This is a genomic window from Variovorax sp. MPBD4-3 (assembly GCF_058809745.1).
The window spans coordinates 1-49,714 of the sequence record NZ_JBXASW010000047.1 but is presented as its reverse complement, the minus strand read 5'-3'; the positions used below and the strand labels follow the sequence as shown (position 1 = coordinate 49,714).

The 49,714-nt window shown below is 69.1% G+C and carries 46 protein-coding genes; 22 read left to right on the top strand and 24 right to left on the bottom strand.

Translation table 11 applies throughout. The features are described 5' to 3' along the window. The coding region (locus tag AC1RVW_RS23015) for an ESPR domain-containing protein (RefSeq protein WP_493202719.1) at nt 1-525 on the bottom strand (525 nt) is incomplete at its 3' end. Between the two features lie 187 nt (nt 526-712). On the opposite strand from AC1RVW_RS23015, the gene AC1RVW_RS23010 reads away from it, so the two are divergent. Further along, nucleotides 713-1,300 (top strand): GbsR/MarR family transcriptional regulator, encoded by a 588-nt coding sequence (locus AC1RVW_RS23010; protein WP_106934007.1) that lies wholly within the window; start codon nt 713-715, stop codon nt 1,298-1,300. Nucleotides 1,301-1,354: 54 nt separating this feature from the next. Here AC1RVW_RS23010 and cydX read toward each other — a convergent pair whose 3' ends face one another. The 10 genes from cydX to AC1RVW_RS22960 form a co-directional block, all read right to left on the bottom strand. Beyond that, nucleotides 1,355-1,504, bottom strand: a complete 150-nt coding sequence (gene cydX / locus AC1RVW_RS23005; RefSeq protein ID WP_081267010.1) for a cytochrome bd-I oxidase subunit CydX — start codon at nt 1,502-1,504, stop codon at nt 1,355-1,357. 18 nt (nt 1,505-1,522) lie between these two features. Further along, nucleotides 1,523-2,677, bottom strand: a complete 1,155-nt coding sequence (cydB, locus tag AC1RVW_RS23000) for a cytochrome d ubiquinol oxidase subunit II (RefSeq protein WP_493202717.1) — start codon at nt 2,675-2,677, stop codon at nt 1,523-1,525. Beyond that, nucleotides 2,674-4,293 (bottom strand): cytochrome ubiquinol oxidase subunit I, encoded by a 1,620-nt coding sequence (locus AC1RVW_RS22995; protein ID WP_493202715.1) that lies wholly within the window; start codon nt 4,291-4,293, stop codon nt 2,674-2,676. The genes cydB and AC1RVW_RS22995 overlap by 4 nt, the downstream gene beginning before the upstream one ends. A 42-nt stretch (nt 4,294-4,335) precedes the next feature. Next, nucleotides 4,336-6,069, bottom strand: a complete 1,734-nt coding sequence (gene cydC / locus AC1RVW_RS22990; protein WP_493202712.1) for a thiol reductant ABC exporter subunit CydC — start codon at nt 6,067-6,069, stop codon at nt 4,336-4,338. Continuing rightward, nucleotides 6,066-7,754, bottom strand: a complete 1,689-nt coding sequence (gene cydD, locus AC1RVW_RS22985) for a thiol reductant ABC exporter subunit CydD (protein WP_493202710.1) — start codon at nt 7,752-7,754, stop codon at nt 6,066-6,068. The genes cydC and cydD overlap by 4 nt, the downstream gene beginning before the upstream one ends. 155 nt (nt 7,755-7,909) lie before the next feature. Further along, nucleotides 7,910-9,022, bottom strand: coding sequence for an acyltransferase family protein (locus AC1RVW_RS22980; protein WP_493202721.1), 1,113 nt, complete (start codon nt 9,020-9,022; stop codon nt 7,910-7,912). A gap of 59 nt (nt 9,023-9,081) precedes the next feature. Then, nucleotides 9,082-10,044 (bottom strand): NAD(P)H-dependent flavin oxidoreductase, encoded by a 963-nt coding sequence (locus AC1RVW_RS22975; protein WP_081267004.1) that lies wholly within the window; start codon nt 10,042-10,044, stop codon nt 9,082-9,084. An 81-nt stretch (nt 10,045-10,125) separates the two neighbouring features. Then, the gene (locus AC1RVW_RS22970; RefSeq protein WP_493202708.1) at nt 10,126-11,916 is read right to left on the bottom strand and encodes an acyl-CoA dehydrogenase; all 1,791 of its coding nucleotides are present in this window, start codon (nt 11,914-11,916) and stop codon (nt 10,126-10,128) included. 74 nt (nt 11,917-11,990) lie between these two features. After that, nucleotides 11,991-12,923: an electron transfer flavoprotein subunit alpha/FixB family protein gene (locus tag AC1RVW_RS22965; RefSeq protein ID WP_106934000.1), complete on the bottom strand. Its 933-nt coding sequence runs from the start codon at nt 12,921-12,923 to the stop codon at nt 11,991-11,993. Nucleotides 12,924-12,925: 2 nt separating this feature from the next. After that, nucleotides 12,926-13,675, bottom strand: coding sequence for an electron transfer flavoprotein subunit beta/FixA family protein (locus tag AC1RVW_RS22960; RefSeq protein ID WP_493202706.1), 750 nt, complete (start codon nt 13,673-13,675; stop codon nt 12,926-12,928). A 418-nt stretch (nt 13,676-14,093) separates the two neighbouring features. Here AC1RVW_RS22960 and AC1RVW_RS22955 point away from each other — a divergent pair, with 418 nt between their 5' ends. From AC1RVW_RS22955 to AC1RVW_RS22890, 14 genes are all read left to right on the top strand, one after another. Further along, nucleotides 14,094-14,852, top strand: a complete 759-nt coding sequence (locus AC1RVW_RS22955; protein WP_285409799.1) for a class II aldolase/adducin family protein — start codon at nt 14,094-14,096, stop codon at nt 14,850-14,852. A 48-nt stretch (nt 14,853-14,900) separates the two neighbouring features. Then, nucleotides 14,901-16,463: an ABC transporter substrate-binding protein gene (locus AC1RVW_RS22950; RefSeq protein ID WP_106933997.1), complete on the top strand. Its 1,563-nt coding sequence runs from the start codon at nt 14,901-14,903 to the stop codon at nt 16,461-16,463. A 34-nt stretch (nt 16,464-16,497) separates the two neighbouring features. After that, nucleotides 16,498-17,472, top strand: a complete 975-nt coding sequence (locus tag AC1RVW_RS22945; RefSeq protein WP_106933996.1) for an ABC transporter permease — start codon at nt 16,498-16,500, stop codon at nt 17,470-17,472. A gap of 10 nt (nt 17,473-17,482) precedes the next feature. Beyond that, on the top strand, nt 17,483-18,325 hold the full coding sequence (locus AC1RVW_RS22940; protein WP_081267134.1) for an ABC transporter permease: 843 nt from the start codon (nt 17,483-17,485) through the stop codon (nt 18,323-18,325). Next, nucleotides 18,322-19,974 carry an ABC transporter ATP-binding protein gene (locus AC1RVW_RS22935; RefSeq protein ID WP_493202703.1) on the top strand — a complete coding sequence of 551 codons (1,653 nt, stop codon included), beginning with the start codon at nt 18,322-18,324 and terminating at the stop codon, nt 19,972-19,974. Before AC1RVW_RS22940 ends, AC1RVW_RS22935 begins: the two co-directional genes overlap by 4 nt. Beyond that, complete coding sequence (locus tag AC1RVW_RS22930; RefSeq protein ID WP_106933994.1) at nt 19,971-20,873, top strand: 2-hydroxyacid dehydrogenase; 903 nt, start codon at nt 19,971-19,973, stop codon at nt 20,871-20,873. The genes AC1RVW_RS22935 and AC1RVW_RS22930 overlap by 4 nt, the downstream gene beginning before the upstream one ends. A gap of 37 nt (nt 20,874-20,910) precedes the next feature. Next, the gene (locus AC1RVW_RS22925; protein ID WP_106933993.1) at nt 20,911-22,290 is read left to right on the top strand and encodes an aminotransferase; all 1,380 of its coding nucleotides are present in this window, start codon (nt 20,911-20,913) and stop codon (nt 22,288-22,290) included. Nucleotides 22,291-22,295: 5 nt separating this feature from the next. After that, nucleotides 22,296-23,333 (top strand): histone deacetylase family protein, encoded by a 1,038-nt coding sequence (locus AC1RVW_RS22920; RefSeq protein ID WP_493202701.1) that lies wholly within the window; start codon nt 22,296-22,298, stop codon nt 23,331-23,333. A 67-nt stretch (nt 23,334-23,400) separates the two neighbouring features. Then, nucleotides 23,401-24,318, top strand: a complete 918-nt coding sequence (locus AC1RVW_RS22915; RefSeq protein WP_409195797.1) for a DMT family transporter — start codon at nt 23,401-23,403, stop codon at nt 24,316-24,318. Then, nucleotides 24,315-25,007, top strand: a complete 693-nt coding sequence (locus tag AC1RVW_RS22910; protein ID WP_106933990.1) for a GntR family transcriptional regulator — start codon at nt 24,315-24,317, stop codon at nt 25,005-25,007. The genes AC1RVW_RS22915 and AC1RVW_RS22910 overlap by 4 nt, the downstream gene beginning before the upstream one ends. A gap of 1 nt (nt 25,008) precedes the next feature. Then, the gene (locus AC1RVW_RS22905) at nt 25,009-25,713 is read left to right on the top strand and encodes an SDR family NAD(P)-dependent oxidoreductase (protein WP_493202698.1); all 705 of its coding nucleotides are present in this window, start codon (nt 25,009-25,011) and stop codon (nt 25,711-25,713) included. Between the two features lie 9 nt (nt 25,714-25,722). Beyond that, nucleotides 25,723-26,751, top strand: a complete 1,029-nt coding sequence (locus AC1RVW_RS22900) for a histone deacetylase family protein (RefSeq protein WP_081267142.1) — start codon at nt 25,723-25,725, stop codon at nt 26,749-26,751. Further along, nucleotides 26,751-27,863, top strand: coding sequence for a phosphotransferase (locus AC1RVW_RS22895; RefSeq protein WP_493202696.1), 1,113 nt, complete (start codon nt 26,751-26,753; stop codon nt 27,861-27,863). Before AC1RVW_RS22900 ends, AC1RVW_RS22895 begins: the two co-directional genes overlap by 1 nt. Beyond that, nucleotides 27,856-29,127, top strand: coding sequence for an aspartate aminotransferase family protein (locus AC1RVW_RS22890; protein WP_493202694.1), 1,272 nt, complete (start codon nt 27,856-27,858; stop codon nt 29,125-29,127). Before AC1RVW_RS22895 ends, AC1RVW_RS22890 begins: the two co-directional genes overlap by 8 nt. Nucleotides 29,128-29,138: 11 nt before the next feature. Here AC1RVW_RS22890 and AC1RVW_RS22885 read toward each other — a convergent pair whose 3' ends face one another. Beyond that, nucleotides 29,139-30,422, bottom strand: a complete 1,284-nt coding sequence (locus tag AC1RVW_RS22885; RefSeq protein WP_081267145.1) for a mechanosensitive ion channel family protein — start codon at nt 30,420-30,422, stop codon at nt 29,139-29,141. 39 nt (nt 30,423-30,461) lie between these two features. Continuing rightward, the gene (locus AC1RVW_RS22880; RefSeq protein WP_106933986.1) at nt 30,462-31,415 is read right to left on the bottom strand and encodes a histone deacetylase family protein; all 954 of its coding nucleotides are present in this window, start codon (nt 31,413-31,415) and stop codon (nt 30,462-30,464) included. 73 nt (nt 31,416-31,488) lie between these two features. On the opposite strand from AC1RVW_RS22880, the gene AC1RVW_RS22875 reads away from it, so the two are divergent. Genes AC1RVW_RS22875 through AC1RVW_RS22855 form a run of 5 tightly spaced genes read left to right on the top strand, consistent with a single transcriptional unit; the run spans nt 31,489 to nt 37,191 of the window. Continuing rightward, the gene (locus AC1RVW_RS22875; protein WP_493202691.1) at nt 31,489-32,409 is read left to right on the top strand and encodes an AAA family ATPase; all 921 of its coding nucleotides are present in this window, start codon (nt 31,489-31,491) and stop codon (nt 32,407-32,409) included. Next, the gene (locus AC1RVW_RS22870; RefSeq protein WP_493202689.1) at nt 32,406-33,371 is read left to right on the top strand and encodes a DUF58 domain-containing protein; all 966 of its coding nucleotides are present in this window, start codon (nt 32,406-32,408) and stop codon (nt 33,369-33,371) included. The genes AC1RVW_RS22875 and AC1RVW_RS22870 overlap by 4 nt, the downstream gene beginning before the upstream one ends. A gap of 15 nt (nt 33,372-33,386) precedes the next feature. Further along, a complete protein-coding gene (locus AC1RVW_RS22865; protein ID WP_493202687.1) occupies nt 33,387-35,408 on the top strand; it encodes a transglutaminase TgpA family protein in 2,022 nt (673 codons plus the stop codon). Between the two features lie 53 nt (nt 35,409-35,461). Then, nucleotides 35,462-36,565 carry a lytic murein transglycosylase B gene (mltB, locus tag AC1RVW_RS22860; protein WP_493202685.1) on the top strand — a complete coding sequence of 368 codons (1,104 nt, stop codon included), beginning with the start codon at nt 35,462-35,464 and terminating at the stop codon, nt 36,563-36,565. A 5-nt stretch (nt 36,566-36,570) separates the two neighbouring features. Then, a complete protein-coding gene (locus AC1RVW_RS22855) occupies nt 36,571-37,191 on the top strand; it encodes an HD domain-containing protein (protein WP_493202683.1) in 621 nt (206 codons plus the stop codon). A gap of 9 nt (nt 37,192-37,200) precedes the next feature. Here the strand turns inward: AC1RVW_RS22855 and AC1RVW_RS22850 are convergent, their stop codons facing one another. The 10 genes from AC1RVW_RS22850 to glpD form a co-directional block, all read right to left on the bottom strand. Continuing rightward, nucleotides 37,201-37,689 carry a hypothetical protein gene (locus AC1RVW_RS22850; RefSeq protein WP_493202681.1) on the bottom strand — a complete coding sequence of 163 codons (489 nt, stop codon included), beginning with the start codon at nt 37,687-37,689 and terminating at the stop codon, nt 37,201-37,203. Continuing rightward, nucleotides 37,686-38,756 carry a beta-ketoacyl synthase N-terminal-like domain-containing protein gene (locus AC1RVW_RS22845; protein ID WP_493202679.1) on the bottom strand — a complete coding sequence of 357 codons (1,071 nt, stop codon included), beginning with the start codon at nt 38,754-38,756 and terminating at the stop codon, nt 37,686-37,688. Before AC1RVW_RS22845 ends, AC1RVW_RS22850 begins: the two co-directional genes overlap by 4 nt. Then, entirely contained in the window at nt 38,753-39,034 is a 282-nt protein-coding gene (locus AC1RVW_RS22840) for an acyl carrier protein (protein WP_493202678.1), read from the bottom strand. The genes AC1RVW_RS22845 and AC1RVW_RS22840 overlap by 4 nt, the downstream gene beginning before the upstream one ends. Next, complete coding sequence (locus AC1RVW_RS22835) at nt 39,031-40,188, bottom strand: ABC transporter permease (RefSeq protein WP_493202676.1); 1,158 nt, start codon at nt 40,186-40,188, stop codon at nt 39,031-39,033. Before AC1RVW_RS22835 ends, AC1RVW_RS22840 begins: the two co-directional genes overlap by 4 nt. 11 nt (nt 40,189-40,199) lie before the next feature. Continuing rightward, nucleotides 40,200-41,108 (bottom strand): ABC transporter ATP-binding protein, encoded by a 909-nt coding sequence (locus AC1RVW_RS22830; RefSeq protein ID WP_493202674.1) that lies wholly within the window; start codon nt 41,106-41,108, stop codon nt 40,200-40,202. Nucleotides 41,109-41,406: 298 nt separating this feature from the next. After that, a complete protein-coding gene (gene darH, locus AC1RVW_RS22825) occupies nt 41,407-42,387 on the bottom strand; it encodes a BtrH-related acyltransferase DarH (RefSeq protein ID WP_409195804.1) in 981 nt (326 codons plus the stop codon). Next, complete coding sequence (locus AC1RVW_RS22820) at nt 42,384-42,779, bottom strand: DarG family dialkylresorcinol biosynthesis protein (protein WP_493202672.1); 396 nt, start codon at nt 42,777-42,779, stop codon at nt 42,384-42,386. Before AC1RVW_RS22820 ends, darH begins: the two co-directional genes overlap by 4 nt. Before the next feature lie 2 nt (nt 42,780-42,781). Next, on the bottom strand, nt 42,782-43,918 hold the full coding sequence (locus AC1RVW_RS22815; RefSeq protein ID WP_081267158.1) for a beta-ketoacyl-ACP synthase III: 1,137 nt from the start codon (nt 43,916-43,918) through the stop codon (nt 42,782-42,784). After that, nucleotides 43,908-44,912, bottom strand: coding sequence for a dialkylresorcinol condensing enzyme (locus tag AC1RVW_RS22810; RefSeq protein ID WP_493202670.1), 1,005 nt, complete (start codon nt 44,910-44,912; stop codon nt 43,908-43,910). Before AC1RVW_RS22810 ends, AC1RVW_RS22815 begins: the two co-directional genes overlap by 11 nt. A gap of 125 nt (nt 44,913-45,037) precedes the next feature. Further along, the gene (gene glpD, locus AC1RVW_RS22805) at nt 45,038-46,618 is read right to left on the bottom strand and encodes a glycerol-3-phosphate dehydrogenase (RefSeq protein ID WP_493202668.1); all 1,581 of its coding nucleotides are present in this window, start codon (nt 46,616-46,618) and stop codon (nt 45,038-45,040) included. Nucleotides 46,619-46,809: 191 nt separating this feature from the next. On the opposite strand from glpD, the gene AC1RVW_RS22800 reads away from it, so the two are divergent. Further along, nucleotides 46,810-47,580, top strand: a complete 771-nt coding sequence (locus AC1RVW_RS22800) for a DeoR/GlpR family DNA-binding transcription regulator (protein WP_081267160.1) — start codon at nt 46,810-46,812, stop codon at nt 47,578-47,580. 24 nt (nt 47,581-47,604) lie between these two features. Then, nucleotides 47,605-49,101 (top strand): glycerol kinase GlpK, encoded by a 1,497-nt coding sequence (gene glpK / locus AC1RVW_RS22795; RefSeq protein WP_493202666.1) that lies wholly within the window; start codon nt 47,605-47,607, stop codon nt 49,099-49,101. A gap of 25 nt (nt 49,102-49,126) precedes the next feature. Here glpK and AC1RVW_RS22790 read toward each other — a convergent pair whose 3' ends face one another. Then, nucleotides 49,127-49,594 carry an SH3 domain-containing protein gene (locus tag AC1RVW_RS22790; protein WP_493202664.1) on the bottom strand — a complete coding sequence of 156 codons (468 nt, stop codon included), beginning with the start codon at nt 49,592-49,594 and terminating at the stop codon, nt 49,127-49,129. Nucleotides 49,595-49,714: the final 120 nt, after the last annotated feature.

Here is a 49,714-nt window from a genome sequence, read left to right as displayed (position 1 = left end):
CGACTGGGTGGCGAGCACGCTGCCGCCGCCACCACCGCCGCCACCGCCGCCCGGGTTCGAGCGGTTGTATCCGCCGGTGCCGCCGTTACCGCCGTTGCCGGCCGTGATCGTGGCGGTGACAGGAACGAAGCCGGTCCGGGCGGAACCGCCGCCGCCGCCGCCGCTGCCGTCCAGCCTGTCCGGGGTGAAGCCGCCCGCCGCCGAAGTACCGTTGGCTCCATTGGTGCCGAGGGCGCCGCCGACGGCGCCTGCGGCCGACTGATCGCCCTGCCCTCCATGGCCGCCCAGCCCGGTCGTGCTGCTGCCCACCGTTTGCCCCGCGCCGGAACTGCCGTTGACGAGGAAGCCACCGCCACCGCCGTCACCACCTGCGAACGATGGCCCCGCCAGCATCAGCAGAGATGCAGCACCCGCCGCCAGCGCCACCGCGCGTTGGCTCTTCTTGCCGCGGGCATGGGTGTTCTCCGAAACAGCCACCCAGGCGCCGAGCGCCGAGTTCCAGATGCTGCGATGAGCTTTGTTCATTGTTCTTTAACCTTTGAAAGGGGTTGCTGATGCACCAACGAAGTGCAAGTGGTCAGTGATTGTTTATTTTTGTTAACTAACTGCTTCCTGGATATAACCAATATTGGTTATTTGTTAACCTTTCGTGCTTCCGAAGTTTTCGGAAACTTCCGGAAATACAGCACGGCCCGGCGCGACAATCCGGCCCATGGCCACCTCTTCAGACCTCCCGCCCCTCAACCGCCAGTTCGTCGCCCACTTCGGCGAAATGGGCAGCAAATGGGGCATCAACCGCACCGTGGGGCAGATCTACGCGCTGATCTTTCTGTCCGAGCGCGCGCTCAACGCCGACGAAATTGCCGAGCTGCTCGAGTTCTCGCGCTCGAACGTCAGCATGGGCCTGAAGGAACTGCAGGCCTGGCGGCTGGTGCACCTGCGCCACCACCCGGGCGACCGACGCGAATACTTCGAGGCGCCTTCGGACGTGTGGGAAATCTTCCGCGTGCTGGCCGAGGAACGGCGCCGCCGCGAGATCGAGCCCACGCTGTCGATGCTGCGCAACGCCCTGCTGGAATCACCCACGAGCGATGCCGAGCGCCACGCGCAGGAGCGCATGCGCGAGATGCACGACCTGATCGACAGGCTGATGAAGTGGTTCGACGACGTTCAGCGGCTCGCGCCCGAGACCGCCATGAAACTCATGGGCATGGGCGCAACGGTGACCAAGGTGCTGACGCTCAAGGACCGCATCACGGGCGGCGGCGCGTCGAAAAAGAAAAATCCCGCGGCCGACTGAAGCCGTCGGGACCGCGGGATCCGCTGCGGATGGGCGGCACTGCCGCCCCGGAGGCTAGAGCCGCTCCTGTCCTTGCGACGATTCAGGCGTCTCAAGCTTGGCCTTGCGAACGGCATCGTCGTCCATGAGTTCGTACCACATGGCGTTGAGCACGGCGAAAGCGGCTGCCAGCGGCAGGCCGAGGATCCAGGCGAAGTACCACATACTTTTTCCTCCGTTCGTTCAGTAGGCGTGTCCGCTCTCGTCGCGGATGGCTTGTTCGTCGACCTTGCCCCAGAGCACGTGATAGACCCAGCTGGTGTAGGCCACGATGATGGGAATGAAGAAGGCCGTGACCACCAGCATGATGAACAGCGTGAGATGGCTCGACGACGAATCCCACACCGTGAGGCTCGCGCGCGGGTCGATCGACGACGGCAGGATGAACGGGAACATCGACGCGCCCACGCTCAGGATGATGCCGGCGATGCCGAGCGCCGCCGTCAGCAGCGCGAGCACCGGGCGGCGCAGCGCGAGGCCGAGCAAAGCGCCCAGCGCGCCGACGAAGCCGGCCGCCGGAGCCGCCAGCGTCCACGGATGCGCCGCGTAGTTGGCGGTCCATGCGCCGGCATGCAGCTCGACCGTCTTGAGCATCGGGTTGGACGGCCCCACCGCATCGATCACGCTGCTGATGCGATAGCCGCCGATGCTCGTGGCCAGCAGCACGCCGCCCAGCGCATACAGCGCGACGGTGAGCACGGCGGCAACCATGCCGTAGCTGCGCGCCCGCTCGGCCACCGGCCCCGCCGTCTTCAGCAGCAGCCACGCCGCGCCGTGCATCACCAGCATGGCCACCGACACCAGCCCGCACAAGATGGCGAACGGATTCAGCAGGCCGAAGAAGCCGCCGTCGTAGAAGATGTGCATGTCGTTGTCGAAGCGGAACGGCACGCCCTGCAGCACATTGCCCACGGCCACGCCGCAGATCAGCGCGGGCACGAAGCCGCTGAAGAACAGCACCCCGTCCCAGCGCGCGCGCCACTGCGGCGACTCGCGCTTGCTGCGGAACTTGAAGGCCACCGGCCGCAGGATCAGCGCCGTGAGAATCACGAACATCGCCAGGTAGAAGCCCGAGAACGACACGGCGTACAGCTGAGGCCATGCCGCGAAGACCGCGCCGCCGCCGAGGATCAGCCACACCTGGTTGCCTTCCCACACCGGACCCACGCTGTTGATCACGACGCGCCGCTCGATGTCGTTGCGCGCCGCAAAAGGCAGCAGCATGCCGCTGCCCAGGTCGAAGCCGTCGGTCACGGCAAAGCCCACCAGCAGCACGCCGATCAGCAGCCACCAGATGAAGCGCAGGGTGTCGTAGTCGAGGAGTGTGTGGAGTGTCATGCTGCGCTCCCTGCGGAAGGAGAAGGAATGGCCGCGCCCGCGTGGGCCGGCGGAATGTGCGAGAGCGTGTCGCCCTCGTCGGGCGCATGCTCGGCATCGGGCCCCTTGCGGATGGCCTTGAGCATCAGCTTCATCTCGATGATGAGCAGCGTGGTGTAGATCGCGATGAAGCCCGCCAGCGTGAGCAGCAGCGTCTTCACGCCGAGGTTCGACACGGCCACCGCGGTCGGCAGCACGCCTTCGATCACCCACGGCTGGCGCCCGAACTCCGCCACCAGCCAGCCCGACTCGATGGCGATCCACGGCAGCGGAATCGCGAACACCGCGAGCTTCAGCAGCCAGCGGTGGCTGTCGAGCTTACGGCACGCCGAGAGCACGAAGAAGGTGCCCGTCAGCAGGATCAGCAGCATGCCGATGCCCACCATCACGCGGAACAGCCAGAACAGCGGCGCCACCTGCGGCACGGTGTCCCACGCCGCCTTGGTGATCTGCTCGTCGGTGGCCTGGCGCGGGTCGTCCACGTAGCGCTTGAGCAGCAGCGCATAGCCCATGTTGATGCCGTTGTCCTCGAAGTCCCCGCGCACGCCCTGCGTCACCTTGCCGGTGCCGCCCGCCTCGCGGATCTTCTGCAGCGCGTCGTAGGCCTTCAGGCCCTCACGGATGCGGACCTCGGCGCGCTTCACCAACTCGTCGATGCCGGGCATCACCGTGTCGAGCGAGCGTGTGCCGATCAGTCCCATCACCCCGGGGATGTGGATGGCGTAGTGCGTCTCGCGCGCCTCCTGGTCGGGGAAGCCGATGACCGTGAAGGCGGCAGGCGCGGGTTGCGTTTCCCACATGGCCTCGATGGCGGCGAGCTTCATCTTCTGGTGTTCGCCCGAGAGGTAGCCGCTCTCGTCTCCGAGCACCGCCACCGACAGCGCGGCGGCCAGGCCGAAAGAGGCCGCAACCGTCATCGAGCGCTTGGCCAGTTCAAGGTGACGGCCCTTGAGCACGTACCAAGCCGACACGCCCAGCACGAACACCGCCGCGCACACATACCCCGCCGACACGGTGTGCACGAACTTGGCCTGCGCCACGGGGTTGGTCAGCACGGCGGCGAAGTCGGTCACTTCCATGCGCATGGTCTGCGGGTTGAAGGCCGCGCCCACCGGGTTCTGCATCCAGCCGTTGGCGATGAGAATCCACAGCGCCGAGAAGTTGGAGCCGATGGCCACGGCCCAGGTGGCGACCAGGTGGCCCACCTTCGAGAGCTTGTCCCAGCCGAAGAAGAACAGCCCGACGAAGGTCGCCTCCATGAAGAAGGCCATGAGCCCTTCGATGGCCAGCGGCGCGCCGAAGATGTCGCCGACGTAGTGGCTGTAGTAGCTCCAGTTCATGCCGAACTGGAACTCCATCACGATGCCGGTGGCCACGCCCATCGCGAAGTTGATGCCGAACAGCACGCCCCAGAATTTGGTCATGTCGCGCCAGATCACGCGCCCGGTCATCACGTAGACCGTCTCCATGATGGCGATGATGATCGAAAGCCCGAGCGTCAGCGGCACGAACAGGAAGTGATACAGCGCCGTGACGGCGAACTGCAGGCGCGATAGCGCAACGATGTCGAGGTCCATGAGATCTTCCTTTGTGTTCCCTGTTTTCTGTTTTTCTTCGGTTCAATCCGGGCGCAGGCCGCGCAGCACCGCATCGAAGGCATCGCTTCCGCGGCGCAGGTCGGCAACGATGCGGCCGTGCCGCATGCACACGAGCCGGTCGGCCAGCGCGGCCTCGCGGCGCAGGTGCGTGGCGATCAGCAGGGTGCGCGCTCCGGCGTGTTGCGCAAGGCGCTGCAGCACGTCGTGCGCGACGGCTGCGTCGAGCGCCTCGGTCGGTTCGTCGAGCAGCCACAGCGGCACGGGGCGCAGCAACAGGCGCGCCAGCGCGAGCCGGCGCGACTGGCCGCCGGAAAGGCCCAGGCCGCATTCGCCGAGACGGGTGTCGAGGCCGGTCGAGAGGGCACGCACATCGGCGTCGAGGCCGGCGGCTTGCAGCACGGCCCACAGGCGCTCGTCGCTTGCGGCGGGGTCGGCCAGGCGGAGGTTGTCGCGCAGGCTGTCCTGGAAGAGTTCGGTGCGCTGGGTCAGCAGGCAGGCCGGCTGTGCGCTCACATGGCCGGCTTGCGGCGTGAGTTCGGCGGCGACGGCGGCCAGCAACGTCGACTTGCCGGCACCGCTGGCGCCCACCAGTGCGACGCGCTCGCCGGCGCGCAAGGTCAGCGACACATCGCTCAAGACCTCCGTGCGGCTGCCGGGGTGCGTGACACTGACGTTCTTCAACTGCAGCGCGAAAGGCGCATCGCCTTCGGGCTTCGCCGTCGCCGTCGCCGTCGCCGTCGCCGCATCGTATTCTGAAGACGCCATGCGCGGTGCGAGGCGCCGCACCGCAAGCCAGGTGCGCGCGGCATCGAGCGCGCCACGGCGCAGCGCCGCGAAAGGCTCGGTCGCCGTGAGCGCCACCAGCAATGCCAGCGCAGCCGCCGGTGCGCCGATCAGGCCCTCGCTGACGAGCGTTCCAACGATGAGCAGCACGCCCACGAGGGTCAGCGTGCCCGCACTGCCGTAGGCGAAGCCGGAAGCGGCCTCCAGCCGGTTCAATGCGAGATCGGCCTTGGCGAGTTGCGCATCGGCGCGCATCAGCGCCTCGCGCTGCGCGTCGATGCGGCCTGCCATCACCAGGTCGGTCTGGCCCGCGACGAGATCGACCGCTTGAGCGCGCAAGGCTTCGATGGCGTGCGCGCGCCGAATGGCAGGCCGACGAGCGCGCCTCGCCACGAGCAAGGCAATGCCCCAGCCGCTGATCACCAGCCACAGCGCCAGCGCCGCGCCCAGCGCCGCATTCATGAAGCCGAGCACCACGCCCGCGAGCAACGCCGCGCCCAACGCCGCGGCAGCGGGCACCAGCAGGCGCAGGTAAAGCGATTCGAGCGCATCGATGTCCGACGTCAGGCGGAACAGCAGGCGCGCCGGACGCATCAGCAATGCGCGCGCCGCATCGGGCCCGGCCCAGCCACGGAACAGGCGCACGCGCAGCGCCGCAAGCACGCCGAAGGTCGCGTCGTGCGTGACGAGCCGCTCGCCGTAGCGCGAAGCCGTGCGGCCCAGTGCGAGCAGCCGGATCCCGGCCGAGGGCATGAACACGTCGAAGGTGAAAGCCGTGGCCGCATGCAGGCCGGCCAGTGCTGTGGCCGTGATGAACCAGCCGGAGAGGCCGAGCAGCGCCATGCCCGCAAGCACGGTGACGGCAGCAAGCAGGCCACCCAGCAGCAGCGCGCGGGGCTGTTCGGCGAAGAAGGGGCGCAGCACCAGACGCAGTTCGCGCCATTGCGCAGTGTTGGTTCTGCGGGCGCTCATGCGGCCTTCTCCATGACTTCGGCGCCGAGGCTCACCACGCGGTCCATGCGCGCCGCGAGCGCGGGGTCGTGCGTGGCGACGATCAGCGTCTTGCCGCGTGCCAGTTCGACCAGGGCGTCTGCCGCGCGGGCGGCGGTCTCGGAATCGAGGTGCGCGGTCGGCTCGTCGACCAGCAGAAGGTCGGCGTGCGGATGCACCGCGATGCGGGCTAGCGCGAGCCGCACGGCCTCACCCCCGGAAAGGCCGCGCCCGCCCTCGCCCAGCGCCGTGCCGGGATGCGCCTGCGCCACGGCGTCGAGCGAGGCGAAGCGCATGGCCTCGGCCACGCGGCGCGTGCCGACGTCCTCGCGGCCCAAGGCTACGTTGGCCTCTACCGATCCGGCAAAGACATGCGGCGCCTGTCCCATCCACGCCATGCGCTGGCGCAGCGCGGCGACCGTGTGATCGGTGAGCGGCACGCCGCCGATTGAGATCTCGCCGCGCGCCGCCGGCACGAGGCCCGCGAGCAGCGACAGCAAAGCCGTCTTGCCTGAGCCGCTGGGCCCGGCCAGCGCGATGTGTTCACCGGCTGCGACGCGAAGCTCCAGGCCGTCGAAGACCGGATTCGTTTCTCCCGGCCAGGAGAAATGCAGGCCGTGGACGGCGACGGCGGGTGCGGCGCCGGCGGCGCCCGTGGCCGCACGCTTGAGCGACGCGCTCGCGCCGGGCAGCGGCAGCGTGTTCTGCTGCAGCCCATCGAGCGCCTGCAGTGCCGCCTCGCCCGCCGCCCGGTCGTGCCACACCGCCGACAACTCGCGCAGCGGCTCGAAGAACGCCGGCGCCAGCAGCAGGACGAACAGCCCCTCGCCGAGGCTCAGCGTTCGCCCCCACGTGCCGAAGCCGAGCGAGCCCAGCAGGTGGAAGCCGACATATGCCGCCACCATCGCCACGCCCAGGGCCGAGAAAAGCTCCATCACGGCCGACGAGAGAAATGCGATGCGCAGCACCGACATCGTCCGCACGCGCAGCGACTGCGCGGCATCGCCGAGCCGGTGCGCCGTGGCGTCGACGGCATCGAGCGCGCGCAGGGTCGCCAGGCCGCGCAGGCGGTCGAGCAGGAAGGCGTTCATGCTGCCCATCTCGACCATCTGCGCCTCGCTCGCGGCCTTGGCGCGCCAGCCGACGATGGCCATGAAGATCGGGATCAGCGGCGCCGCGACCAGCAGCACCAGCGCAGCCACCCACGAGAAGCAGGCCACCGCGCCAAGAATGAAGACCGGCACGACCGTCGCGCGCCAACGCGCCGGCTGGTAGCGCACGAGGTAAGGCACCAGCGCCTCCGCCTGTTCCGCAAGCACGCTGGCGGCCTGGCCCGAAGGCGCGCGGCCCCGGTCCAGCGGAGATCCGTCGGCCAATGCCTCGGCCGTCTGCGCGCGCAGTGCGCTGAGCCGGGCCCGTGCGCGGCCGAAGGTCCGGCGTGCGCCCCAGGCCTCGCAGGCGGCGCGCAACAAGCCCAGCAGCAGGATCGCGCCGGCCGGCAGCCACACCGCGCGAAGGCCCTGCCCCGACGCCAGCCCCTGCACCGCCATCGCCAGCAGGGCCGCCTGCGGCAGCCAAAGCAGCGCGGCAGCGCCTTGCACCACCCCGCCGACGTCGGGCGACGCGAAAGCCTTCAACGGCGATCGGGGGTGCGAGTGCTGGGCCATTCCTTGTTTTCTTGGATTTTCAGTATTTACTGAAATTTCCACAATCATACCGGAGACGAGAGCCACTGACGAGCCCGCAGACTGCACGGTCCGGCGCTCGAACGCAACACGTTCGGGAAGATTCAGCCCGGGCGCCCGCGCGGAGCGCCCCGGGGCTAGTAAGAAACAGCTATTCCGCTGACCAGCAACGCGGCAAAAAGCATGAACACGCCGCGCCACGAGGCCGGGCGCGACTCGACCCAGCGGTACAGGAGCGCCGCCGCTGCGATCGACAGGGCAAAGGTCGCGACCAGGCCGGCCGCATCGAACCATGCGCCGTGCGGCCCGGCATTCGCCACCGCCGCGTTCATGGCGAGCAGCACCGGAAAGTGGATCAGGAACAGCGAATAAGACATGCGCCCCAGCCGCTGCAGCGGCACGGCCAGCGCCGGCCAATGCGCCGGCGACAACCAGTGCCGGCGCTGCGCGACCGCGATCAGCAGCGCCGTCACCAGGGCGGTGGCGATGCGGCTGCGCCAGTCGATGGCGAGCGCGCCCGCCCCCACCAGGGCCAGCAGCGCGACCGCGCCCTGCCAGGTGCTGAAGCGCGTGGCGCGGCCGATCCAGAACACCAGCATGCCCAGGCCGTAGGTGCCGAAGAAATAGAAAGCGGTGTCGTCCAGCCCCGCGTTGCGGTTGAACAGCGCGAGCGATGCCACGGCCAGCCCCAGCACCAGCGCCACGGGCAACCAGCGCGCCGACAGGCTCGCATGCACCGCGCCGGCGGGACGCTGCAGCAGCGTGGGCAGCCCGACCAGCGCAAGCGCGAGCGCGAACAGCTGGAAGTCGATGGCCACGTACCAGACACCGGTCGACAGCGACTCATAGCCCAGCAAGTCCTGCAGCAGCAGCCCGTGCGCCACCAGTTGCCCGAAGGTGGGCGCGGCGGGTACCACTTCCTCATCGAGCCACGGCCGCACGACCGCCGCAACGAGCACGCACACGGTGAGCGCGGCCAGGTACGGCATCACCAGCCGCCCGTAGCGCTGCAGGATCCGCGCTACCGGCCGGTCGACGCGCAGCATGCCGTCGGGCGCGAGGCTCGCCGCGGCCAGGAAGCCGGCGATCACCAGGAACACCTGCACCGCCAGCCGCCCCTCGTCGGACAGCCAGGCGAAGAAATCGGGCGCGAGCGCATACGCGCCGGCCGGCATGGGGCCGTAGCGCGACAGGTGGTGCCCGACGATCACGGCGCACGCAATGCCCTTTGCCGCATCGAGCAGCGGCATGCGTCCCGCCGATGGCGACGGCGCCGGGGCGACGGGCGCCGCGCCGTTCGCGACGGCGGTCAAAGCGCCAACCGCTGCCTTGCTTCCTGGTACTCGCGCTTGAGCTTCTCGATGAAGGCCGCGGCGCTGGCCACTTCGGTCACGGCGCCGATGCCCTGGCCCGAGCCCCAGATGTCTTTCCAGGCCTTGGCTTTGCTGCCGTCGCCGGTCGCGAAGTTCATGGTTTTGAGGTCGCCCTCGGGCAGGTTGGCCGGGTCCATGCCCGCCTTGACGATGCTCGGCGCGAGGTAGTTGCCGTGCACGCCGGTGAACAGGTTCGAATAGACGATGTCGTCGGAATTGCCGTCGACGATGGCCTGCTTGTATTCCTCGCTCGCGCGGGCTTCCTCGGTCGCGATGAACGCGGTGCCGATGTAGGCGAAGTCGGCACCCATGGCCTGCGCCGCGAGCACCGCGCCGCCGGTGGCGATGGAACCCGACAGCGCGATCGGGCCGTCGAACCACTGGCGAATCTCCTGCACCAGCGCGAACGGGCTCTTCACGCCCGCATGGCCGCCCGCACCGGCCGCCACGGCGATGATGCCGTCGGCGCCCTTCTCCACCGCCTTCTGCGCGAACTTGTTGTTGATGATGTCGTGCAGGGTGACGCCGCCGTAGCTGTGCACCGCGTCGTTCACGTCGGTGCGCGCACCCAGCGAGGTGATGACGATCGGCACCTTGTACTTCACGACCATCTCCATGTCGTGCTCGAGCCGGTCGTTACTCTTGTGCACGATCTGGTTGATGGCGAAGGGCGCCGCGGGCTTGTCGGGGTTGGCCTTGTTGTAGGCAGCCAGTTCTTCGGTGATCTCGATCAGCCACTCTTCAAGTTGCGCCGCGGGGCGCGCGTTGAGCGCGGGCATCGAGCCGACCACGCCCGCCTTGCATTGCGCAATCACGAGCTTGGGGTTGCTGATGATGAACAGCGGCGAGCCGATGATCGGCAGCGGCAGGTTCGCGAGTACGGGGGGCAGCTTGGACATGTCGTCTCCGGGAATGGGTTCGGTTTTATAAGAGAGAGAGGCCGCTGCAGCCCGTCAGATGGGCGACAGCGGCCGCGCGCGTCAGAACGCGTCGAGCGCGAGTGCCGTGACGCTCTCGGCGCCGTCGACGATGCTGTCGCGCATGCCCGGCACCTTGTTCAGGATGTGCTCGGCGTAGAAGCGCGCGGTGGCTACCTTGGCCAGCATGAAGTCGGTGTCGAAGCTGCGCGAGGCCAGGTCCTGCGCAATGATCAGCGAGCGCGCGAGCTGCCAGCCGGCCACCAGGTTGCCCGCGAGCATCAGGTAGGGCACGCTGCCGGCGAACACGGCGTTGGGCGATGCCTTGGTCTGCCCGGCCACGAAGTCGACCACTTCGACGAACGCCAGGCGCGCGGCCTTCAGGCGCTTGAGCACGGCAACCGCGGCGGGGTTGTCGCTCTTGGCCAGCTCGGCTTCGGTCTTCTCGATCTGCGCGGCAATCGCCTTGGCGGTCTGGCCGCCGTCGCGCGCGGTCTTGCGGCCCACGAGGTCGTTGGCCTGGATGGCGGTGGTGCCTTCGTAGATGGTGAGGATCTTCGCGTCGCGGTAGTACTGCGCGGCGCCGGTCTCCTCGATGAAGCCCATGCCGCCGTGCACCTGCACGCCGAGCGATGTCACTTCCAGGCTCATCTCGGTGCTGTAGCCCTTGACCAGCGGCACCATGAACTCATAGAAGGCCTGGTTCTGCTTGCGCGCGTCGGCGTCGGGATGGTGGTGCGCGGCGTCGTAGGCGGCGGCGGCCACGCTGGCCATCGCGCGGCAGCCTTCGGTGTAGGCGCGCATCGTCATCAGCATGCGCTTGACGTCGGGGTGGTGAATGATCGGTGCGCTGGCGTTGATGGAGCCGTCGACCGGGCGGCTCTGCACGCGGTCCTTGGCGTAGGCCACGGCGTGCTGGTAGGCGCGCTCGGCAATCGCGATGCCCTGCATGCCCACGGCGTAGCGCGCGGAGTTCATCATGATGAACATGTACTCGAGGCCGCGGTTCTCCTGGCCCACGAGGTAGCCGACGGCACCGCCGTTGTCGCCGTACTGCAGCACCGCGGTGGGCGATGCCTTGATGCCCATCTTGTGCTCGATGCTCACGCAGTGCACGTCGTTGCGCTCGCCCAGGGAGCCGTCCTTGTTCACGAGGAACTTGGGCACCACGAACAGGCTGATGCCCTTCACGCCTTCGGGCGCGCCGGTCACGCGCGCGAGCACCAGGTGCACGATGTTCTCGGCCATGTCGTGCTCACCGTAGGTGATGAAGATCTTGGTGCCGAACACCTTGTAGGTGCCGTCGGGCTGCGGCTCCGCGCGGCTGCGCACCATGGCCAGGTCGCTGCCGGCCTGCGGCTCGGTGAGGTTCATCGTGCCGGTCCACTGGCCGCTCACGAGCTTTTCGAGATACACCGCCTTCAGCTCGTCGGAGCCGGCCGTGAGCAGCGCCTCGATGGCGCCGTCGCTCAGCAGCGGGCACAGCGCGAAGCTCATGTTGGCCGAGTTCAGCATCTCGCCGCAGGCCGCGCCGATGGTCTTGGGCAGGCCCTGGCCGCCGAAGTCCGAAGGATGCTGCAGGCCCTGCCAGCCGCCAGACACGTACTGCGCAAAGGCTTCCTTGAAGCCCGGCGTGGTGGTGACGGCACCATCCTTGAACGACGAGGGGTTGCGGTCGCCCGCGATGTTCAGCGGCGCCACCACGTCCTGGTTGAAACGGGCGCACTCCTCGAGCACGGCCTGCGCGGTTTCGAGGCCGGCGTCCTCGAAGCCGGGCAGCTTGGCGATCTCGCCGATGTTGGCCAGGTGCTCGATGTCGAACAGCATGTCCTTGATGGGGGCGGTGTAGCTCATGTCTTGTCTCCAGATACAGCGGATACGAAAAGGGCATCGCGAACGATGCCCTCTGGCTCAGTGCGGCAACGCGATCAGAGCGCTTTCACCAGTTCCGGCACGGCCGTGAACAGGTCGGCCACCAGGCCGTAGTCGGCCACCGAGAAGATCGGTGCCTCTTCGTCCTTGTTGATCGCGACGATGACCTTCGAGTCCTTCATGCCGGCCAAGTGCTGGATGGCGCCCGAGATGCCCGCCGCGATGTACAGCTGCGGCGCGACGATCTTGCCCGTCTGGCCCACTTGCCAGTCGTTCGGTGCGTAGCCTGCGTCAACGGCTGCGCGGCTGGCGCCCAGGCCCGCGTTCAGCTTGTCGGCCAGCGGCGTCATCACTTCGGTGAACTTCTCTGCGCTGCCCAGCGCACGGCCACCGGAGACGATGATCTTGGCGGCGGTCAGTTCGGGGCGGTCGCTCTTGGTCACTTCACGGCCCACGAAGCTGCTCTTGCCGCTGTCGGCCACGCCTTCAGCGGTTTCGACGGTTGCGCTGCCACCGGTGGCGGCGGCTGCGTCGAAGCCGGTCGTGCGAACCGTGATCACCTTGGTGGCGTCGCTGCTCTGCACCGTGGCGATCGCATTGCCTGCGTAGATCGGGCGCTCGAAGGTGTCGGGGCTGTCGACCTTGGTGATGTCGCTGATCTGCGCCACGTCGAGCTTGGCGGCCACGCGCGGTGCGACGTTCTTGCCGTTGGCGGTCGAGGGGAACAGGATGTGGCTGTAGTTGGATGCGATCGCCAGCACCTGGGCTGCGACGTTCTCGGCGAGGTTCTCGGCCAGGCTGGGGCTGTCTGCCGCGATGACCTTGGTCACGCCTGCGATCTGGGCGGCTGCCTTGGCGGCTTCGGCGGCATTGGCGCCAGCCACCAGCACGTGCACTTCACCGCCGCAAGCCAGGGCGGCAGTCACGGTGTTGAGGGTGGCCGGCTTGATGCTGGCGTGGTCGTGTTCGGCAATAACAAGTGCGGTCATGTTCAGATCACCTTCGCTTCGTTCTTCAGTTTGTCCACCAGGGTGGCGACGTCGGGCACCTTGATGCCGGCGCCGCGCTTCGGCGGTTCAGCAACCTTCAGGGTCTTCAGGCGCGGCTTCACATCGACGCCCAGGTCTTCGGGCTTGACCGTGTCCAGTTGCTTCTTCTTGGCCTTCATGATGTTGGGCAGCGTCACATAGCGCGGCTCGTTCAGGCGCAGGTCGGTGGTGATGACTGCGGGCAGGCTCAGGGAGATGGTCTCCAGGCCGCCGTCGACTTCGCGCGTCACGGTGGCCTTGTCGCCGGCGACTTCGACCTCGGAGGCGAAGGTGGCTTGGGGCAGGTCTGCCAGCGCAGCCAGCATCTGGCCGGTCTGGTTGGCGTCGTCGTCGATGGCCTGCTTGCCCAGGATGATCAGCTGGGGCTGTTCCTTGTCGACCAGTGCCTTCAGCAGCTTGGCCACGGCCAGGGGCTGCAGCTCTTCGGTGGTCTCGACCAGGATGCCGCGGTCGGCGCCGATGGCCATCGCAGTGCGCAGGGTTTCCTGGCACTTGGCGTCACCGCACGAGACGGCGATCACTTCGGTGACCACGCCCTTTTCCTTCAGCCGCACGGCCTCTTCGACAGCGATCTCGTCGAAGGGGTTCATGCTCATCTTGACGTTGGCAATGTCCACCCCGGTGCCGTCGCTCTTCACGCGCACCTTCACGTTGTAATCGACGACCCGTTTGACAGGTACCAGAACCTTCATTGACTTGACTCCATTGGATTGCAAAAAGGGGGCTTCGAGGGCAAACCGGTCATTCTAGGGCGCGACCTTTGCCGCCTCTCCATTCTTCCTGCCGGCGCTGGCACCAGAAAAAGAACGATCGTGCTTTTTACAGATTATAAGGCAGCGCTTCAGCACCCGGCCTCTCGACCGACAAGTATTTGAACCGCCCCCCGAGCGCGCGGCCCGCACGGAAATCGATATCCGTGCCCGCTCGCGGTGCATTGGCAGCCCGCGAAAAGCGCCATCTGCAGCCATTTCCCGGGTTTTCGCCGATATCTGGGCTGGCACGCAACCTGCAAGATGAATACTGTCGACAGCTGACTGTCGATCTTCGGAGATTCAAATGGAAACAGCAGAACGCAGCCTCCCGGAAGTTCGCGGCAACGCCCGCCCACCCATGACGCCCGCGGAGCGGCAGATGCGGCAGGACCTGGCCGCCGCCTACCGGCTCGTCGCCCTGTACGGCATGGACGACAGCATCTACACCCATATCTCCGCCCGCGTGCCCGGCACCACGGACCAGTTCCTGATCAACCCGTTCGGGATGCTGTTTCGCGACATCACGGCGTCCTCGCTCGTGAAGATCGACCTGGAAGGCAATGTCGTCGAGCCCACCGACCACGACGTCAACCCGGCAGGCTTCACGATCCACAGCGCGGTGCACGCCGCGCGCCATGACGCCGTCTGCGTGCTGCACACCCACACCGTCGCCGGCGTGGCGGTGTCCTCGCTGGCGGGCGGGCTGCAGCCCTGCAACCAGTGGGCGCTGCAGTTCCACAACCGCGTGACGTACCACGAGTTCGAGGGGATCGCGCTCAACCACGAGGAGCGCGAGCGCCTGGTGGCCGACCTGGGGCCGGCCTCCCGCGCGCTGATCCTGCGCAACCACGGCCTGGTCACGCTCGGCCGCAGCGTGGCCGAGGCCTTCATCCTCATGCACAACCTGGAGCGCGCCTGCCGCGTGCAGGTCGCCATCCAGGGCACCGGGCAGCCGGTGCACCCGGTGCCCGAGGAGGTCCGCGAGCTGACCGCGCGCCAGTACGAGAGCGGCGACACGAACCGCCTCGCCTCCATGCCCGACGACCCGTATGCCCGCGAATGGCGCGCGTTGCTGCAGCGGCTCGCGCCGCCCACCGCGGCTTCCTTCCGCGACTGAGATTCACCCGTTCTTCACCGCCCTCCCCACTCTGAAAGGTCCGCTCCGATGAAACGCCGCAACCTGATCCAAGCCGGCTCCGCCGCCCTCGGCCTGTCCATTGCCGGGGTGCCCCTGCACAGCTTGGCGCAAGCGAAGAAAGGGGTAGTCAACGTGCTGGTCCAGCCCGAACCGCCCGGGCTCATGATGGGCATCGTGCAGAACGGCCCCACCCAGCTGATCGCCGGCAACATCTACGAAGGCCTGCTGCGCTACAACGAGAAGCTCGAGCCGCAGCCCCAGCTCGCCACCTCCTGGACCGTGAGCGCGGACAGCAAGACCTACGTCTTCAAGCTCAAGCCCAACGTCAAGTGGCACGACGGCAAGCCCTTCACGGCCGACGACGTGGTGTTCTCCTGCGACGTGTTCCTGCGCAAGACGCATGCGCGCTTCCGCGCCAGCCTGGCGCAGGTGGAATCGATCAAGGCGCTCGATCCGCTCACCGTGGAGTTCAAGCTCAAGCAGCCCTTCGGCCCCTTCATGGGCATCTTCGAGAACGGCACCATGCCCATGGTGCCCAAGCACATCTACGAAGGCACCGACTTCGCGACCAACCCCGCCAACGCCACGCCCATCGGCACGGGCCCGCTCAAGTTCAAGGAATGGGTCAAGGGCTCCTACATCAACCTCGTGGCCAACGAGAACTACCACCAGCCGGGCGTCGTGAGCGTGGAGAGCGTGTATTTCCACGTGATCCCCGACGCCGCCGCGCGCGCCGCCGCGTTCGAGTCGGGCAAGGTCGACATCGCACCGGGCGGCACGGTGGAGTACTTCGACGTGTCCCGCCTGTCCAAGCTGCCGGGCGCGGCGGTGACCACCAAGGGCTGGGAGTTCTTCGCGCCGCACAGCTGGCTGTGGATGAACAACCGCACGGCCCCCATGAACAACGTGAAGTTCCGCCAGGCCGTGTGGACCGCCATCGACCGCGAGGCCATGGCCAAGGTCGCCTGGTACGGCTACGCCAAGCCGGCCACGGGCCCCTTCAACAGCCACATCGCCTACGCCAGCGACGACGTGACCAAGTACCCGCGCGACATCGCCAAGGCCAAGAAGCTGGTGTCCGAATCGGGCTACAAGGGCGAGACGCTGCGCCTGCTGCCGCTGCCCTACGGCGAATCGTGGCAGCGCCAGGCCGAGATCGTGCGCCAGAACCTCACGCAGGTTGGCATCAAGGTCGAGATGGTCGCCACCGACGTGGCCGGCTGGAACCAGCGCAACAGCGAATGGGACTACGACCTGGCCTTCACCTACGTCTACCAGTACGGCGACCCGGCGCTCGGCGTGGCGCGCAACTACACCAGCGACAACATCGCCAAGGGCTCGCCGTTCAACAACGTGGCGGGCTACGTGAACCCGAAGGTCGACGAGCTGTTCGCCGCGGGCGCGCGCGAGAGCGATCCGGCCAAGCGCCGCGCGATCTACCTGGAAGTGCAGAAGCTGCTGGTCGACGAAGTGCCCGTGGCCTGGCTGCACGAGATCAACTTCCCGACGCTGTACCGCACCAGGATCCAGAACGTGGTGTCTTCCGGCATCGGCCTGAACGACAGCCTGGGCCGCGTCAAGCTGGCCTGAGCTTCATCCCCCGCGTGCCCGAATCGAGCTTGCTATGAAACGACTGCAGTTCATGTCCGTGCGCCTGCTGCAGGGCCTGCTGGCCCTGCTGGTGATCGCCACTGTCAACTTCCTGCTGGTTCGCGCGGCACCGGGCGATCCGGTCTCCGTCATGGCCGGCGAGGCCGGCGCATCCGACGCGCAGTTCGTGGCCCAGCTGCGCGAGCAGTTCGGCCTCGACCAGCCGCTGCCGGTGCAGCTCGGCAACTACCTGGGCCACGTGCTCAAGCTCGACCTGGGCTTCTCGTACCGACAGCAGCAGTCGGTGGTCGACCTGATCCTGCAGCGCATGCCGGCCACGCTGTTGCTGACGGGCACGGCTTTCGGGCTTTCGCTGCTGTTCGGCATCGTGCTCGGCGCGCTGGCCAGCCGCAACGCGGGCAAATGGCAGGACAGTCTCATCACCGTGGTCGCGCTGGTGTTCTACGCCACGCCGCTGTACTGGCTGGCGATGATGGCGGTGCTGCTGTTCACGGTGCAGCTCGACCTGCTGCCCGCCTTCGGCTTCTTCACCGTGGGCGCGGACCTCACGGGCATCGACAAGGCGGTGGACATCGCCAAGCACCTGATCCTGCCTTCGCTCACGCTGGCGCTGTTCTACATGGCGGTCTATGCGCGCATGACGCGCGCCTCCATGCTCGAGGTAGCGCAGATGGACTTCGTGAAGACCGCGCGCGCCAAGGGCGTGTCGCCCGGGCGCATCCAGCGCAAGCACATCCTGCGCAACGCGCTGCTGCCGGTGGTCACGCTGGCCGGCATCCAGGCCGGCGGCATGATCGGCGGCGCCGTGCTGACCGAGACGGTGTTCGCCTGGCCCGGCATCGGCCGGCTCATGTTCGACGCCCTGCTGCAGCGCGACTACAACCTGCTGCTCGGCTGCTTCCTGTTCACCGCGGCCATGGCCGTGCTGTTCAACCTCATCACCGATTTCGTCTACACGCTCGTCGATCCCCGCATCGAGCTGAGCTGAGGAGCCGTTCATGAAAAGCAAATTCTGGCGGCGCTTCAGCCGCAACAAGGGCGCGGTCTTCGGCCTGATCGTGCTGATGCTGGTGGCGCTGGTCACGGCGCTGGGCCCCTTCATCGCGCAGAACAACCCCTGGGACATGGTCGGCACGCCCTTCGCGGCACCCATGGCGGAACAGGGCCTGCTGCTGGGCACCGACACCATGGGCCGCGACATCCTGTCGGGCATCGTCACCGGCGCGCGCGTGTCGCTGCTGATCGGCGTGGTCTCTACCGTGGTGTCGCTGCTGATCGGCGTGTCCATCGGTGCCGTCTCGGGCTACTTCGGCGGCTGGATCGACGCCACGCTGATGCGCTTCACCGAGCTGTTCCAGGCCATTCCCAGCTTCGCGCTGGCCATCGTGCTGGTGGCCATCTTCCAGCCCTCGGTGCAGTCCATCGTCACGGCCATCGCGATCGTGTCGTGGCCGCCCGTAGCGCGGCTGGTGCGCAGCGAATTCCTGACGCTGCGCCAGCGCGACTTCGTGGCGGCCGCCCAGCTGGCGGGCCAGTCCACGCCGCGCATCATCCTCACGCAGATCCTGCCCAACGCCGCCTCGCCCATCGTGGTGATGGCCTCTCTGATGGTGGCAACGGCCATCCTGCTGGAGTCCAGCCTGAGCTTCCTGGGCCTGGGCGACCCGAACCAGATGAGCTGGGGCTACATGGTCGGCTCGGCGCGCACCGTGCTGCGGCAGGCGTGGTGGATGGCGGTGTTCCCGGGCGTGGCCATCCTGCTCACGGTGCTCGCGCTGAACCTGGTGGGCGAAGGCCTGAACGACGGGCTCAACGCGCGCGCCGACGGGAGGGGCAAATGAAAATGGAAAAGATCGCTTCGCTCGTTCCACCCGTGCTGAACATCCAGGGCCTGGACATCCGCCTGCCCCAGGGCGCGGACCGCGACCTGGCGGTCCGGGGCGCGTCGCTGCAGCTGCTGCCGGGCCAGACGCTGTGCGTGGTCGGCGAATCGGGCTCGGGCAAGTCCATGATCGCCAACGCCATCATGGGCCTGCTGCCCCGGCCGCACGTGGAACCGGTGGCAGGCCGCATCCTGTTCGACGGACAGGACCTGCTGAAGCTCGACGAGGCGCAGCTTCGCACGCTGCGCGGCCGGCGCATCGGCATGGTGTTCCAGGAACCCATGACGGCGCTGAACCCGGTCATGCGCATCGGCGAGCAGATCGCCGAAGTGTTCGACGCCCATGTGAACCTGTCGGCCGCGCAGAAGCGCCAGCGCATCCTCGCGGCGCTGGCCGACGTCGGCCTGCCCGAGCCCGAAGTGCTGATCGACAGCTACCCGTTTCGCCTCTCCGGAGGGCAGCGCCAGCGCGTGATGATCGCCTGCGCGCTGGCGCTGGAGCCGGCCTTGCTGATCTGCGACGAGCCCACGACCGCGCTGGACGTGACCACGCAGGCGCAGATCCTGAAGCTCATCCGCGAGCTGCAGCAGCGCAAGGGCACGGCGGTGCTGTTCATCACGCACGACTTCGGCGTGGTCTCCGAGATCGCCGACCAGGTGGTGGTCATGCAGACCGGCGAGGTGGTCGAGGCCGGCCCGGCCGCCGCCGTGCTGGCGCGGCCCCAGCATGCCTACACGCGCAAGCTCATCGCGGCCATACCCGACGGGCGGGTGCGCGCGCCGGCCGACGAGCGCCCCATCGAGCACGTGCTGCAGGTGCAGGAACTGCGCAAGACCTACGTGACCGGCGGCGGCCTGTTCAGCAAGGGCCGGCGCGTGGAAGCGGCCAAGGGCCTGTCGTTCGACCTGCGCCGCGGCGAGACGCTGGGGCTGGTCGGCGAATCGGGTTCGGGCAAGTCCACCGTGGGCCGCTGCATCGTGGGCCTGTCGCCGTTCGACAGCGGCCGCGTGCTGTTCAAGGGCCGTGCGCTGCAGTCTGGCGCGCAGTTCCGGGCGCAGTCGCAGGGCAAGATCCAGATGGTGTTCCAGGACCCCTATGCCTCGCTGAACCCGCGCCACCGCATCGGCCCGGCCATCGCGGCCGGCCCCATCGCGCAGGGCGTGCCCAAGGCGCAGGCCATGGCCCGCGCGATGGAACTGCTGGAGCTGGTGGGCCTGAAGCCCGACGCGGCGGAGCGCTTTCCGCACGAGTTCTCCGGCGGCCAGCGCCAGCGCATCGGCATCGCGCGCGCTCTGGCCATGGAGCCGCAACTGCTGGTGGCGGACGAGCCCGTTTCCGCGCTCGACGTGTCGGTGCAGGCCCAGGTGCTCAAGCTGTTCGCGGAGGTGCGCGAACGCTTCCAGCTGGCCATGGTGTTCATCACGCACGATCTGCGCGTGGCCGGCGAGATGTGCGACCACATCGCCGTGATGCAGCGCGGCCAGATCGTCGAGTACGGCGAAACCGCCAAGGTGCTGGCGAACCCGCAGCACGACTACACCCGCACGCTGATCGAGGCGCAGCCGAGGCTCTCGGCGGCGGCCGCGCAACAGGCGGTGGCCGCATGACGCTCAACATCGCACTGGTTTCCGACCAGATCGCCATGGACTACCTGCAGCCCGCCTTCAGGGAACGATTTCCGCAGGCCCGGCTGCACCGCATCGACACCGAGGTCCAGGAGCTCGACGCGCTAGGCGAAATCGACACCGTGGTCTGCTGGTCGCCGCCGCCGGGGCTGCTCGCGCGCATGCCGCGCCTGCGGCTGGTGCAGTCCGTGGGGGCGGGCACCGACCACATCACGCGCGACCCCGCGCTTCCCGACGTGCCGGTCCGCCGCATCGTCGACCCCGACATGGCCGACGGCATGAACGCGTACGTGGCGTGGGCCGTGGTGCACGGCCAGCGCCACATGGGCGCCTATCTCGACAGCCAGCGCCGCGCGGCCTGGGAGGAAGCGCCCATCGAGCCCCCGGGCCGGCACAGCGTGGGCATCGCGGGCCTGGGCGTGCTGGGCCAGTCGGTCGCGCGCGCGCTGCTTGCCATCGGCTACCGCGTGCGCGGCTGGAGCCGCAGCCCCAAGAGCGATCTGCCGGCGGGCATCGAGGCCTTCCACGGCGATGCGGCGCGCGGAGAGTTCCTGGCCGGCTGCGACACCCTGGTCTGCCTGCTGCCGCTGACCGACGACACGCGCGGCATCCTGGATGCCGCGTTGTTCGCCCAGCTGCCGCGCGGCGCGCGCCTCGTCAACGCCGGCCGCGGCGCCCACCTCGTGCAGGAAGACCTGCTCGCGGCGCTGCAAAGCGGCCAGCTCGCCAGCGCGGTGCTGGACGCCTTCGTCGAAGAACCGCTGCCGGCCGGCCACCCCTTCTGGAGCCATCCGCGCATCGTCGTCACGCCGCACATCGCGACGCGCACACGGCCCGAGGCCATTGCGCGGCAGACCCACGACAACCTGGCGCGCCTGTAGCCACTTTTTCTGCGCCCTACACACAAAGAGGAACCCCATGGCAGAACCCCTCGGCACCGGCGACAAGGACGTCGCCACCCACCTGCATTCGTACACCAACCTGGCCGCGCTGCCGCAGACGCCGCCGCTGGTCATCGTGAAAGGCGACGGCATCCACGTCGTCGACGAGCGCGGCACGCGCTACCTGGAAGCCATGTCGGGCCTGTGGTGCGCCTCGCTGGGCTTCTCCAACAAGCGCCTGGCCGCGGCCGGTGCCCGTGCACTCGACACCCTGCCCTACTACCACACCTTCAACCAGCGCACCAACGTCGCGGTGGCCGACCTGGCAGAGCGGCTGCTGGCGCTGGCGCCCGCGCCCATGGCGCGCGTGTTCTTCGCGAACTCGGGTTCCGAGGCCAACGACAGCGCGGTGAAGATGGTCTGGTACTACCACAACGCCATCGGCCAGCCGGAGCGCAAGAAGATCATCGCGCGGCGCAACGCGTACCACGGCGTGACCGTGGCGGCCGCCAGCATGGGCGGGCTCGACGGCAACCACCGCGACTTCGACCTGCCGATCGCAACGGCGCCCGCGCGCTTCCTGCACGTGGACTGCCCGCACCACTACCGCTACGCCGAACCCGGCGAGACCGAGCAGGACTTCTCCAGCCGCCTCGCGCAACAGCTGGAGCAGACCATCCTGGCCGAAGGCCCGCACACCGTGGCCGCCTTCATCGCCGAGCCGGTGATGGGCGCGGGCGGCGTGCTGGTGCCGCCGGCCGGCTACTTCGAGAAAGTGCAGGCCGTGCTGCGCAAGTACGGCGTGCTCATGATCGCCGACGAGGTGATCTGCGGCTTCGGCCGCACGGGCAACATGTTCGGCTCGACCACCTTCGGCATCCAGCCCGACATCCTGAGCTGCGCCAAGGCGCTGTCCTCGGGCTACGTGCCGATCTCGGCGGTCATGGTCAACGACAAGGTGCACAGCGCCATCGCCGCCAACAGCGGCAAGCTCGGCAGCTTCGGCCACGGCTACACCTACTCGGGCCACCCCGTCGCCTGCGCGGTGGCGCTGGAGACGCTCAAGGTCTACGAGGACGAGCGCATCCTCGAGCACGTGCGCGAGATCGCACCCGCATTCCAGGCCGGGCTGCGCGCCTTCGCCGGGCGCCCCTGGGTGGGCAACGTGCGCGGCGTGGGCCTGATCGGCGCCATCGAACTCATGGCCGACAAGGCCGCGCGCACGCCGTTCGCAGCAGAGCGCAAGGCCGGCTACCGCTTCGCGGCGCTGGCGCTGGAAGAAGGACTGATCGTGCGCGCCATGGGCGACAGCATCGGCCTGTGCCCGCCGCTGATCATCACGCGGGCCGAGCTGGACGACCTGTTCGCGCGGCTGGCCCGCGCCATGGACCGCTTCGACCAGGAAACGAAGGCCTGACGAGCATGCAGGCATTCTTCAGCGACGACCAGCTGCTGCACGATCCGCAGCAGTTCATGCGGCTGGGCCGCATCTGCAAGCCCACCGACCTGCCCACGCGCGCCGAGGCGCTGATGGAAACGCTGGCCGCGCGCGGCATCGCGGTCGGTGCGCCGCCGGAGGCCGGCCGCACCGCGCTGGAGCTCGTGCACAGCGTCGACTACCTGGACTTCCTGGAGAACGCCTACGCGCGCTGGCAGAAGCTCGGCGGCCCGGGCCTGGAGCCCGGCATCGAGGTGCTGCCCAACCTGTCGCCGCACGGCGTGCGGTCCGGGCCCTGCCCCTCGCCGTCGGTGGTGGCGCAGGCCGGCTGGTACATCGGTGACCTGGCCTGTCCCATAGGGCCGCACACCTGGCGCTCGGTGCTGCGATCGGCCCACGCGGCGCAGGCCGCGGCCGAGACGGTGCTCGACGGCGGCGGCATCGCCTACGCGCTGTGCAGGCCATCTGGCCACCATGCACAGCATGCGCGCGCGGGAGGCTTCTGCTACGTGAACAACAGCGCCATCGCGGCCGCCACGCTGCGCCGACGCCATGCGCGCGTGGCGGTGCTCGACATCGACGCCCACCACGGCGACGGCACGCAGCAGATCTTCTACGGGCGCGGCGACGTGCTGACCGTCTCCACCCACGCCGACCCGTCGGGCTACTACCCCTGGTACACGGGCTACGCGCACGAGCGCGGCACCGGCGAAGGAGAAGGCTGCAACCTGAACCTGCCGCTGGCGCACGGCAGCGGCAACGCCGAATTCGCCGAAGCCCTGGACACGGCCGTCGCCGCCATCGAGCGCTTCCAGCCGCAGGCGCTGGTGCTGCCGCTGGGCTTCGACACCTACAAGGATGACCCGATCAGCGTGCTCAAGTTCGACATGGAAGCCTTCCGCCTCGCGGGCGAACGCGTGCGCGCGCTGGGCCTGCCCACGGTGGTGGTGCAGGAAGGCGGCTACATGGTCGAGGCCATCGGCGCCGCGCTCGATGCGTTCCTGGAAGGCTTGCAGGCATGAACTTGCCGATCGACGGCCACCGCTGCGGCGGCGCCCCATGAGCAGCACGGTGCAAGCCTCGGGTCCCATGGCACGACGCGACAGCGCGGGCTCGGGCATCGCGCTGTTCCTCTGCGCACTGGTGCTGTTTGCGGCATACGACGCCTTCGCCAAGCAGATGGTGGCCAGCCATGCACCGGCCGTCGTCAACCTGGGCCGCTACACCGCCATAGGCGCCATCGCCCTGGTGCTGCTGCTGCGCCACGGCGACCTGCGCCTGTGGCGCCAGCCGCACCAGAAGCTGCTGGCAGCGCGCAGCGTGGCGCTGGCCGTCGTGGCCACCTGCTTCATGACGGCACTCGTCACCATGCCGCTGGCCGAGGCCACGGCCATCTATTTCACGGCCCCGCTGATCATGGTCGCGCTGTCGCCCTGGCTGCTCGGCGAGCGCGTGGGCCGCGCGCAGTGGACGGCGGTGCTGCTGGGCTTCGCGGGCATGCTGTGCATCGTGCGCCCGGGCGGCAGCCTGCCGCTGGCGGGCACGCTGCTGATGGCCGTGTCCGCCGTCTGCTATGCGCTTTTCCAGGTGCTCACGCGCCGGCTCTCGGGGCTGGTGCCGGCGCCGGTGCAGTTCGCGCACATGGCGCTGGCCTGCCTGGTCATCACGAACCTGCCCGTGCTGTTCATGCCGCACGTCACGCTGCCGCCCTGGCCGGAAATGGCCTTGCTGGTGGCCGGCGGCGCGGTCAGCGGGAGCGCCCAGCTGTTGCTGCTGGCCGCGTTCCGCCGCGTCGGCGCGGCCACGCTGGCACCGCTGAACTACGTGCAGCTGCTGCTGGCGGTGCTGATCAGCACGCTGTGGTTCCAGCGCCCGCCCGATGCGACGGCCCTGGCGGGCATGGCGCTGATCGCCGTGGCGGGCGTGTACCTGGCGCGCGCCGGCGGCGGCAGCGCCCAGGCGGCCGGCATGATACGCACAAGAGATCGAGACAAGGAATTCAGATGACCATCAGCCGCACCGAAGCCGCCACCCCTCCCGCTTTCTCGTCGATCCAGGTGCCAGACCTGGTCGGCGTGGTGGAGGCGCAGTTGCAGCAAGCCATCCTGTCGGGCCGCATCGCGCCCGGCGAGCGCATCGTCGAGGCCGAGATGGCCCGGCAGATGGGCGTGAGCCGCGCGCCCGTGCGGGAAGCCGCGCGCCGGCTGGAAAGCCTGGGCCTGCTGATATCGCGCCCGCGCCACGGCTTCGCGGTGCGCACGGTTTCGCCCAAGCAGGTCACCGACCTGTACGAGGTGCGCATCCAGCTCGAGCTTCTGGGCGCCTCGCTGGCCTGCACGCACGCCACCGATGCCGAACTGGCCCAGCTCGACGCGCGCGTGGACGACATGGTGGAACGCGCGGAGATCCTGTCATCGCCCGAACGCGTGGCGCTCGACCTGGATTTCCACTTCGCCATCAGCGCGCTGTCGGGCAACCACTATCTCCACCGCCTGTTCGACAACATGCAGACCGAGGTGCGCATGTTCCTCGCGCTCAGCGAAGACAGCTATGGCGACCTGAAGGCGCTGGCCGAGACGCACAGGCCCATCGCCAAGGCCATGGCGGCGCGCGACGTCGACGCCGCGCAGCACGCGCTGCGCTACCACCTCGAAACCGCCAAGGCGCACGTGCGCGGCCTCTTCTCCAAGGCATGAGATGAAGGCCGCGCCCCGCGTCGCCATGGTCAGCGGGGGCAACCGCGGCATCGGCCTGGCCATCGTGCGCGAGCTGCTCGCGCACGGCTGGCGCGTGAGCGTGGGCACGCGCGGCGCCACCGATGCCTTCGATGGCCACGACCCGGCGCAGGTGCGCGCCTACCGCTTCGACGCCGAGGACGCGCGCAGCGAGACCGACTGGGTGGCCGCGACCGTGCGCGACTTCGGCGGCATCGACGCGCTGGTGCACAACGCCGGCATCCTCAGCACCCGCTCGGTCGTCGAGGCCGACGACGCGGAGGTCGACCGCCTGCTCGAGGTCAACGTCAAGTCGCCGCTGCGGCTCACGCGCAAGGCCTGGACGCACCTGCTGGCGGCGGACGAAGGCAAGGTGCTGGTGATGGCATCGCTCGCCGCCAAGCGCGTGCGCACGGCCGATGCCTCGCTCTATGCGCTGAGCAAGGCGGCGGTGCTGTCGCTGGCCCACGGCATCCGGCACTGCGGCGCCGAGTCGCGCGTGCGCTGCACCGCGCTGTGCCCCGGCTTCGTCGCCACCGACATGGCGGCCGCCCTGCCGCCCGAGCAGCAGCGGCAGGCCACGCGCCCAGAGGACGTGGCCCGCATCGCGCGGACCGTGCTCGAGCTGCCGGCCTCGGCCAGCGTCGCGGAGATCCCGATCAGCTGGACCGTCGAACCCCAATACTGAAAGCCCGACATGAAAGTCATCTACAGCGACCAGCACACAGGCCACGACCCGCAGCAGTTCATCGTGCGCGGACGCATGAAGCGCAGCAACGAGCAGCCCGAGCGCGGCACGCTGCTGCTGAACGCCGCGCGCGCGCAGGGCCACGACATCGTCGCGCCCCAGGACCACGGCCCGGGCCCGCGCGCCGCCATCCACACGCCGCAATACCTGCGCTTCCTGGAAACCGCCTGGGAACGCTGGCAGCAGCTCGAAGGGGCCTCCGAGGAAGTCATGCCCAACGTGCATCCGTTCCCGGGCCAGCCCTTCACCTACCCCGACAGCCTCGTGGGCCAGGCCGGCTACCACATGGGCGACATGGCCTGCTCCATCGGGCGCCACACCTGGCATGCCGCGACGTGGTCGGCCCACGTGGCCACGCATGCCGCGCAGCTCGTGCTCGACGGTGAACGCGCGGCCTACGCGCTGTGCCGGCCGCCCGGCCACCATGCCTATGCCGACCGCGCCAACGGCTTCACCTACCTCAACAACGCGGCGATCGCAGCCCAGCACCTGCGCGGCAGGCACGACCGCGTGGCCATCCTCGACATCGACGTGCACCACGGCAACGGTACGCAGGGCATCTTCTGGCGCCGCAAGGACGTGCTGACGATCTCGCTGCACGGCGACCCGCATTTCTGCACGCCCTTCTTCACGGGCCATGCGCACGAGACCGGCGAAGGCGAAGGCCTGGGCTACAACCTGAACCTGCCGCTGGCGCGCGGCACGCAGGACGAGGGCTTCCTCGCCGCGCTGGCGACGGCGAACGCCACCATCCGCGCCTTCGCGCCCGGCGCGCTGGTCGTGGCCTTGGGCCTGGACGCGCACGAGAACGACCCCTACCAGGCGCTGGCCGTGAGCACGCCGGGCTTCGGCCGCATCCTCGGCGAAATCGCGCGCCTGGGGCTGCCCACGGTGCTGGTGCAGGAAGGCGGCTACCTGTCGGAGGACCTGGGCCTCAACCTGGCCAGCGCGCTCGGCGGCTTCGAGAAGGCAGCGTGATGACGCAGGAACTCGACGACGCCATCCGCGCGGCCCTGCCCGAGGCCGCGGTGCTGACCGCGCCGCCCGCCCCCGTCGAAACCGACTGGGCCGCCGACCTGCTGCAGCGCCTGTACGGCAAGCAAGGCAGGCTCAAGCCGCTCACGGGCGAACGCGACGCCAACTTCCTGCTGGAGCCGGACGACGGCGGCGCGCGCTGCATGCTCAAGCTCTCGCACCCGGACGAAGATCCGCTGGTCGCCGACTTCCAGACCCAGGCGCTGCTGCACCTGGCACGCACCGACCCCGGCCTGCCGGTGCAGCGCCTGCTGCCGGACCGCGACGGCGCGGCCTCGGTGCAGATCGAGGACGCCGAGGGCCGCACGCGCGTGGCGCGCCTGTTCAGCTACCTCGAGGGCACGCCCATGCCGCAGGCGCCGCGCTCGGCGGCGCAGCGCACCTGCGTCGCCCGCATGCTCGCGCGGCTGGACCTCGCGCTGGCCGGCTTCGAACACCCCGCCGGGGCCCGCGAACTGCCCTGGGACATCCAGCGCGCCGACCGCGTGCGCGCCCTGCTGGTACACGTGGCCGACCCTGCCCGCCGCGCACTGGCCGAGGCCGCGCTCGACGGCTTCGTGCAGCGCACCAAGCCGCGGCTGGCCCTGCTGCGCCGCCAGCCCATCCACAACGACTTCAATCTCTACAACCTGCTGGTGGAGCCTGACGAACCGGCGCGCGTGGCCGGCATCCTCGACTTCGGCGACATGGTGCATGCGCCGCTCGTGGACGACCTCGCCGTCGCGGCCTCGTACCACATCGACGAGCAGGGAGACGCGCTGGCGACGATCGCGCGCTTCGCGGCCGACTATCACGCCGTCTCTGCGCTGACCGACGGCGAGACCCACGCGCTGCTCGACCTGGTGCGCGCGCGGCTGGCGATGGTGGTCGCCATCAGCGGCTGGCGCGCGGCTCGCCAGCCCGGCAACGCCGCCTATCTCATGCGCAACAACGCTGTTTCCTGGGCGCGGCTGCAGGCCTGCGCCGCGCTGACACCCGACAAGGTGCAGGAAGCCATCCGGGCCGCCTGCCAAGCCACGGAACGCACGGAACCCACGGAACCGATCCATGACTGAGAAACACACCGCCGACCTGCTCGAGCGCCGCGCCCGCCTGCTCGGGCCGGCCTACAGGCTTTTCTACGACGAGCCCTTCCACCCCGTGCGCGGCGAAGGCGTCTGGCTCTACGACGCCGCCGGCACGCCCTGGCTGGACGCCTACAACAACGTGGTGCCGCTGGGCCATGCACGGCCCGAAGTGGTCGAAGCCATCGCACGCCAGGCGTCCGTGCTCAACACGCACACACGCTACCTGCACGAAGGCATCCTCGACTACGCGGAGCGCCTGCTGGCCACCATGCCGCCCGAGCTGGGCCATGCGACCTTCACCTGCACCGGCAGCGAGGCCAACGACCTGGCCATGCGCATCGCCACGGCGCACACGGGAGGCACTGGCCTCATCGTCACGCGCTTCGCGTACCACGGCGTGACCTCGGCCATCGCCTGCGCCTCGCCCTCGCTGGGGCAGTACGTGCGCCTGGGCGATCATGTGCGGCTGGTGGATGCGCCGGAGGGAGGAGACGACGCGACGGGCAAACGCTTCGCCGACGGCGTGCGCGCCGCCATCGCCGACCTGAAGGCGCACGGCATCGCACCCGCCGCGCTGCTCGCGGACACGGTGTTCTCCAGCGACGGCGTGTTCACGGCGCCGGCCGGGTTCCTGCGCGAGGCGGTGGAGGCGATCCATGCGGCCGGCGGCGTGTTCATCGCCGACGAGGTGCAACCCGGTTTCGGCCGCACGGGCGAGGCCTTCTGGGGCTTCATGCGCCACGGCGTGGTGCCCGACATGGTGAGCATGGGCAAGCCCATGGGCAACGGCCACCCGGTCGCGGGCCTGGCGGTGCGGCCGGAGGTCATGAAGGCCTTCGGCCAGGCCAGCCGCTACTTCAACACCTTCGGCGGCAACCCGGTCTCCATGGCGGCTGCCTCCGCCGTTCTCGACGTGATCCAGCACAACGGCCTGCAGGACAACGCACTGAATGTCGGCAGCTACCTGCGCGAGCGCCTGGCCGCGCTCGGCCAGCGCCATGCGCTGGTCGGCGAGGTGCGCGGCGCGGGGCTCTTCATCGGGCTGGAACTCGTGGCCGACCGCGCGACGCGCGCGCCCGCCACGGCGCAGGCCGCCAAGGTGGTCAACGGGCTGCGGCAGCGGCAGGTGCTGCTGAGCGCGACCGGGCCGCAGGCCAACGTGCTCAAGATCAGGCCGCCGCTGGTATTCGAGCGCCAACACGCCGACCTGCTGGTCGAGCGGCTCGACGAGGTGCTGGCCACGCTGGAATAGCGCGCCGGGGCCTACTTTTCCGCGGGCTCGCCCGCAGGGACCGTGCCGGCCGGGAGCGACTCCACCCGCACCACGCGCTGCGGATAGGGAATGTCGATGCCCGCGCCGCGCAGGCCGTCGAGGATCGCGATGTTGATGGCCGAGCGCAGGTTGTCCTTGCCCTTGTCGGGATCGGCCACCCAGAAGTTGAGCGTGAACTCCAGCCCGTCGGGCGCGAAGTTCATGAGAAAGGCCACCGGCGCGGGGTCGCTCATCACGCGCGGCTGGGCCTTGGCCGCCTCGCACAGGATGGACTGCACCTGCGCCACGTCGCTCTCGTAGCCCACCACGATGGTGGTGGTTATGTTGAACTTGCGGTCGGCCAGCGAGAGGTTCTCCACCCGACTGGTGATGAGCGATTCGTTCGGCACGATGGCCTCGCGCCCGTTGCCCGCGCGAATGAGCGTGTAGCGCGTCTTGATGTCGGTGATGCGGCCTTCGAAGGTGTCGACCTTCACGTTGTCGCCGATGCGGATCGAGCGCTCCAGCAGAATCACGAAGCCGCTCACGTAGTTGGACGCCAGCTTCTGCAGCCCGAAACCCAGCCCCACGCCGAGCGCGCCGCCCAGCACCGACAGCGCCGTCAGGTCCACCCCCACCGCCGACAGCGCGAACAGCATGCCGATCAGCAGCAGGAAGGCGCGCACGGCGTTCGACGCTACCTTGCGCATCGACAGGTCGGTGACGGCCTCGCGCAGAATGCGCTTCTCGACCGTGCTCGAAATCCACAGCGCGATCATCATCACCAGCCCGGCCGACAGCGCGCCCTGGATGATGGTCTGCAGGCTCACGCGCGTCTTGCCGAAGGCCAGCGTGATGTCGTCGAGCTCGGCCAGCACCGGCGGCAGCAGGCCGACGATCCACAGCACCGCCGCGATCCAGGCCAGCCACGACACAGTGCGCTCCAGCAGCCGCACCATGTTGGAGGCCGGGAACACCGCGCGCAGCACGCGCGCGAACAATCGGATCACCGCCAGCGACAGGAACATCGACACCGCGATGCGCAGCACCAGCACGGTCTGGAAATCGCCCACCACGCGCCGGGCAAGGTCGGTGAGCACCAGCGCGAGCAGCGGGAACAGCACGCCGTCGAAGGTGCGTTCGCCGAACCAGATCGAGTCCTTGGGCTGGTCGCGGCCGAACCATTTGCACACGCCCCAGGCCAGGGCGACGCAGGCCACCAGCACGGCCAGTTCGATGCCGATGCCGCGTGCATCGACCTGGCTCAGGCGTTGGGTGAAGTCGTTGAAATTCATCGGTTCAAAAAAACATGGGCGCCGCTGGCGCCGCCTGCGCTACAGGTCGGCCAGCACGCGGATGTGGGCTTCCACGCTGCGCGCCAGGGCGTCGAGGTTGTAGCCGCCTTCGAGCATCGAGACGATGCGGCCCCCGGCATGGCGCCGGGCCACGTCGTGCACGCGCCCGGTGATCCAGGCGAAGTCGTTCTCGTTGAGCCCGAGCTGGCCCAGGTCGTCTTCGCGATGGGCGTCGAAGCCCGCGCTGATGAAGATCATCTGGGGCTTGAACTCCTCCAGCCGCGGCATCCACACGGCCTCGATCATCTCGCGCACGTCCATGCCCTTGGTGTAGGCCGGGATCGGCATGTTCAGCATGTTCGGCGCCGGATGGTCGGTGCCGCTGTACGGATAGAACGGGTGCTGGAAGAAGCCGACCATCAGCACGCGCGGATCGTTCGAGAGGATGTTCTCGGTGCCGTTGCCGTGGTGCACGTCGAAATCGACGATGGCCACGCGCTCGATGCCGTGCACCTCGATGGCGTGCCGCGCGGCAATGGCGATGTTGTTGAAGAAGCAGAAGCCCATCGCCTGGTCCCGGCAGGCATGGTGGCCTGGCGGGCGCACCGAGCAGAAGGCGTTTTCCAGCTCGCCGGCCACCACCGCGTCGGTGGCGGCAATGGCGGCCCCGGCGGCGCGGCGAGCGGCCAGCAGGGTGAAGCGGGTGAGCACGGTGTCGGGGTCGACCTGCGCATGGTCGGGGCCGCCGGCGGGCTCGTCGGCCACCAGGCGCTGGTGCAGTTCCTCGAGATGCTCGACGTGCGCGGCGCTGTGCGCCCGGGTGAGCTGCTGCAGCGTGGCCAGCGGCACGTCGCGGTGCTCGAGCGCGTCGCCCACGCCGGTCAGCAGCAGGCGGTCTTCGATGGCATCCAGGCGGCCCGGGCATTCGGGATGGCCGCCGCCCATGTCGTGCTTCCAGAAGTCGCGATGTGTGAAGTAGCCTGTCTTGCCCATGTCTCTCGCGTGTAGACCTCACGCGGCATGGGGCCGCATGGTCTTACGGTATCGTTTGCATATGGATACAAATATGGACGTTGCTGCAAAGCTAGCCACTTTGTTAAGTCAGCTTAACACGGTGATCGTGGGCAAAGAGGCCCAGGTGCGCGACTGCGTGGCCTGCCTGCTGGCGGGCGGCCACCTGCTGATCGAAGACGTGCCGGGGGTCGGCAAGACCACCCTCGCCCATGCGCTGTCGCACACATTCGGCTTGCAGTTCTCGCGGGTGCAGTTCACCGCCGACCTGATGCCGGGCGACCTGTCGGGCGTGGCCATCTACGACCGGGGGCAGCAGGCTTTCGTGTTCCACCCCGGGCCGATCTTCGCGCAGGTGCTGCTGGCCGACGAAATCAACCGCGCCAGCCCCAAGACGCAGAGCGCGCTGCTCGAGGCGATGGAAGAAAAGCAGGTCACGGTCGAGGGCGAGACCCGCCCGCTGCCCACGCCCTTCTTCGTGATCGCCACGCAGAACCCGCAGGACCAGCTCGGCACCTTCGCGCTGCCCGAGTCGCAGCTCGACCGCTTCCTGATGCGCATCTCGCTCGGCTACCCCGACCGCGCGGCCGAACGCCAGCTGCTCGCGGGCACCGACCGCCGCGAGATGCTGGCCAGCCTGCCCGCTCTGCTGACCGCCGGCGAGCTGACCGCCATCCAGCAGGGCGTGCAGCAGGTGCATGCGGCCGACCCGCTGCTGAACTACGTGCAGGACCTGATCGCCGCCACCCGCTCGGGCCGCTGGTTCCTGCAGGGCCTGTCGCCGCGCGCCGGCATCGCCGTGCTGCGCGCGGCCAAGGCGCAGGCGCTGCTGGCCAACCGCAACTACGTCGCGCCGGACGACGTGCAGGCCGTGCTGCCGCAGACCATCGCGCACCGCCTCACGCCGGTGGGCGACGCGGGCCGGGGCGCCGTCGAGCAGGTGCGCGCCATGATCGCCGCCGTGCCCTTGCCGTGAGCCTGCGCTCGCGCATCGACGGCTGGTTCCTGTCGCGCCGGCCGCCGTCGGACACGCTGGAGCTGACCCAGCGCAACGTCTACATCGTGCCCACGCGGGCCGGCTGGACGCTGGCCGCCACGCTGCTGGTGCTGCTGGTCGCGTCGATCAACTACCAGCTCAACCTGGGCTACCTGCTGACCTTCCTGCTGGCCGGCAGCGTGGCGGTGGGCATGCACGTGTGCCACGGCACGCTGCGCGGGCTGTCGATGCACATGGTGGCGCCCGATGCGCACTACGCAGGCGCGGCGGCCGTCTTCAAGGTGGTGCTGCACAACACGCGGCGCAGCGTTCGCTACGGCATCGGCATGGCGGTGCGCGGCAGCGGCCAGTGGGCCTGGACCGACGTGCCGGCCGAAGGCACCGCCACCGTCGAGATCGCGTTCCAGCCCGAGCGCCGCGGCCTGCACCCGGTGCCGCCGCTCACCGCCGAGACGCGCTTCCCGCTCGGCACCTTCCGCGTGTGGACGGTGTGGCGGCCGGCGGCGCGGATGCTGGTCTACCCCGCGCCCGAAGCCCATCCGCCGCCGCTGCCGCCGGGCGAGCCGCTGTCCGGCCCGGCCGCCGCATCGGCCGCATTGCGCGCCGCCGGCTCCGGCGAATACGACGGCGTGCGCGCCTACCGGCGCGGCGACCCGCTGAAGCTCGTGGTCTGGAAGAAGGCCGCGCGCGCCCAGGCCGCCGGCTCCGAAGACCTGGTGAGCCGCGACACCCAGCAGACGCAGCGCGAGGAACTCTGGCTCGACGCCCATTCCGCCGGCCTCCCCGACACCGAAGCCCGCATCTCGCGCCTGTGCGCCTGGGTGCTGATGGCCGACCGGCTGGGCGTGGACTACGGCATGCGCGTGGCGGGCCGGGTGGTGAAACCCTCGCAGGGCGAGGCGCACCGGCGCGCCTGCCTCGAAGCCCTGGCTCTGTGCTGAACGGGGACCACGACCATGAACAAGCTCATGACGCGGATGGCCACCCTGCCCCGGGATGCCCGGGACACGCTGTTCCTGCTCGCGGTGATCGCGCTGATCGTGCTGCCGCAGGTCGAGAACATTCCCTGGTGGTGCACCGCCATCACGGCCATGGTGCTGCTGTGGCGCGGGATGCTCGCGGTGCAGGCACGCCCGCTGCCAGGCAAATGGTGGCGCGCCGCGCTGCTGGCGCTCACGCTGGCCGCCACCTTCGCCACGCACCGCACGCTGCTGGGCCGCGACGCGGGCGTCACGCTCATCGTGATCCTGCTGGCGCTGAAGACGCTGGAGCTGCGCGCCCGGCGCGACGCCTTCGTCATCTTCTTCCTGGGCTTCTTCGCGATGCTCACGAACTTCTTCTATTCGCAGTCGCTGCTGACCGCGTTCACCATGCTGCTAGCGCTGCTGGGCCTGCTCACCGCGCTGGTCAACGCGCACATGCCGGTGGGCCGGCCGCCGCTGTGGCAGGCCGCGCGCACCGCCGGCTGGATGGCGCTGGCCGGCGCGCCGATCATGCTCGCGCTGTTCCTGCTGTTCCCGCGCTTCGCGCCGCTGTGGGGCACGCCCAGCGACGCCATGGTGGGACGCAGCGGCCTGTCGAACGTCATGCGTGTCGGCACCATCGCCGAGCTGGCGCTGGACGACAGCATCGCCGCGCGGGTGCGCTTCGAGACCGGCAAGGTTCCGCCGCAAAGCCAGCTCTACTTCCGCGGCCCGGTGCTCGCGCAGTTCGACGGCCGCGAATGGACCGCGCTGCCGTCATGGGCGCGCGGCACCCAGTGGACGCCGAACCTGCGCGTGAGCGGCGAGCCGGTGCGCTACGAGGTCACGCTCGAGCCCAGCAACCGCCCGCTGCTGCTGACGCTCGATGCCGCGCCGCGCGCGCCCGAGGCTCCGGGCTTCGAGGTAACGGGCACGCCCGACCTGCAATGGCTGGCGAACCGCCCGCTCAACGACCTGGTGCGCTACCGCGCCGAGAGCTACACGCAGTTCCACAGCGGCCCGCTCAAGCGCGCGGGCGGCCAGCTGCAGGCCTACCTGGCGCTGCCGCCCGGCACCAATCCGCGCACCGCAGCACTGGCCGCCGAGATGCGCGCCGACCCCGCGCTGGCCGGTGCCGATACGCCGGCCTTCGTGCAGGCCGCGCTCGCACGGCTGCGCACCGGCGGCTACAGCTACACGCTGGAGCCCGGCGTGTACGGCGACAACACCGCCGACGAGTTCTGGTTCGACCGCAAGGAAGGCTTCTGCGAACACATCGCCTCGGCCTTCGTGGTGCTGATGCGCAACCTGGGCGTGCCGTCGCGCATCGTCACCGGCTACCAGGGCGGCGACCTCAACACGGTCGACAACTACTGGATCATTCGCCAGAGCGATGCGCATGCCTGGGCCGAGGTCTGGCAGGAAGGCACGGGCTGGGTTCGCGTCGATCCCACGGGTTCCGTCGCGCCGGGCCGCATCGGCCAGTTCCAGCGGCTGGTGCCGCAGCCGGGGCTGTTCGCGGGCGCCATCGGCGCGATGAGCCCCACGCTCGCGCAGAACATCCGCGCCGCCTGGGAGGCGGTGAACAACGGCTGGAACCAGTGGGTGCTCAACTACACGCAGAGCCGCCAGCTGAACCTGCTGAAGAACATCGGCTTCGAGGCGCCGAGCCTGGAAGACCTGGCCTATGTGCTGCTCTATCTGCTGGTGGGCGCGAGCCTTGCCGGCGCCGCCTGGACGCTGTGGGAGCGCAGCCGCCACGACCCGTGGCTGCGCCTGCTAGGCCAGGCCCGCGCGCGGCTCGCCAGGGCCGGCCTGCAGCTGCCCGACACCGCGCCGCCGCGCCAGATGGCCCAGGCCGCCGACGCGCGCTTCGGCCCGTCTGCACAGGCGGTGCGCGACTGGCTGCTGAAGCTGGAGGCACAACGCTACGCACCGGCCACGCCGGATTCCCTTTCCACCCTGCGCGCCGAATTCCGATGCCTCGCCTGGCCTGCCGCGAACCCGCGCGGCTGAAACCACATGTGTCCCCGAAAGGGGTCCGTGCGGGCGGGCGGCACAATCGACCCATGCGATTCTTTCTCCCCAAGCCGTCCCGCGCCGCCGCGGCAGCCGCTCTTCTCGCCGCCTGCTGCGCATGGTCCACGGGGGCTGCAGCACAGAAGTCCTCCAGCGGCCGTGCCGCCGCCGCGGTCAATCCGGTGCGCGGCAGCACGCCCTACGCCACGCGCGACGACGCCATGCAGTTCGCCGACGAAGTGGCGGCCCGCCGGGGCCTGGACCGCGAATGGGTTCGCGCCACCATCGGCAGCGCGCGCTTCCTGCCCAACGTGCCGCGGCTCATGCTGCCGGGCCCGGTGGGCACCGTGAAGAACTGGCAGACCTATCGCAGCCGCTTCATCGACCCGGTGCGCATCGCGGCTGGCGTGCGCTTCTGGCGCGCCAATGCCGACACGCTGGCGCGCGCCCAGCAGGTGTACGGCGTGCCGCCGGAAATCATCGTCGGCATCATCGGCGTGGAAACCATCTACGGCCGCAACATGGGCAGTTTCCGCGTGATCGACGCGCTGGCCACGCTGTCCTTCGATTTTCCCCAGGGACACCCGCGAGCGGCCGAGCGCGAGGCCTTCTTCCGCGGCGAGCTCGAGAGCTTCCTGAGCACCGAGAGCCGCACCGCCGACGACCCGCTCACCCCGCTGGGCAGCTACGCCGGCGCCATGGGCATGCCGCAGTTCATGCCCAGCAGCATCGCCAAGTACGCGGTCGACTTCGACGGCGACGGCCGCATCGACCTGGTCAACAACCCGGCCGACGTGATCGGCTCCGTGGCCAGCTACTTCAAGGCCTTCGGCTGGCAGCCGGGCATGCCCGCCGTCTTTCCGGTGCACTTCGAGGAAGCGCGGCTGCAGAAGGCGCTGCTGCTGGCGCCCGACATCCTGCCGACATTCAGCGCCGACAGCTTCGTGGCCGCGGGCGCGGTGCCCGAGGGCGACGGCATCCGCCACAAGGGCCTGCTCGCGCTGGTCGAGCTGCAGAACGGCGCCGACGCGCCGCCCACCTACGTGGCCGGAACGCGCAACTTCTACGTGATCACGCGCTACAACTGGAGCAGCTACTACGCCATGTCCGTGCTCGACCTCGGGCAAGAGGTCAAGGCCGCGATGGAGCAATAGGCACCATGTCGCCCGAGGCACTGCGAGCGAACTGGAACGCGGCCTGGCATGCGCTGGGCGTGGCGGCGCCCGACGAGGCGCTGTGCGCCGAGCTGCAGCGGCGCTACGCCGAACCCCAGCGCCACTACCACACGATGCAGCACCTGGGCGAATGCCTCGCCTGGTTCGAGCGCGAACAGGCGCTGGCGGAACACCCCGCGGAAGTCGCGCTTGCGCTGTGGTTCCACGACGCGATCTACGACGTGCATGCACACGACAACGAAGCACGCAGCGCCGACTGGGCGCGGCAGGCCTTGCTGGCTGCTGGCGTCGACGCGGAAGCGGCCGAACGCGTGCACGCGCTCGTCATGGCCACACGCCACGATGCGGTGCCCGAAGGCCGCGACGCCGAACTGCTGATCGACATCGACCTGTCGATCCTGGGTGCCGGGCGCGAGCGCTTCGACGAATACGAGCGCCAGGTGCACGCCGAATACGGCTTCGTGCCAGAGGAAGTGCGCCTGCCGCGCCGGCGCGCCATCCTGCAGCGCTTTCTCGATCGCAAGGCCATCTACGCCACGCCGCGCATGCATGCGCAGCTCGAGGCGCAGGCACGCATCAACCTGCAGCGCTCGATCTCGGGCTGACCCGCGGCCTCAGGCCGGCATCAGCCGCCACCATTCGGTACGCGGCGACTCGCCCCCGTGCGCTTCTTCGACGGTGCCCAACAGCAGGCCGCCGCTTGACGCGCCCAGCTTCGACAACGCCAGCAGGCGCTGCGGATCGCGGCACAGCATGAAGCTCGCATCGCCTTGCCATTCCAGGCACCGCCCCACCTCGGCCAGCATCAGCGCGGGCTGGCTCTGCATGAAGGTGAAAGGCATCGGCATGCCCGTGTCTAGCTGCGAAAGGCCCGCCTGCGTGGCCTCCCGTGCGCCGCGCAGGCTGGCCACGCGCAGGCGGGCATCGGCAGGCAGCGCGGTCTCGCCGGCCGCGTCCAGGCAGCAGCGCGCGCCGTACATCGCAAGCTCCGTCCACAAGCCGACGCGGCGCGGACGACGGCCGATGCGCCGCGCCAGGTCGTCGCGCCACTCCTGCGGCGGCGGATGCGCGACGAAGTGCGCAGCGGTGCGCCAAGCCGTCATGCCGAGCAGTCCTTCAGCACCAGCGAGGCATGCCCGCCGCCGAAGCCCACCAGATTGAGCAGCATGTGGCGCAGCCTCCGCGGCGCCTGCCTGCACAGCGAGATGCCGAGCGTCTCGTCGAGCGGATAGTCCACCACCGGCCACGCACCGCCTTCGATGCAGCCCACCAGCAGCGCCAGTTCGGCCGCTCCCGCGGCGCCCAGCGTGTGGCCGATCACCGACTTGAGCGACACCAGCGGCGGCAGCGGATCGAACACCTGCCTGAGCGCTTCCACCTCGATCGCGTCGTTGACCGGGCTGCCGGCGGCCTGCACCTTGACGAGGTCGATGTCGGCCGGCCGCAGGCCGCTCTGCGCCAGCGCCCCTTGGCACATCGCAAGCACCGCGCTGGCTTCGGTGCCAGAGGGGTTGCGCCCGTCGACCACGTTGGCGCCGCCCATGAACTGCCAGCGCGCGGCGCGCGACTGCAGCCGCAGCGCAGCCACCGCCTCGCCGAGCACCAGCCCCTTGCGTCCGGCGCCGAAGGGCCTTGCGCGATCGGGCGCCAGCAGTTGCATCGCGCCGAAGCCGGCGACGGTGAAGCGGTTGTCCAGTTCGGCACCGATCACCAGCGCCTCTTGCGCCTCGCCGGCGCGGATCATGTCGCAGGCCGTCAGCAGCGCGTTCAGCGACGATGTGCAGGCGGTCGACACGGTGAACACCGGTCCTTGCCAGTCCAGCGCACCGGCCACGATGTCGGCGAAGTCCTGCAGATCGCCGCCGAGCCGCCGGGACTGTTCCATGTGTTCCATGAACCCGATGTCGAGCGACGACGAGGCCACGAACAGCGGCGCGGTGCGCTCGCCCCAGTCGCCGGTCTTCGCGGCCACGTTGCGCACGATGCGGCGCAGGCGCTCGGTCCAGTCGCCCTCCGCCTGCGGCAGCGCATGCACGGGCCAGCACACGTCATCGGCAACGGCCACGGGCACCGGCGGCACACCGCCGCGCCGCAAGGAAGCCAGTGCGCGCGGCATGTCTTCCCCCAGCGCGCAGGCCAGCCCGACGCCGGCCAGGAAGACCTGGCTCATGCCTTGCCCGCTTGCGCGAGATGCTGCGCCAGATGCGCGATGGACGTGAGCGCCCGGCGCGTCTCCTTGCTGTCGGGCATGCGCACGCCGAAGCGCTGCTGGATCGCCATCGACACCTGCAGCGCATCGAGCGAGTCGAGGTCGAGCCGCGCCTCGGGGCCGAACAGCGGCTCGTCGTCGCCGAGGCCGCCGGGGGGCGCCGTTTTCTCGACGGCTTCGAGCACCATGGCCTTGAGGCTGGCGATGAATTCAGGTGTGACGGTGTCAAGGGTGCTCATGGTGCGCGCCTGCGAAACAGAAATACGGCGATGAGGAACATCAGCGCCGCGAACACGGCCAGCCGGCCGATCTGCGGCAGCGCGTCGGCCACGCCGCCGCCGCGCAGCAGCACGGTGAGCAGGGCCTCGAGCCCCCAGTTCATCGGCGAGATCTCGACCAGCCGCTGCATGAAGCCCGGCATCACGAACTTGGGCACCATGATGCCGCCGGCAGCCGCCATCAGCACGTTGACCATCGGCCCGATGGTGGCCGCCTGTGCATGGCTGCGCACCAGGCAGGCCAGCGCGAGAGACAAGCTGACCGCCGCCAGGCTCACCGCCGCGAGCGACAGCACCAGCGCGCCCCAGTGGATGCCCGCGAGCGACAGCGCGTCGCCGCCGATCAGCGGCATGAACCAGATGCCGGCCGCGAGCATCAGCACCGCCTGCAGCGCGTTCACGCCAAGGTAGGGCAGCGCCTTGGACGCCAGCAGCGTGAAGCGCGAGACGCCCAGGCTCTGCAGCCGGCCGAGCGCGCCCGAACTGCGCTCCTGCACGAACAGGCTGGACAGCGACGCGACCACGAAGAACATGCCGAAGACCAGCCATGCAGGCACGTTCTGCTGCACCGAGGTCGGGCGCGGACCGGCGGCGGAGAAGCGCTCGGCGCGCACCATCGCCTGGATCGACGCATCGGGCGCGGGGCTGGCCGTGCCGGGCACCGCCAGCGCGAGCCGCGCCTTGAGCTCGCCCGACGCACCGACCAGCTCGGCACGCAGCGCATTGAACAGGTTGGCGTCGATGCCGGGCTCGGTCAGCAGGTGGATGCGCGCCTGGGTCGAGAGCGCGGCCGACTCCAGCTCTTGCGACAGCCCCGGCTCCATCACGATCACGTACTTGAGCGAGCCGTTGCGCAGCCGCGCCTGCCAGTCGTCGCCCAGCGGCTGCGGCGTGCCGTGGTTGCGCTGCCAGAGCTGCTTGAGCCACTGCGCGGGCGTGGCGGTGTCGCGCATGTCGATGGCATAGGCCAGCTCGGCGAGCGGCGGGCGGTAGATGTCTTTCAGCGTGAGCGACATCAGCACGATGAAGACCATCGGCATCACGAACAGCGCGGCCAGCCCGTGCATGTCGCGCACGAGGGCGAGCAGTTCTTTCCTGATGAGCGCGAGGAGCATGGGAACGTCGGTCAGTCGCGCAGCGAGCGATGGGTGAGCGCCATGAAGAGCTGCTCCAGGTCATGGCGGCCGAACTCGGCGTGGCGCACTTCGATGCCCTGCGCTTCCAGCGCTGCCAGCACGGGACCGGGGCCGATGCCTCTGTCCAAATGGATGCGCCAGTGCACGCCGCCCTCTTCCACGGTGCCGAAGCGCGAGAGCATGCCCGCGTCGAGCCCGTCGGCCGCGAGCGTGAGCAGCATCGCGCTCTTCGAGAGCAGGTCGTCGAGCGCGCCTTCGCGCAGCAAATGGCCGCGGTCGAGGATGACGACGCGATCGGCGATCGCCTCGATCTCTTCCATGTAGTGCGAGGCGTAGATCACCGCCGCGCCCTGCTGCGCAAGGCTCTTGATGGCGTCGAGGATGAAGGCGCGCGACTGCGGATCGACACCGACGGTGGGCTCGTCGAACAGCATCAGCTCGGGTTCGGGCAGCAACGCAATGGCGAGGTTGAGGCGCCGCTTGAGGCCACCGGAGAGTCTTTCAGCGCGCACGCCGGAGAACTGTTCGAGTTGCGCAAACTCCGTGCAGGCGGCGATGCGCTCTTTTTTCTTCGCGCCAGACAGGCCACCCGCCGCCGCGAAGCATGCGAGGTTCTCGGCCACGGTCAGCATGGGATAGAACGCATGCTCCTGCGGCGCGACGGCAATCCTTGTTGGGGTCCTTGCACGCACCTGCTGCAGCGGCTGACCGTCGATCCGGATCTCGCCCGACTGCACGGCCAGCGCGCCCGACAGGTGCGAGATGAGCGTGGTCTTGCCTGCGCCGTTCGGGCCCAGAAGACCGAGCACGCAAGCTCTCGGCACTGCGAGCGATACGTCGGCCAGTGCGGCCGCGTCGGCATGCGGATACCGGTAGCTGAGGCTCTTCAGCTCTAGCATCGGTTTGCCATCTGCGTGTTGTTCGGGGCATGTGCACAGGCCATCGGGTACTCCCCTCCGCGAATGTCCCCCGGCCTGCGGCCTCCTCCTTTATTTCGCTGCGGGGAGCACCCGACGCCCTGTGCACGATGGACGCGGCTGTCGTGCTGGCTGATCAACGACGGCTCTGAACGATCACGTCGATGGGGTGCCTTGCGCAGCGAAATAAAGGAGGAGCCCGAAGGGCGGGGGACATTCGCGGAGCAAGGTACCCTGTCGACGTGATCGCACCCCGAACGACTCGAAACCAAAGGAGTCATCAAGCGACGGCAGCCTTCAGGTCGCGGAAGAAGCTTTCTTCCTGCTGAGCCTGCTCACGCAGCTTCGCGGCAAGCGCTGCGGGGTCCACCGCCTCGCGCCCCTTCACCATGCGCGCGGCCTTGAGTGCGAACGCGCGCCAACCGTCGCCGATGGCGATCAGCCGCTCCGACATCTGCTGCAGTTGCGGCTTGTCGAGCAGGTGCGCGGCCTCTTGCAGGAAGCCCGCGTAGATGAAGCGGAAACCCGCCCCACCCGTGCCGATTTCTTCCTGCATGCGCACCACGTGGCCGATGAAGTCGACGCTGCGCGGGTCGGTCGGCGACAGCGCCTGCATGCGCCTGGCCAGCGTGCGCATGCCGCGCACGCCGACGATCGGAATCGGGGCGAGCATGTTGCGCACCGTCTTGCGGATGGCCTTGACGACGCTGGCCGCGTCGACCGCCTTGCGGTCGATGGCCTGCGGGTAGTACATGAGCCCCTTGGGCGCGAGCACGCCCTTGGCGAATCGCGCGCGAGCCAGGTCGCCGCTGGCGCAGCGCACGGGCTCCTCGAACACGGGATCGCTGATCAGGTAGTCGTCGCCGTCCTTGCCGTAGACCAGCAGGTTGTGCGCGTTGAAGTGAAAGCGCATGTTCGGCGGGAAGTACGGCAGCCAATAGACCGAGGTCTGCAGCCCCACCAGTTGGCCGTCGGCGAGCAAGGCGTCGAGCCGCTGCTGGCCGGCCTCGGGGCTGCGGAAGGTCTCGAAGCGAAAGCGCGCGGCCATCGGCGCCAGCAGGCCCTTGATGATGGCCTTGGGCGGCATGCGGTACGAAATGAGCGGCAGGCCCGACAGCTTGATGAACGGCAGGTACGCGAACGACAGCGCTGATGAAAGCCCCAGCGCCATGCTCTCGCTCATCGGCGCGCCGTGGTGGCGCATCAGGCTGGAGATGACGCCGCTCTCGCAGTGCGCCGCCTGTTGGTGTTGGAACTTCATGGCAAGCCTTGCAGGGTGGAAACGGGCAGCCCCAGCGCTTCGCCGTAGCGTGCGAGCTGCGCTGCGGACAGCGCGGCGAAATGGCGCGGCTGCAGGTGGCGGCGCACGCGCCATTGCCAGAAGCCGCTGGTCTGGGAGAGCAGCGCCACGTCCATGCGGCGCTCGTACATCCAGTATTCGAGCGGCGAGGCCTGGCCCGCCTTCACGCGTTCCCTTGCGGCCTGCGCCTGTTCGACGAGCACGTCGACGGCGTGGCTGGTGACGATCTCTTCGGCCTCCCAGCCGCGCGAGGTGGCGGTGACGACGCGGCCCTGCGCGTCGCGCGCATACATCAGCTTGGAATGGCCGTCGAGGGTCGCATTGCCCTCCTGCGGTACCGCGTCGAGGTCCATGGCTACACCGCCTCCATGTAGATGAAGCCGCTGGAGAAGCGGCCGCTTTCGGGCACGAACATCAAGAGCTTCTGCCCGGGCTTGATGCGGCCCGAGCGGAACAGCTCGTCGAGCATGATGTAAGGCGACGCCGAGCCCGTGTTGCCCTTGCTCGCGAGGTTGCTGAACCATCGCTCGCGCGGAATGTGCAGCCCCAGCGACTCGAGGCACTGGCTCACCGGTTCGACGAAATAGTGCGATGAGAGATGCGGCAGGAACCAGTCGATGTCCGCCGACTTCAGCCCGCGCCGCTCGATGATGGCCGCGAGCGGCTCGCCCAGCGTGGCGCGCACGATGTTGTCGTTGAGCAGGCGCACGTCCTGCTTGACGGCGAAGGTCGACTCGCGTTGCCAGTCTTCGGGCGACTTGCGGGCCCAGCCGTCGAGGCCGCCTTCGGCGTTTTTCTCGGCGCCTGCGTACATGCACACCGGCAGTTCGTGCGCGGCCGACGACAGGTCGATCCAGTCGATGCGCAGCGACAGCGGCCCGCGCGGCTCGCGCTCCAGCAGCACCGCGCCGGCGCCGTCGGACAGCATCCAGCGCAGGAAGTCTTTCTCGAAGGCCAGCTCGGGCCGGGCCTCGAGCGCTTCGAGCTTGTGCTCCAGCTCGGCCTCGAAGCGCGAACCGCGCATCACGGCCGAGGCCAGCTCCGAACCGGTGGCCACCGCGCGCCGCGCGTCGCCCGCGCGCACCGACAGCCACGCATGCTTCAGCGCCGTGGCGCCGGCAAGGCAGATGCCCGCGCAGGCCACCACTTCGAGGCGCGGCCAGCCAAGTTCGCCGTGCACCATCACCGCATGGTTGGGCATCAGCTGGTCGGGCAGCGAGGTGCCGGTGGCAAGGCAGTCGACAGGCCCCACGTCGTCGCCCAGCGCGCGGATGGCCGAGGCGGTGAGCTGGGCGTTGGTCATGGCCAGTTCGCCGGTGGCGCGGTCGATGGCGTAGTGGCGCGACTGGATGCCGTTGCTGCGAAGAATGAGCCGCCGCGCGCGCGAAGCCTTGCCGCCGATGCGGCCGAGCACGTCTTCGATGTCGTCGTTGCCGACCGGGGAAAAGGGCAGGAAGGCGGCGGTACGGGTCAGGAAGACATCAGTCGTCATAGAGATGGGAGCGGTCCGTGGCGGAGCCCGACGGGCACTCGAACTGGGCGGTCATTCTAGTCAGCCACCCCCGGAACAAAGGCCGCAGCAGCGCCTGGAGCGTGAGGCTCACGGGCACTACCGTGATGATCAGTACCAGCAGGAACAGCACGTACAGCAGCAGCAGCGGCTTGCGCTGCCATGCGCCGGGGCGGCCGGCCGCCATGATGAGCTTGCCCCACAGATAGAAGCTGCGGGTGCCGGCCTTCTCGCTGACGAGCAGCCGGGCATCGGCGCGCACCGCGCCCAGGCCTGCCAGCAGCGGCTGCGTGCCGCGTTCGAGGCCGGCGTGCAGCGCATCGCGTAGCGCGCGGCCGAAGCGGCCGCTGCCGCGGATCTGTTCGGCGCTTAGCCCCGCGTCGGGCATGCCCCAGAAGCCGCGCTTGCGGCCCCAGATCAGCCAGGCCGGCGTGGTGAAGAACGTGGCTAGCGTGGGGCCGGGATCGGTCAGCACCACGTTGTCGATCAGGCGCGCGCCCACGTCGTCCAGCATGCCCTTGAGCTTCTCGTGCGCCAGCAGCCACATGTTGCGGCAGGCGATGACCGTGACCACCGGCTTCCCCTCGAGCAGGCGCGCGGCCACCGGATGCTTGAGGAACGCCGCGACCGGCTGCGAAGGTGCCAGGAACCACACCTGGGAAGGCAGCACGATGAGGTCGAAGTCTTCATCGCCGCCGAGCGACAGCGGCGCCAGCGGCCGCGGCTTCATGTGGGCCGATTCCGGGAAGGCGTCGAAGAAGGTCAGGAAGGGCCAGGGAAAGGGAAACGGCTGCAGTGGCCGCAACACTTCTTCATGCACCTGGATCGACGGGTCGGCGCGCAGCGGCGCCACGATCTGCTCGGCCACCTGGTCGAGCTGGCCGGACTGCGAGTAGCGGAGAACCAGGACCCGCTTGGGGACGTTGTTGCGAGGCGCGGCGACGGGGCTGGAGAGACTGGAAAGGCTGGAGATCACTGGCGGCGGCTTTCGGGGGCCGTCGAATGTACGCGAAGCAAGCGCCAAAAGCATCTGCCATCAGTCATGTCTACGACTGCCGATGGTCGGGGTGGCCAGCCCCTGCGCCAGGCCTGCGCCGGGCCTCAGCCGCGCCTGGGATTGGCCTGCAGCCAGCGCGCAACCTGTTCGCGCTGCGCGGGCGTGTAGTGCAGCCCCAGCTTGGACCTGCGCCAGAGCACGTCGTCGGCGGTCACGGCCCACTCGTTGTCCTGCAGGAAGCGCAGTTCGCGCTCGAACAGGCCGGGTGCCACTTCGGCGCCCAGGCCGGCGAAGGATTTCGCGTTGCCCAGCACGTCGGCGATGCGCGCGCCGTAAGCCCGCGCCAGCCGCCGCGCGAGCTGGCCGTAGAGCCAGGGGTGCTTTGCCTGCACGGCCGACACGAAGCGCTCGAAGTCGTCGTCGGGACGCTTCGCGGCGCCGATCCAGCCCGACAGGTCGCCGCCCGCGAGGAAGGCGCCGTCGGTCCAGGCCGGGCGCTGCGCGCTCGACTGGCCCAGCATCTTGCCGACCTCGTCGGCCGCGTCCTCGGCCAGCTTGCGGAAGGTGGTGATCTTGCCGCCCCACACCGACAGCAGCGGCGCGGCGGTGGTGTTCGACTCGAGCAGGTAGTCGCGCGTGACGGCGGACGGATCGCCCGACGCGTCGTCCAGCAGCGGGCGCACGCCGGAATAGGTCCACACCACGTCGCTCGGCACGATAGGCTTGTCGAAGTAGCGGCTGGCCTGGGTGCAGAGGTAGTCGATCTCTTCCTGCGCGATGCGCGCCGCACCGGGGTCGTCGCCGGTCAGTTCGATGTCGGTGGTGCCGATCAGCGTGAACTCGTCCTGGTAGGGAATGGCGAAGATGATCCGCTTGTCGGGGTTCTGGAAGATGTAGGCATGGTCGTGCTCGAACAGGCGCGGCACCACGATGTGGCTGCCCTTGACGAGCCGCAGGCTCTTGGTGGCCAGCGCCTCGCCCCTGGCCGACTGCGCCACGCCGCGCAGGAAGGACTCGGCCCACGGCCCCGCCGCGTTGACCACGGCGCGCGCGCGCAGCGTGCGCCTGTTGCCGTCGGCGCCTTCCAGCGTGGCGGTCCAGGCGTCGGCGTCGCGCTGGGCGTGCACGCAGCGCGTGCGGGTCAGCACCTCGGCGCCGCGCGCCCGCGCGTCCAGCGCGTTGAGCACCACGAGCCGCGCATCGTCGACCCAGCCGTCGGAATAGACGAAGCCGCGCTTGTACTGCTCCTTCAGCGGCTTGCCGGCGGCATGCCGGCGCAGGTCGACGCTGCGCGAGCCCGGCAGCACCTCGCGCCTGGCGAGGTGGTCGTACATGAACAGGCCGATGCGGATCATCCAGGCCGGGCGCATCGACGGGTCGTGCGGCATCACGAAGCGAAGCGGCCACATGATGTGGGGCGCGCTCTTGAGCAGCACTTCGCGCTCCTGCAGCGCCTTGCGCACCAGCGAGAACTCGTAGTACTCGAGGTAGCGCAACCCGCCGTGGATCAGCTTGGTCGAGGAAGAAGAGGTGTGCGAGGCAAGGTCGTCTTTTTCGCAGAGCACCACGCGCCAGCCGCGGCCGGCCAGGTCGCGTGCGATGCCGCAGCCGTTGATGCCGCCGCCGACAATGAGAACGTCGCAATCGGTGGCGGGCGCAGGCGGATTCGAGGAAAAATCGCTCACAGCAGATGGATCCGTTGGTTCATGGCTTGGGTTTGCTGACGGAAGCCATTGTATTTTCGAATTCTTTCAATTTCATTCCTTTGAGCGCGATTTTCCCCGAAAATTCCCTCAATCGGGATTCGCTTTCTTTCGTTTTAAATTGACGCGCACTGTAACCTTGCCGCAGTCTTCCTGCCCTTCGCGACGCCCCTGTGAACTCCAATCCCCGACAGATCAATCTCCTGGAAACCGTGCGCACGCGCGGCTCCGTCACCGTCGAAGAACTGGCCGAAATGCTCGGCGTCACGCTGCAGACGGTCCGCCGGGACGTGCAGCGGCTGGCCGACGAGGGATTGCTGACCCGCTTCCACGGCGGCGTGCGGGTGCCGAGCTCCACCACCGAGAACATCGGCTACCAGCAGCGTGAGACCCTGCACGCCGAGGGCAAGGCGCGCATCGCCCGCCGCGTGGCGGAGCTGGTGCCCAACGACTGTTCCCTGATCCTGAACATCGGCACCACCACCGAGGCCGTCGCCAAGGCGCTGCTGCGCCACACCGGCCTGCGCGTGATCACCAACAACCTGAACGTGGCCACCATCCTGAGCGGCAACAGCTCGTGCGAGGTGATCGTGGCCGGCGGCTCGGTGCGCCCGCGCGACCGCGCCATCGTGGGCGAGGCCACCATCGACTTCATCCGCCAGTTCAAGGTGGACATCGCGCTGATCGGCGTGTCGAGCATCGAGGCCGACGGCTCGCTGCGCGACTTCGACCTGCGCGAGGTGAAGGTGGCGCAGACCATCATCGCGCAGGCGCGCGAGGTGTGGCTCGCGGCCGACGCCAGCAAGTTCAACCGGCCCGCGATGATCCAGCTGGGCACGCTCTCGCAGATCGACCGGCTGTTCACCGACGCCGAGCCGCCGCCGCCCTTCCCCGACCTGCTGCTCGCGGCGCAGGTCCGGCTGGAGATCGCGCGCGACAACTGAAGAACGAAGAAGCACGGAGACGACATGACGACCTACCTGCTGGCCCTGGACCAGGGTACTTCCAGCTCGCGCAGCATCGTGTTCGACCGCGAAGGCCGCATCGTGGCCATCGCGCAGAAAGAACTCACGCAGATCTATCCGCAGCCCGGCTGGGTCGAGCACGACCCGATGGAAATCTGGCACAGCCAGCTCGCCACCGCGCGCGAGGTGCTTGCAAAGGCCGGGCTGCAGGCCACCGACATCCACGCCATCGGCATCACCAACCAGCGCGAGACCACCGTGCTGTGGAACCGCAAGACGGGCCAGCCGGTGCACCACGCCATCGTCTGGCAGGACCGCCGCGCCGAACCGCTGTGCGCGCAACTGCGCGAAGAAGGCATGAGCGACACCATCCGCCGGAAGACCGGCCTGGTGATCGACGCGTACTTCTCCGGCACCAAGCTGCGCTGGCTGCTCGACAACGTGCCCGGCGCGCGCGCGCAGGCTCAGAGCGGCGAACTGGCCTTCGGCACGATCGACAGCTGGCTCATCTGGCAGCTCACCGGCGGCAAGGCCCACGTGACCGACGTGAGCAACGCTTCGCGCACCATGCTCTTCAACGTGCACGACAACGCGTGGGACGCCGAGCTGCTGAAGGCGCTGGACATTCCCGCCGCGCTGATGCCGAAGGTGCAGCCATCGAGCTCGCACTTCGCCGATACCGACACCACGCTGCTGGGCCACACGCTGCCCATCGGCGGCGTGGCCGGCGACCAGCAGAGCGCCCTCTTCGGCCAGGCCTGCTTCGAGGCCGGCATGGCCAAGAACACCTACGGCACCGGCTGCTTCCTGCTGATGCACACCGGCGGCGCGTTCCAGCCCTCGCACAACGGCCTGCTCGTGACCAGCGCCGCGCAGACCGATGCGACGCCGCAGTACGCCATGGAAGGCAGCGTGTTCGTGGGCGGCGCGGTGGTGCAGTGGCTGCGCGACGGCCTCAAGGCCATCAAGGGCAGCGCCGAAGTGCAGTCGCTGGCCGAGAGCGTGCCCGACGCGGGCGGCGTGATGATGGTGCCGGCCTTCACCGGCTTGGGCGCGCCCTACTGGGACGCGGACGCGCGCGGCACGATCACCGGCCTCACGCGCGGGACCACGGTCGCGCACATCGCGCGCGCCGCGCTGGAAAGCATCGCCTACCAGAGCGCCGCGCTGCTGCAGGCCATGAGCCGCGACACGGTGGCCGCCGGCGGCAAGCCGGTGGCCGAACTGCGCGTGGACGGCGGCGCCAGCGTGAACGACCTGCTGATGCAGTTCCAGGCCGACCTGCTGGGCATTCCGGTGGTGCGGCCCGAAGTGGTCGAGACCACCGCGCTGGGCGCCGCCTACCTGGCGGGCCTGTCGACCGGCTTCTACAGCGACGCGCGCGAGCTCTCCAAGCTGTGGAAGGTGGAGCGCCGCTTCCTGCCGACCATGGGCCGCGCGCAGGCCGAGGAATCGATGGCGCGCTGGGAACGCGCGGTGCGCCAGGCCACCGCGACCTGAACGGCGGCCCGGCGCACGTCGCCGCTTACCAGCCCCAGGTCAGGCGCTTCTGCACCCAGCCGGTGGCGCCGCCCTCGTGCCGCACCTTGATCCAGTCGCCCCGGCGCTCGATGGTGCGCAGCACGTCGCCGTAGCCGGCCTTCTTCAATACGGGGCTGCGGGTGCTCGGCGCGCGCCGCAGGTTGGCGACCTTCGCCTTCACGACGTGGTGCGGCGTCTTCCTGGTCATGGGCCGGTAGACCCAGGCCTTGTCGTTCTCGAAGTCGCTGACCCTCAGCCAGTCGCCTTTCCTGCCGATCACGCGGAAGGGGTAGCCCTTGCTCACTGTCCAGTGCGTCTCGTAGCGCTGTCCGGGGCCGGTGCGCATGTTGAGCGTGGGAACGGCGGCACTGACCATCTGCGAGGACGGCGCCGCCGCGAACACGGACGGCGCGGCCACCCATGCAAGGAAGAATGCGAGCAGGAGCGCGGGCCATCGACTGAATCTATCCATGGAGCTGGGGTTCCTTTCTATCGAACGTAAGGAGTGAATGTCCGGCGGAGCCGGGCGAGCCCGTCTGGGCGCCCTCGGCTCAATAAGTTCCGCGGGGATTTCCCCGACAGCCTCCCGCCC

Coding starts and splice junctions, on each gene's coding strand:
- AC1RVW_RS23010 (WP_106934007.1), top strand. CDS start 713: ATGGCCACCTCTTCAGACCTCCCGCCCCTCAACCGCCAGTTCGTCGCC.
- cydX (WP_081267010.1), bottom strand. CDS start 1,504: ATGTGGTACTTCGCCTGGATCCTCGGCCTGCCGCTGGCAGCCGCTTTC.
- cydB (WP_493202717.1), bottom strand. CDS start 2,677: ATGACACTCCACACACTCCTCGACTACGACACCCTGCGCTTCATCTGG.
- AC1RVW_RS22995 (WP_493202715.1), bottom strand. CDS start 4,293: ATGGACCTCGACATCGTTGCGCTATCGCGCCTGCAGTTCGCCGTCACG.
- cydC (WP_493202712.1), bottom strand. CDS start 6,069: ATGAGCGCCCGCAGAACCAACACTGCGCAATGGCGCGAACTGCGTCTG.
- cydD (WP_493202710.1), bottom strand. CDS start 7,754: ATGGCCCAGCACTCGCACCCCCGATCGCCGTTGAAGGCTTTCGCGTCG.
- AC1RVW_RS22980 (WP_493202721.1), bottom strand. CDS start 9,022: ATGCCGCTGCTCGATGCGGCAAAGGGCATTGCGTGCGCCGTGATCGTC.
- AC1RVW_RS22975 (WP_081267004.1), bottom strand. CDS start 10,044: ATGTCCAAGCTGCCCCCCGTACTCGCGAACCTGCCGCTGCCGATCATC.
- AC1RVW_RS22970 (WP_493202708.1), bottom strand. CDS start 11,916: ATGAGCTACACCGCCCCCATCAAGGACATGCTGTTCGACATCGAGCAC.
- AC1RVW_RS22965 (WP_106934000.1), bottom strand. CDS start 12,923: ATGACCGCACTTGTTATTGCCGAACACGACCACGCCAGCATCAAGCCG.
- AC1RVW_RS22960 (WP_493202706.1), bottom strand. CDS start 13,675: ATGAAGGTTCTGGTACCTGTCAAACGGGTCGTCGATTACAACGTGAAG.
- AC1RVW_RS22955 (WP_285409799.1), top strand. CDS start 14,094: ATGACGCCCGCGGAGCGGCAGATGCGGCAGGACCTGGCCGCCGCCTAC.
- AC1RVW_RS22950 (WP_106933997.1), top strand. CDS start 14,901: ATGAAACGCCGCAACCTGATCCAAGCCGGCTCCGCCGCCCTCGGCCTG.
- AC1RVW_RS22945 (WP_106933996.1), top strand. CDS start 16,498: ATGAAACGACTGCAGTTCATGTCCGTGCGCCTGCTGCAGGGCCTGCTG.
- AC1RVW_RS22940 (WP_081267134.1), top strand. CDS start 17,483: ATGAAAAGCAAATTCTGGCGGCGCTTCAGCCGCAACAAGGGCGCGGTC.
- AC1RVW_RS22935 (WP_493202703.1), top strand. CDS start 18,322: ATGAAAATGGAAAAGATCGCTTCGCTCGTTCCACCCGTGCTGAACATC.
- AC1RVW_RS22930 (WP_106933994.1), top strand. CDS start 19,971: ATGACGCTCAACATCGCACTGGTTTCCGACCAGATCGCCATGGACTAC.
- AC1RVW_RS22925 (WP_106933993.1), top strand. CDS start 20,911: ATGGCAGAACCCCTCGGCACCGGCGACAAGGACGTCGCCACCCACCTG.
- AC1RVW_RS22920 (WP_493202701.1), top strand. CDS start 22,296: ATGCAGGCATTCTTCAGCGACGACCAGCTGCTGCACGATCCGCAGCAG.
- AC1RVW_RS22915 (WP_409195797.1), top strand. CDS start 23,401: ATGGCACGACGCGACAGCGCGGGCTCGGGCATCGCGCTGTTCCTCTGC.
- AC1RVW_RS22910 (WP_106933990.1), top strand. CDS start 24,315: ATGACCATCAGCCGCACCGAAGCCGCCACCCCTCCCGCTTTCTCGTCG.
- AC1RVW_RS22905 (WP_493202698.1), top strand. CDS start 25,009: ATGAAGGCCGCGCCCCGCGTCGCCATGGTCAGCGGGGGCAACCGCGGC.
- AC1RVW_RS22900 (WP_081267142.1), top strand. CDS start 25,723: ATGAAAGTCATCTACAGCGACCAGCACACAGGCCACGACCCGCAGCAG.
- AC1RVW_RS22895 (WP_493202696.1), top strand. CDS start 26,751: ATGACGCAGGAACTCGACGACGCCATCCGCGCGGCCCTGCCCGAGGCC.
- AC1RVW_RS22890 (WP_493202694.1), top strand. CDS start 27,856: ATGACTGAGAAACACACCGCCGACCTGCTCGAGCGCCGCGCCCGCCTG.
- AC1RVW_RS22885 (WP_081267145.1), bottom strand. CDS start 30,422: ATGAATTTCAACGACTTCACCCAACGCCTGAGCCAGGTCGATGCACGC.
- AC1RVW_RS22880 (WP_106933986.1), bottom strand. CDS start 31,415: ATGGGCAAGACAGGCTACTTCACACATCGCGACTTCTGGAAGCACGAC.
- AC1RVW_RS22875 (WP_493202691.1), top strand. CDS start 31,489: ATGGACGTTGCTGCAAAGCTAGCCACTTTGTTAAGTCAGCTTAACACG.
- AC1RVW_RS22865 (WP_493202687.1), top strand. CDS start 33,387: ATGAACAAGCTCATGACGCGGATGGCCACCCTGCCCCGGGATGCCCGG.
- mltB (WP_493202685.1), top strand. CDS start 35,462: ATGCGATTCTTTCTCCCCAAGCCGTCCCGCGCCGCCGCGGCAGCCGCT.
- AC1RVW_RS22855 (WP_493202683.1), top strand. CDS start 36,571: ATGTCGCCCGAGGCACTGCGAGCGAACTGGAACGCGGCCTGGCATGCG.
- AC1RVW_RS22850 (WP_493202681.1), bottom strand. CDS start 37,689: ATGACGGCTTGGCGCACCGCTGCGCACTTCGTCGCGCATCCGCCGCCG.
- AC1RVW_RS22845 (WP_493202679.1), bottom strand. CDS start 38,756: ATGAGCCAGGTCTTCCTGGCCGGCGTCGGGCTGGCCTGCGCGCTGGGG.
- AC1RVW_RS22840 (WP_493202678.1), bottom strand. CDS start 39,034: ATGAGCACCCTTGACACCGTCACACCTGAATTCATCGCCAGCCTCAAG.
- AC1RVW_RS22835 (WP_493202676.1), bottom strand. CDS start 40,188: ATGCTCCTCGCGCTCATCAGGAAAGAACTGCTCGCCCTCGTGCGCGAC.
- AC1RVW_RS22830 (WP_493202674.1), bottom strand. CDS start 41,108: ATGCTAGAGCTGAAGAGCCTCAGCTACCGGTATCCGCATGCCGACGCG.
- darH (WP_409195804.1), bottom strand. CDS start 42,387: ATGAAGTTCCAACACCAACAGGCGGCGCACTGCGAGAGCGGCGTCATC.
- AC1RVW_RS22820 (WP_493202672.1), bottom strand. CDS start 42,779: ATGGACCTCGACGCGGTACCGCAGGAGGGCAATGCGACCCTCGACGGC.
- AC1RVW_RS22815 (WP_081267158.1), bottom strand. CDS start 43,918: ATGACGACTGATGTCTTCCTGACCCGTACCGCCGCCTTCCTGCCCTTT.
- glpK (WP_493202666.1), top strand. CDS start 47,605: ATGACGACCTACCTGCTGGCCCTGGACCAGGGTACTTCCAGCTCGCGC.
- AC1RVW_RS22790 (WP_493202664.1), bottom strand. CDS start 49,594: ATGGATAGATTCAGTCGATGGCCCGCGCTCCTGCTCGCATTCTTCCTT.